At 72.5% G+C, this 50,161-nt stretch carries 42 protein-coding genes and 1 pseudogene; 24 read left to right on the top strand and 19 right to left on the bottom strand.

Annotated features, from left to right (window positions below; all coding sequences use genetic code 11):
- Positions 1 to 75: 75 nt before the first annotated feature.
- Positions 76 to 261, bottom strand: coding sequence for a DUF6104 family protein (locus tag ACWF9Z_RS14705; protein ID WP_385016505.1), 186 nt, complete (start codon positions 259 to 261; stop codon positions 76 to 78).
- Positions 262 to 400: 139 nt separating this feature from the next.
- Here ACWF9Z_RS14705 and ACWF9Z_RS14700 point away from each other — a divergent pair, with 139 nt between their 5' ends.
- Positions 401 to 1,621, top strand: coding sequence for an aKG-HExxH-type peptide beta-hydroxylase (locus ACWF9Z_RS14700; RefSeq protein WP_453601934.1), 1,221 nt, complete (start codon positions 401 to 403; stop codon positions 1,619 to 1,621).
- 104 nt (positions 1,622 to 1,725) lie between these two features.
- Here the strand turns inward: ACWF9Z_RS14700 and ACWF9Z_RS14695 are convergent, their stop codons facing one another.
- From ACWF9Z_RS14695 to ACWF9Z_RS14680, 4 genes are all read right to left on the bottom strand, one after another.
- On the bottom strand, positions 1,726 to 5,655 hold the full coding sequence (locus tag ACWF9Z_RS14695) for a multifunctional oxoglutarate decarboxylase/oxoglutarate dehydrogenase thiamine pyrophosphate-binding subunit/dihydrolipoyllysine-residue succinyltransferase subunit (RefSeq protein WP_453601931.1): 3,930 nt from the start codon (positions 5,653 to 5,655) through the stop codon (positions 1,726 to 1,728).
- 257 nt (positions 5,656 to 5,912) lie between these two features.
- Positions 5,913 to 7,025 carry a HAMP domain-containing sensor histidine kinase gene (locus ACWF9Z_RS14690; RefSeq protein ID WP_453601928.1) on the bottom strand — a complete coding sequence of 371 codons (1,113 nt, stop codon included), beginning with the start codon at positions 7,023 to 7,025 and terminating at the stop codon, positions 5,913 to 5,915.
- The gene (locus ACWF9Z_RS14685; RefSeq protein ID WP_453601925.1) at positions 7,022 to 7,762 is read right to left on the bottom strand and encodes a response regulator transcription factor; all 741 of its coding nucleotides are present in this window, start codon (positions 7,760 to 7,762) and stop codon (positions 7,022 to 7,024) included. The genes ACWF9Z_RS14690 and ACWF9Z_RS14685 overlap by 4 nt, the downstream gene beginning before the upstream one ends.
- A gap of 196 nt (positions 7,763 to 7,958) precedes the next feature.
- On the bottom strand, positions 7,959 to 8,330 hold the full coding sequence (locus tag ACWF9Z_RS14680; RefSeq protein ID WP_453601922.1) for a hypothetical protein: 372 nt from the start codon (positions 8,328 to 8,330) through the stop codon (positions 7,959 to 7,961).
- Between the two features lie 421 nt (positions 8,331 to 8,751).
- Between ACWF9Z_RS14680 and ACWF9Z_RS14675 the strand changes: the two genes are divergently transcribed.
- From ACWF9Z_RS14675 to ACWF9Z_RS14655, 5 genes are all read left to right on the top strand, one after another.
- Complete coding sequence (locus ACWF9Z_RS14675; RefSeq protein WP_453601919.1) at positions 8,752 to 10,038, top strand: glycosyltransferase family 39 protein; 1,287 nt, start codon at positions 8,752 to 8,754, stop codon at positions 10,036 to 10,038.
- Between the two features lie 65 nt (positions 10,039 to 10,103).
- The gene (locus ACWF9Z_RS14670; protein WP_453601916.1) at positions 10,104 to 11,006 is read left to right on the top strand and encodes a sulfurtransferase; all 903 of its coding nucleotides are present in this window, start codon (positions 10,104 to 10,106) and stop codon (positions 11,004 to 11,006) included.
- Positions 11,007 to 11,162: 156 nt separating this feature from the next.
- Positions 11,163 to 11,951 (top strand): DUF4097 family beta strand repeat-containing protein, encoded by a 789-nt coding sequence (locus tag ACWF9Z_RS14665; RefSeq protein WP_453601913.1) that lies wholly within the window; start codon positions 11,163 to 11,165, stop codon positions 11,949 to 11,951.
- 198 nt (positions 11,952 to 12,149) lie between these two features.
- The gene (gene lon / locus ACWF9Z_RS14660; protein WP_453601910.1) at positions 12,150 to 14,546 is read left to right on the top strand and encodes an endopeptidase La; all 2,397 of its coding nucleotides are present in this window, start codon (positions 12,150 to 12,152) and stop codon (positions 14,544 to 14,546) included.
- 141 nt (positions 14,547 to 14,687) lie between these two features.
- Positions 14,688 to 15,128, top strand: a complete 441-nt coding sequence (locus tag ACWF9Z_RS14655; protein ID WP_453601908.1) for a MarR family winged helix-turn-helix transcriptional regulator — start codon at positions 14,688 to 14,690, stop codon at positions 15,126 to 15,128.
- Between the two features lie 63 nt (positions 15,129 to 15,191).
- Here the strand turns inward: ACWF9Z_RS14655 and ACWF9Z_RS14650 are convergent, their stop codons facing one another.
- Positions 15,192 to 15,965: a hypothetical protein gene (locus ACWF9Z_RS14650; protein ID WP_453601905.1), complete on the bottom strand. Its 774-nt coding sequence runs from the start codon at positions 15,963 to 15,965 to the stop codon at positions 15,192 to 15,194.
- A gap of 414 nt (positions 15,966 to 16,379) precedes the next feature.
- Between ACWF9Z_RS14650 and ACWF9Z_RS14645 the strand changes: the two genes are divergently transcribed.
- From ACWF9Z_RS14645 to ACWF9Z_RS14625, 5 genes are read left to right on the top strand one after another with little or no spacing between them, the layout of a single operon-like run.
- Positions 16,380 to 19,298: a nitrate- and nitrite sensing domain-containing protein gene (locus ACWF9Z_RS14645; RefSeq protein ID WP_453601902.1), complete on the top strand. Its 2,919-nt coding sequence runs from the start codon at positions 16,380 to 16,382 to the stop codon at positions 19,296 to 19,298.
- On the top strand, positions 19,295 to 19,792 hold the full coding sequence (locus ACWF9Z_RS14640) for a roadblock/LC7 domain-containing protein (protein WP_453601900.1): 498 nt from the start codon (positions 19,295 to 19,297) through the stop codon (positions 19,790 to 19,792). Before ACWF9Z_RS14645 ends, ACWF9Z_RS14640 begins: the two co-directional genes overlap by 4 nt.
- Positions 19,789 to 20,178, top strand: coding sequence for a DUF742 domain-containing protein (locus ACWF9Z_RS14635; protein WP_453601897.1), 390 nt, complete (start codon positions 19,789 to 19,791; stop codon positions 20,176 to 20,178). The genes ACWF9Z_RS14640 and ACWF9Z_RS14635 overlap by 4 nt, the downstream gene beginning before the upstream one ends.
- Positions 20,159 to 20,776: a GTP-binding protein gene (locus ACWF9Z_RS14630; protein ID WP_453601895.1), complete on the top strand. Its 618-nt coding sequence runs from the start codon at positions 20,159 to 20,161 to the stop codon at positions 20,774 to 20,776. Before ACWF9Z_RS14635 ends, ACWF9Z_RS14630 begins: the two co-directional genes overlap by 20 nt.
- 10 nt (positions 20,777 to 20,786) lie before the next feature.
- Positions 20,787 to 22,037: a styrene monooxygenase/indole monooxygenase family protein gene (locus ACWF9Z_RS14625; protein ID WP_453601892.1), complete on the top strand. Its 1,251-nt coding sequence runs from the start codon at positions 20,787 to 20,789 to the stop codon at positions 22,035 to 22,037.
- Here the strand turns inward: ACWF9Z_RS14625 and ACWF9Z_RS14620 are convergent.
- The 3 genes from ACWF9Z_RS14620 to ACWF9Z_RS14610 form a co-directional block, all read right to left on the bottom strand.
- Complete coding sequence (locus ACWF9Z_RS14620) at positions 21,998 to 23,320, bottom strand: C40 family peptidase (protein ID WP_453601890.1); 1,323 nt, start codon at positions 23,318 to 23,320, stop codon at positions 21,998 to 22,000. The genes ACWF9Z_RS14625 and ACWF9Z_RS14620 overlap by 40 nt on opposite strands.
- Positions 23,321 to 23,528: 208 nt before the next feature.
- Positions 23,529 to 23,936, bottom strand: coding sequence for an SHOCT domain-containing protein (locus ACWF9Z_RS14615; RefSeq protein WP_453601887.1), 408 nt, complete (start codon positions 23,934 to 23,936; stop codon positions 23,529 to 23,531).
- A gap of 26 nt (positions 23,937 to 23,962) precedes the next feature.
- Positions 23,963 to 24,352, bottom strand: a complete 390-nt coding sequence (locus tag ACWF9Z_RS14610) for a DUF6325 family protein (protein ID WP_453601885.1) — start codon at positions 24,350 to 24,352, stop codon at positions 23,963 to 23,965.
- Between the two features lie 124 nt (positions 24,353 to 24,476).
- Here ACWF9Z_RS14610 and ACWF9Z_RS14605 point away from each other — a divergent pair, with 124 nt between their 5' ends.
- The 3 genes from ACWF9Z_RS14605 to ACWF9Z_RS14595 are packed head-to-tail and all read left to right on the top strand — an operon-like array spanning position 24,477 to position 27,797.
- Entirely contained in the window at positions 24,477 to 25,847 is a 1,371-nt protein-coding gene (locus ACWF9Z_RS14605) for an FtsW/RodA/SpoVE family cell cycle protein (protein WP_453601882.1), read from the top strand.
- Complete coding sequence (locus ACWF9Z_RS14600) at positions 25,844 to 27,304, top strand: penicillin-binding transpeptidase domain-containing protein (protein WP_453601879.1); 1,461 nt, start codon at positions 25,844 to 25,846, stop codon at positions 27,302 to 27,304. Before ACWF9Z_RS14605 ends, ACWF9Z_RS14600 begins: the two co-directional genes overlap by 4 nt.
- 43 nt (positions 27,305 to 27,347) lie before the next feature.
- Positions 27,348 to 27,797, top strand: coding sequence for a DUF3291 domain-containing protein (locus ACWF9Z_RS14595; RefSeq protein ID WP_453601876.1), 450 nt, complete (start codon positions 27,348 to 27,350; stop codon positions 27,795 to 27,797).
- Positions 27,798 to 27,804: 7 nt separating this feature from the next.
- On the opposite strand, the gene ACWF9Z_RS14590 is transcribed toward ACWF9Z_RS14595, so the two are convergent.
- Complete coding sequence (locus ACWF9Z_RS14590; protein WP_453601874.1) at positions 27,805 to 28,914, bottom strand: ferritin-like domain-containing protein; 1,110 nt, start codon at positions 28,912 to 28,914, stop codon at positions 27,805 to 27,807.
- Between the two features lie 235 nt (positions 28,915 to 29,149).
- Here ACWF9Z_RS14590 and ACWF9Z_RS14585 point away from each other — a divergent pair, with 235 nt between their 5' ends.
- The 3 genes from ACWF9Z_RS14585 to ACWF9Z_RS14575 all read left to right on the top strand — a co-directional run bounded on the left by ACWF9Z_RS14585 (position 29,150) and on the right by ACWF9Z_RS14575 (position 31,206).
- A complete protein-coding gene (locus ACWF9Z_RS14585; protein WP_453601871.1) occupies positions 29,150 to 30,079 on the top strand; it encodes an AurF N-oxygenase family protein in 930 nt (309 codons plus the stop codon).
- 29 nt (positions 30,080 to 30,108) lie between these two features.
- Positions 30,109 to 30,825, top strand: a complete 717-nt coding sequence (locus tag ACWF9Z_RS14580) for a TetR/AcrR family transcriptional regulator (RefSeq protein ID WP_453601868.1) — start codon at positions 30,109 to 30,111, stop codon at positions 30,823 to 30,825.
- Between the two features lie 96 nt (positions 30,826 to 30,921).
- On the top strand, positions 30,922 to 31,206 hold the full coding sequence (locus ACWF9Z_RS14575; protein ID WP_453601865.1) for a hypothetical protein: 285 nt from the start codon (positions 30,922 to 30,924) through the stop codon (positions 31,204 to 31,206).
- 35 nt (positions 31,207 to 31,241) lie between these two features.
- Here the strand turns inward: ACWF9Z_RS14575 and ACWF9Z_RS14570 are convergent, their stop codons facing one another.
- From ACWF9Z_RS14570 to ACWF9Z_RS14560, 3 genes are all read right to left on the bottom strand, one after another.
- Positions 31,242 to 32,495, bottom strand: a complete 1,254-nt coding sequence (locus ACWF9Z_RS14570) for a histidine kinase dimerization/phospho-acceptor domain-containing protein (protein ID WP_453601862.1) — start codon at positions 32,493 to 32,495, stop codon at positions 31,242 to 31,244.
- Positions 32,492 to 33,304 (bottom strand): hypothetical protein, encoded by an 813-nt coding sequence (locus tag ACWF9Z_RS14565; RefSeq protein ID WP_453601859.1) that lies wholly within the window; start codon positions 33,302 to 33,304, stop codon positions 32,492 to 32,494. Before ACWF9Z_RS14565 ends, ACWF9Z_RS14570 begins: the two co-directional genes overlap by 4 nt.
- A gap of 149 nt (positions 33,305 to 33,453) precedes the next feature.
- A complete protein-coding gene (locus tag ACWF9Z_RS14560) occupies positions 33,454 to 34,089 on the bottom strand; it encodes a hypothetical protein (RefSeq protein WP_453601856.1) in 636 nt (211 codons plus the stop codon).
- 185 nt (positions 34,090 to 34,274) lie between these two features.
- Here ACWF9Z_RS14560 and ACWF9Z_RS14555 point away from each other — a divergent pair, with 185 nt between their 5' ends.
- Positions 34,275 to 35,069: a nuclease-related domain-containing protein gene (locus ACWF9Z_RS14555; protein ID WP_453601854.1), complete on the top strand. Its 795-nt coding sequence runs from the start codon at positions 34,275 to 34,277 to the stop codon at positions 35,067 to 35,069.
- Positions 35,070 to 35,132: 63 nt separating this feature from the next.
- Here the strand turns inward: ACWF9Z_RS14555 and ku are convergent, their stop codons facing one another.
- Positions 35,133 to 36,290 (bottom strand): non-homologous end joining protein Ku, encoded by a 1,158-nt coding sequence (gene ku, locus ACWF9Z_RS14550; RefSeq protein ID WP_453601851.1) that lies wholly within the window; start codon positions 36,288 to 36,290, stop codon positions 35,133 to 35,135.
- A 31-nt stretch (positions 36,291 to 36,321) separates the two neighbouring features.
- Here ku and ligD point away from each other — a divergent pair, with 31 nt between their 5' ends.
- Positions 36,322 to 37,206 carry a non-homologous end-joining DNA ligase gene (gene ligD, locus ACWF9Z_RS14545; RefSeq protein ID WP_453601848.1) on the top strand — a complete coding sequence of 295 codons (885 nt, stop codon included), beginning with the start codon at positions 36,322 to 36,324 and terminating at the stop codon, positions 37,204 to 37,206.
- Positions 37,206 to 38,093 (top strand): ATP-dependent DNA ligase, encoded by an 888-nt coding sequence (locus ACWF9Z_RS14540; RefSeq protein ID WP_453602168.1) that lies wholly within the window; start codon positions 37,206 to 37,208, stop codon positions 38,091 to 38,093. The genes ligD and ACWF9Z_RS14540 overlap by 1 nt, the downstream gene beginning before the upstream one ends.
- A gap of 134 nt (positions 38,094 to 38,227) precedes the next feature.
- Here the strand turns inward: ACWF9Z_RS14540 and ACWF9Z_RS14535 are convergent, their stop codons facing one another.
- From ACWF9Z_RS14535 to ACWF9Z_RS14525, 3 genes are all read right to left on the bottom strand, one after another.
- On the bottom strand, positions 38,228 to 38,653 hold the full coding sequence (locus tag ACWF9Z_RS14535) for a DUF6479 family protein (RefSeq protein WP_453601846.1): 426 nt from the start codon (positions 38,651 to 38,653) through the stop codon (positions 38,228 to 38,230).
- Positions 38,654 to 38,849: 196 nt separating this feature from the next.
- A complete protein-coding gene (locus ACWF9Z_RS14530) occupies positions 38,850 to 39,833 on the bottom strand; it encodes an XdhC family protein (protein WP_453601843.1) in 984 nt (327 codons plus the stop codon).
- Between the two features lie 438 nt (positions 39,834 to 40,271).
- The gene (locus tag ACWF9Z_RS14525; RefSeq protein WP_453601841.1) at positions 40,272 to 40,835 is read right to left on the bottom strand and encodes a hypothetical protein; all 564 of its coding nucleotides are present in this window, start codon (positions 40,833 to 40,835) and stop codon (positions 40,272 to 40,274) included.
- A 1,277-nt stretch (positions 40,836 to 42,112) separates the two neighbouring features.
- Between ACWF9Z_RS14525 and ACWF9Z_RS14520 the strand changes: the two genes are divergently transcribed.
- Both ACWF9Z_RS14520 and ACWF9Z_RS14515 read left to right on the top strand, forming a co-directional pair.
- The gene (locus ACWF9Z_RS14520) at positions 42,113 to 44,590 is read left to right on the top strand and encodes a helicase-associated domain-containing protein (RefSeq protein WP_453601838.1); all 2,478 of its coding nucleotides are present in this window, start codon (positions 42,113 to 42,115) and stop codon (positions 44,588 to 44,590) included.
- A gap of 280 nt (positions 44,591 to 44,870) precedes the next feature.
- Entirely contained in the window at positions 44,871 to 45,323 is a 453-nt protein-coding gene (locus ACWF9Z_RS14515; RefSeq protein ID WP_453601835.1) for a hypothetical protein, read from the top strand.
- A 199-nt stretch (positions 45,324 to 45,522) separates the two neighbouring features.
- On the opposite strand, the gene ACWF9Z_RS14510 is transcribed toward ACWF9Z_RS14515, so the two are convergent.
- Together ACWF9Z_RS14510 and ACWF9Z_RS14505 are read right to left on the bottom strand one after the other, a co-directional pair.
- Complete coding sequence (locus tag ACWF9Z_RS14510; RefSeq protein ID WP_453601832.1) at positions 45,523 to 45,711, bottom strand: hypothetical protein; 189 nt, start codon at positions 45,709 to 45,711, stop codon at positions 45,523 to 45,525.
- Positions 45,712 to 45,989: 278 nt separating this feature from the next.
- Complete coding sequence (locus tag ACWF9Z_RS14505) at positions 45,990 to 47,549, bottom strand: ATP-dependent nuclease (RefSeq protein ID WP_453601829.1); 1,560 nt, start codon at positions 47,547 to 47,549, stop codon at positions 45,990 to 45,992.
- 543 nt (positions 47,550 to 48,092) lie between these two features.
- Here ACWF9Z_RS14505 and ACWF9Z_RS14500 point away from each other — a divergent pair.
- Positions 48,093 to 49,130: pseudogene (locus ACWF9Z_RS14500) on the top strand (tyrosine-type recombinase/integrase); the annotation flags it as partial.
- A 524-nt stretch (positions 49,131 to 49,654) separates the two neighbouring features.
- On the top strand, positions 49,655 to 50,161 hold a 507-nt coding region (locus ACWF9Z_RS14495; RefSeq protein ID WP_453601826.1), incomplete at its 3' end, for a beta family protein.

The raw sequence follows: 50,161 nt of genomic DNA, 5'->3' as shown, positions 1-50,161 counted from the left end.
CGCCCCCGCGCCAAGCCCTCGCCGCCCCCCCCGCCCCACCCCCCGCCCCCCCCTTCGTCATGAGCGGACCTGGTCTCAGGCGTCCTCGTCCTCGTCGTCGTCCAGGCGGGCCAGCCAGGTGGCGAGTCGCTCCACCGGAACCTCGAAGTCGGGGTTCAGGTCGACGAAGGTGCGCAGCTGCTCGGCGAGCCACTCGAAGGTGACCTCCTCCTCGCCGCGCCGCTTCTCCAGCTCCTCGATGCCGCGATCGGTGAAGTACAAGTCGGGCTCCGTGCGGTGGTCGGGTCTTTCCCGCCAGGATAATCCGCCCGGGCGGCGCGCCCGGACGTGACCGCTTTCCGCCGTTCGCGGAGCACGTCCCCCGGGCAGGGATGGAGGGTCCACGGCGGGAGGCGAGGCGATGAGGCACCCGGAGCCGAACGACGGCGTACTGCGGGACCTCGGGTCCACCGAGCCGTCCGCGGAGGGGACCGCACTGGTGCGCGGCATCCGGCGGACCCGGCGGCTGGGGCTGCTGGGCGAGGTGTTCGACGCGGTACCCGGGGGCGAGGCCGCCGAGTACCGGGCCCTCCTGGAGGAGGCCGGGCGGCGCGACCCCGGCGCGGTGGCCGACGTGGTGCACTATCCGGCCACCGGAGCATGGGCCGAGGAGACCCTGCGCCGGCTGCGGACCCCCTCCGGGCCGCCGCCCGACGTGGCGCACCTGGGGGCGCTCGCCGCCGCCGCGGGGCTGCGGGCCGGGATCTGCTTCGAGGTCACCCTGCGGCCCGTGCACGGCCGCCTCGTCCTGCCCACCCTCGGGCTGCTGCGCCCGCCCCGGCCCGGCCCGCTCGCCCTCACCGAGCGCTCCTGGGACCCGGACGACCCCGCCGCGCTGGCCCTGCACGCGCTCCCCGACGGGCACACCGCACTGGACGACCTCGACCCGTACCGGGCTTCGGCGGCCGACCGCGCCGCCCGCCGGCTCACCCCCAGGGGCCATAAGCGGTGGGACACCCAGTGGGCCGGCGCCCTCACCCTGATGCGCCGCTACGACACCGCCCGCGCGGAGGAGACCGGCCGGCTGCTGCGCTCCCTGGTCCCGCTGTCCGGCACCTCCCGCGCGGCGGGCGCGGCCCCGCCCGCGGCGGCCGGCTCCGTACTGGCGCGGGCCCAGCCGCCGCCCGCGCTCGCCGCGACCCTCGTCCACGAGGTGCAGCACGGCAAGCTCGCCGCCCTGGCCCACGCGGTCACCCTGCACACCGCCGACCGCTCCGCCCGGTACTGGGCCCCCTGGAGGGCCGATCCCCGGCCGCTGGAGGGCCTCCTGCGGGGCGCGTACGCGCATCTGGCACTGGCGGGCTACTGGCAGCGCGCCGCGCTCTACGGAGCCAGGGGCGCCTGGGCGCAGCACGCGCGGATCCGGTCCCAGGTGGCGGCGGCGCTGCCGGCCCTCGAGGCCTGCCCGGAACTCACGCCCGCGGGACGGGTCTTCGTCGGCTCGATGGCCGCGGCCGAACGGTCCATGGACGGTCTGGGGCCGCGGGGCGGCCGGTACGCGGCGGCGCGCGCGGAGGTGGAGCGGACCCGGGCCGCCTGGCGGGAGGCCCACCCCGGCCTGCCGGCCCCCGGGCCCGGCTGAGCCCGCCGCTCCCGCCGCTCCCGGCGCCCCCGGACGCCCGAGGATGCCGGAAGGCCCGGCCCCCCGAGGGGGCCGGGCCTTCCGATGTCCTGGTCAGCGGGCCGTCAGGCTCCGAAGACCTCGCTCAGGAGGAGCTGCTGCTCCGCCTGGTGGCGCTTGGCCGAACCGACCGCCGGGGACGAGCCGTGCGGGCGGGAGATCCGCCGCAGGCGCTCGCCGGCCGGGATGTCCGCGCCGACCGCCAGGTCGAGGTGGTCGATCAGGTTCAGCGCGATGAACGGCCACGCACCCTGGTTCGCCGGCTCTTCCTGGGCCCAGATGTACTTCGCCGCGTTCGGGTACTTGGCGATCTCCGCCTGGAGTTCCGCGCCCGGCAGCGGGTACAGCCGCTCGATGCGCAGGATGGCCGTGTCGGTGATGCCGCGCTTCTCCCGCTCGGCCTCCAGGTCGTAGTAGACCTTGCCCGCGCAGAACACGACCTTGCGGATCTCGTTCGGGTCACCCGCTCCGGAGGAGACGCGCGTGTCGCCGATGACGGGACGGAACGACCCGTTCGTGAACTCCTCGGCCTTCGAGGCCGCGGCCTTCAGGCGCAGCATCGACTTCGGGGTGAAGACGATGAGCGGCTTGTGGTGCGGGTTGTGGACCTGCCACCGCAGGAGGTGGAAGTAGTTCGACGGCAGCGTGGGCATCGCCACGGTCATGTTGTCCTGCGCGCACATCTGCAGGAACCGCTCCGGGCGGGCGGAGCTGTGGTCCGGGCCCTGGCCCTCGTAACCGTGCGGGAGGAGGAGCGTGACGCCGGACGTCTGGCCCCACTTCTGCTCGGCCGAGGAGATGAACTCGTCGACGACGGTCTGCGCGCCGTTGACGAAGTCACCGAACTGGGCCTCCCAGAGGACCAGCGCGTCCGGGCGGGCCAGCGAGTAGCCGTACTCGAAGCCCATGGCCGCGTACTCGGAGAGCAGCGAGTCGTAGACGTTGTAGCGGGCTTGGTCGTCCGACAGGTACAGCAGCGGGGTGTAGTCCTCGCCGGTCTCCCGGTCGATGAGGACCGCGTGGCGCTGGCCGAACGTGCCGCGGCGGGAGTCCTGGCCGGACAGCCGGACCGGGGTGCCCTCCATCAGCAGCGAGCCGAAGGCCAGGGTCTCGCCCATGCCCCAGTCGATGGTGCCCTCGTCGATCATCGCCGCGCGGCGCTGCAGCTGCGGCAGCAGACGCGGGTGGACGGTGACGCCCTCGGGGATGGTGACCTGGGACTCGGCGATGCGCTTGACGACCTCCGGGGAGATCGCGGTGTTCACCGCGACCGGGAAGTCGGGCTGGGCGGCCGGGGCCGGCGCGGCGGCCGCGGGCTGCGTGGCGGCCTCGCGGACCTCCGCGAAGACCTTCTCCAGCTGGCCCTGGAAGTCCTGGAGCGCCTGCTCGGCCTCTTCCAGGGTGATGTCGCCGCGACCGATGAGGGACTCGGTGTACAGCTTGCGCACCGAGCGCTTCTTGTCGATCAGGTCGTACATCAGCGGCTGCGTGAAGGCCGGGTTGTCGGACTCGTTGTGCCCGCGGCGGCGGTAGCAGATGAGGTCGATGACCACGTCCTTGTTGAACGCCTGACGGAACTCGAAGGCGAGCCGCGCGATGCGGACCACGGCCTCCGGGTCGTCGCCGTTCACGTGGAAGATCGGCGCCTCGATCATGCGGGCCACGTCGGTCGCGTACATCGAGGAACGCGAGGACTCCGGGGCGGCGGTGAAGCCGACCTGGTTGTTGATGACCACGTGCACGGTGCCGCCGGTGCGGTAGCCGCGCAGCTGCGACATGTTCAGCGTCTCGGCGACGACGCCCTGGCCCGCGAAGGCCGCGTCGCCGTGCAGGGCGACGGGCAGGACCGTGAAGTCCGTGCCGCCCTTGTTGATGATGTCCTGCTTGGCGCGGACCACGCCCTCCAGGACCGGGTCCACCGCCTCCAGGTGCGAGGGGTTCGCGACGAGCGAGACCTTGATCTGCTCGCCGTCCAGGCCCGTGAAGGTGCCGTTGGCGCCCAGGTGGTACTTGACGTCGCCGGAGCCGTGCATGGACTTCGGGTCGAGGTTGCCCTCGAACTCGCGGAAGATCTGCGCGTACGACTTGCCGACGATGTTCGCCAGGACGTTCAGGCGGCCGCGGTGGGCCATGCCGATCGCGACCTCTTCGAGGCGGGCCTCGGCGGCCGAGTCGATGACGGCGTCGAGCAGCGGGATGACGGACTCGCCGCCCTCCAGCGAGAAGCGCTTCTGGCCGACGTACTTCGTCTGCAGGAAGGTCTCGAAGGCCTCCGCCGCGTTCAGCCGGCGCAGGATGCGCAGCTGCTCCTCGCGCTCCGGCTTGGTGTGCGGGCGCTCGATGCGGTCCTGGATCCAGCGGCGCTGCTTCGGGTCCTGGATGTGCATGAACTCGACGCCGGTGGTGCGGCAGTAGGAGTCGCGCAGGACGCCGAGGATGTCGCGGAGCTTCATCATCGACTTGCCGGAGAAGCCGCCGACCGCGAACTCGCGCTCCAGGTCCCACAGGGTGAGGCCGTGCTCGGTGATGTCGAGGTCGGGGTGCTTGCGCTGCTTGTACTCCAGCGGGTCGGTGTCGGCCATGACGTGGCCGCGGACCCGGTAGGAGTGGATCAGCTCGAAGACGCGGGCGGCCTTCGTGACGTCGTCGTCGTGCGAGGCGTCGATGTCCCGGAGCCAGCGGACCGGCTCGTACGGGATGCGCAGCGCCTCGAAGACGTCGTCGTAGAAGCCGTTCTCGCCGAGCAGCATGTTCGCGACGACGCGCAGGAACTCGCCGGAGGCCGCGCCCTGGATGACCCGGTGGTCGTAGGTCGAGGTCAGGGTCATGACCTTGGAGATGCCCAGCTTGTTCAGGGTGTCCTGGGAGGTGCCCTGGAACTCGGCGGGGTAGTCCATCGAGCCGACGCCCATGATGACCGACTGTCCGGGCATCAGGCGGGGCACGGAGTGGACGGTGCCCAGGCCGCCGGGGTTGGTCAGCGAGACGGTGACGCCCGTGAAGTCGTCCATCGTCAGCTTGCCGATGCGGGCCCGGCGGACGATGTCCTCGTAGGCCTGCCAGAACTCGAAGAAGTTGAGGGTCTCGGCCTTCTTGATGCCGGCGACGACGAGCTGGCGGTCGCCGTTGGGCTTCACCAGGTCGATCGCGAGGCCGAAGTTGATGTGCTCCGGCTTGACCAGGGTCGGCTTGCCGTCCTTCTCCGCGAAGGAGTGGTTCATCGACGGCATGGCCTTGATGGCCTGCACCATCGCGTAGCCGATGAGGTGGGTGAAGGAGATCTTCCCGCCCCGGGCGCGCTTCAGGTGGTTGTTGATGACGATGCGGTTGTCGAACAGCAGCTTCACCGGGACGGCGCGGACGGATGTGGCCGTCGGCACTTCCAGCGAGGCGTTCATGTTCTTGACCACGGCAGCCGCCGGGCCGCGGAGCGTCACCAGTTCGGGGCCGGCAGGGGCCTCGGTGGCGGGCGCGGCCTTCTGGGGGGCTACGGGAGCGGGGGCGGCGGCCGGGGCCGATGCCTGAGGGGCGGGCGCGGCCGGTGCGGCGGCCGGGGCCTGGGAGGTGACAGTCACAGCAGGGGCACCAGAGGGGGTGGCAGGTACAGGGGCAGGAGCTGGCGCCGGCGTCGTGGCCGCCGCGGCGGGGGCTGCGGGCGTGGCGCTCGCCGCCCCCGTGGCGGCGGCGACGGGCGCCTGCGGCGATGCGGCGGTGACGGGGGCGGCGGCCTGTGCGGAGGCGCCGTCCGTCGTCGCGGCGGGGGGAGTCGGCTTCTCCGAGGGCTTATCCGCCTTCACCGGAGCGGCAGCGCCCCCCGGCTTGTAGTCGGCGAAGAAGTCCCACCAGGCCCGGTCGACCGAGTTGGGGTCCTGGAGGTACTGCTGGTAGATCTCGTCGACGAGCCACTCATTGGCGCCGAAGCCTGGGGCGGGGTTCTTCCCGCTCCCTCCTGCTTCGGTCGTGGTGCTCGAGTTACTGGGGGACTGTGGCGACACGGCGGCAACCGCCCTCTTCCGCTTCACAAGGTATGGACAGCGGGAATAAAGGCTACGCCTCCCGGACCGTGTGATGCAGACCGGGCGGTACTTCCGTCGCGTAGGTCACATCGAACGGCGGGTTTCACCGCTAGGAATGGCGGGAAACAAGCGTGGTTCGGGCAGGAGGCACCGTGGTTGCGGCCCCCTGGCTTCGCACCCCTGACGGACCTCGGCGCGTGTGGCCGAGATCATGTCCTTCCCACTCGAACCCTACGTCAACCCGGCGCCTGTGAGCTGCCCGGAAGCGTGACGAGGATGCGGCAGCCCCGGGACGATTCGGCCACCCCGATGTGCCCCCCGTGCAGCCCGACGGCCCAGCGGGCGATGGCCAGGCCCAGCCCGGTCCCGCCGTCGCCGCCCCTCGCGCTGCCCCGGTTGAACCGCTCGAAGACCCGGTGCCGCTCCTCCTCCGGGATGCCCGGACCCTCGTCGCTGACCTCCAGCTCCAGGCCCCCGAGTCCTTCGCCCGCCCGTGCGCGGACGGTGACCCGGCCGTGCGGCGGGCTGTGCTTGACCGCGTTGTCGATGAGGTTCGCCACCACCTGGTGCAGCCGCTCGGCGTCCGCGTGGGCCGTCAGGTCGGCCGGGAACACGTCCAGGTGGAGGTGGACGTCGTTGCGGGTGTGCCCGCCCGAGCCGGAGGTCAGGCCCGGCCGGCCGGCCGCGGCCAGCCCCGACTCCTTCAGCACCCCCGACAGGTACGGCCACACCTCGAAGCGGCGGGCCCGCAGCGGCACCACCCCGTTGTCCACCCGGGACAGGTCCAGCAGGGTCTCCACCAGGCGGCCGAGCCGCTCGGTCTGCTTCAGCGCCGTCCGCATGGTCTCGGGATCGGCGGCGGAGACCCCGTCCACCACGTTCTCCAGCACCGCGCGCAGGGCCGCGATCGGGGTGCGCAGCTCGTGCGAGACGTTGGCCACGAGCTCCTTGCGGTGCCGGTCCACCGCCTCCAGGTCGTCCGCCATCAGATTGATCGTGGAGGCCAGGTCGCCCAGCTCGTCCCGGCGGCCGGCCTCGCGCACCCGGCGCGTGTAGTCCCCGTGCGATATCGCCCGCGCCACCGTGGTCATGTCGTCCAGCGGCGCCGTCAGGCTGTGCGCCACGAACTGGGTGATCAGCATCGAGGCGATCACCGAGAACACCGTGATGAAGCGGACCTCGGTGGCCGTGCGCATCGCCACCATCAGCAGGCCGGTGGTGATGAACACCGACACCACGACGAGCGTGCCCAGCTTCGTCTTGATCGAGAACGGCGAGAAGGGCCGCAGCCCTCCGTGAGGCCGCTGACCTCCGGGAGGCCGCTGCCCCGGCGGCCGGTGCCCGCTCACGGCTGCGCCGGGGTCTCCAGGGCGTACCCGACGCCGTGGACCGTACGGATCCGCTCCGCGCCGATCTTCCGGCGCAGGGCCTTGATGTGGCTGTCGACCGTACGGGTCCCGGACGCGTCGGCCCAGTCCCACACCTCGGCCAGGAGCTGCTCCCGCGAGAGCACCGCCCGCGGCGTGCCGGCCAGGCACACCAGCAGATCGAACTCGGTCGGCGTCAGGTGCACGTCCTCGGTGTGCACCCGTACCCGGCGCTGCGCGTGGTCGATCTCCAGATCGCCCAGCCGCAGCGTGGCCCCGCGCGGGGCGTGCGCGGCCAGGGTGGCCCGCTCCACCCGGCGCAGCAGGACGTGGACCCGCGCGGCCAGCTCGCGCATCGAGAAGGGCTTCGTCATGTAGTCGTCGGCGCCGACCCCGAGGCCGACGAGCAGGTCGGTCTCGTCGTCCCGGGCGGTGAGCATCAGCACCGGGACCGGGCGCTGGGCCTGGACCCGGCGGCAGACCTCCAGGCCGTCGAAGCCCGGCAGCATGATGTCCAGGACCAGCAGCTCCGGCAGCCAGCTCTCGGCAGCGGCGACCGCGGCCGGGCCGTCGGAGGCCGTCTGCACCTGGAAGCCCTCGGCGCGCAGCCGGGCCGCGATGGCCTCGGCGATGGTGTGGTCGTCCTCGACGACGAGTACCCGGCGCTGGGCGCCCGGGGTGGCCGCGGCGCCGTTGTGGGTGGTGTGCGTCTGTTCCATGTCCCGCCCCTGAAGATCCCGCGTGATAGGGGTGCAGCGTAGAGGAGCGTTCGGCCTGCGGCTATGACGGGTTCCGGATGTGTGGTTTTCGCCACGACGCCGCCAGGTCCGGCCCGGCGGGGCCGGACACGAGGTCCCCGTACCCGGCGGCGACGGCCTCGTGCACGTCCTCGACGTGCCGCCTCGGCCCGGTCCGTCAGCGCGGTTCGAAGGCCGGCAGGGCGTCCAGGACGTCCCCCAGCGGCGCCGGCAGGGTGGTCTGGGCGGCGGCCACCTCGTAGCCGTCGTGCCGGAAGGCGTAGGTGAACGCGTCGACGACCGGCCGGTCGGGGGTCGAGATCCGGGGCAGGCGGGCGAAGTCCGCGTTCCGCAGGGCGGTGCGCAGTTTCGCGAGGGCGGCCGCCGTGAGCTTGTCGCGGTCGACCGTCACGGCCTTCGCGTCCAGCCTCAGGAAGGTTCCGTCACCCTTGATGACCAGGGTGCTCGTCTTGCCCGTGATCCCGCCGCTGCGGGTGACCGCGACGAGCGTCGCGCCGGCGTCCGGCTCCGAGCCGGTGGGCGCGGGCACGGACGCCGGGGGACTCGCGGAGGGATTCGGAGCGGGGGCCGTGGGACTCTGGCTCTGACCGGGGGAGGGCGTGGCCGTCGCCGAGGGCGCCCCGGACCCGTCGCCCGCGCCCGCGCTCGCCCCGGAACCGGTGCTCTCGGCCGGCCCCGGTGAAGCCCCGTCCCCGGACCCGTCGGACGAACACGCGCCCAGTGCCGAAGCCAGGACCAAGACCGCGGTCGCGGCCACCGGACCGACCCGCCATCCACGTGTTCGCATGCCCCACCCCGTAGGTATCCGGCTCGAACCCCGAGTATGGAGTCCGCACCACCCGTACGGATAGCACCCGGAGGCAGACATCAGCCGCTTCGCCCCCTGGCGCTGGCTGCCGCCGCTCGCCGCCCTCGCACTCGGCCTGTGGGGCCTCCCGCGCGGCGGCTCCATGTGGCGCGACGAATCCGTCACCTGGCAGGTCGCCCACCGGCCGCCCGGCGAGCTGTGGGAACTGCTGGGCCGGGTCGACGCCGTGCACGGCCTCTACTACCTGCTGATGCGCGCGGTGTTCGGCGTCGGCGGGGACGGCCTGTGGACCCTGCGCCTGCCGTCCGTGGCCGCCACCGCCCTCGCCGCCGCCGGAGTGGCCGCCCTCGCGCACCGGTTGGCCACGGACCGGCCCGAGCGGGCCGCGCTCCTCGCCGGGCTGGGTTACGCCGTGCTCCCGCCCGTGCAGATGTACGCCCAGGAGGGGCGCTCGTACGCCCTGGTCGCCGCCGCCGTCGTCTGGGCCACCTACCTGATGCTGCGCGAGCGCTGGGCCGCCTACGCCGTGGTCCTGCTGCTGGGCTGCTGGCTGCACGAGTTCGCCGTGCTGGCCCTGCCCGCGCACGCCTTCGCCGCCCACCGCTCGCGCGGCTGGCGCCTCGCGGCCGGCGCCGTGGCCGCCGGACTGCTGCCGCTCGCCCTGGTCAGCGCGCGCCAGGCGCAGCAGCAGCTGGGCTGGCTCGGACGGCCGAGCTGGCAGGACTGGGCGGCGTACGGGGTGCTCGCGGCCGCCTCGCTGCTCCTCGCCAGGGGGGCCGCGCGGGAACTCGTCCGCGTGGCCCTGCCGCTCGCGCTGCTGCCGCCCGGTCTGCTCCTCGCGGTCTCGCTGGTGCACCCCTGGTACGTCGACCGGTACGTGCTCTACGCGCTCGCCGGCCTCGCCCTCCTCGCGGGGGTCCGGCTGGCGGCGGTCCGGGGCGGGGTGCGGGGCTGCTGGTGGCCGTGGCTGCTGGTCGGCGCGCTCCTCGTCCCGCTCGGGTTCTGGTCCGCGTGGCTGCGCACCCCCGAGAGCCGCAAGGACGACGCCCTCGCCGTGGCGGCGACCGTCCGCGCGCTCGCGCGGCCGGGCGACGCCGTGCTCTTCCTCCCCTCGCGGCGGCGCGCCTGGCTGCTCTCCTCGCCGGAGGTCTACGGCTCCCTGCGCGACCTCGCCCTGGCCCGCACCCCGGCGGCCTCGCGGAGCCTCCAGGGGGTGGAGCGGACGCCGGAAGGGATCCGCGAGGCCCTGCTGGACCCGGCCACCGAGCGGGTGGTGGCCCTGCTGGACCCGGTGGGCCAGCCGCTCGACGGGGACCCGGCCGAGGCGGTGAAACGCCAGACGCTCGTCTCCTCCTTCGACCTGTGCGCGGTCGAGCGGGTCCACGGCGCCCGCGTGGCCCTCTTCGCCCGTCCGGGCGGCTGCCCGTAGGAGGATGGGGCGCAGGGGGGCCGCCGCAGCGCAGGGCCCGTCGTCGACTCTGCCGGAGGTGGCGCATGACCGCAGCAGCCCGTACCCGTACGCACGCGCACGCGAGCACGTCCGAGGACGGGACCGCGGACCCGCTCGCGCCGCCCGGTCCGCTGGTCGGCGCCGAGTGGCTCGCGGCGCGCCTCGGCGCACCCGGACTGGTCGTCTTCGACGCCTCCGTCGGCGGCCACCGCGACGCGGACCACCGCATCCCGGGCGCCCGGCCCTTCGACCTCGACGGCGCCCTGTCCGACCACGGTGCCGCGGCCCCGCACACCATGCCCGGCCCCGACGCGTTCGCCGAGGCGATGCGCGAGCTCGGCGTCGACGACACCAGCACGGTCGTCGCGTACGACGGCGCCGGCGTCTACTCCAGCGCCCGCGCCTGGTGGATGCTGCGCGCCATGGGCTTCGACCGGGTCGCCGTCCTCGACGGCGGGCTCCCCGCGTGGCGCGCCGCCGGTCTGCCGGTGGAGGATCAGGCGGCGGCGTACGGGGGCCCGCGCGGCTCCTTCACGGCCCGTCCCCGCGCCGGACTGCTGGTGGACGCCGCCGCCGTCACGGCGGCCCTGGCCGATCCGGCCGCCGCCGTGCTCGACGCCCGTACCCGCGAGCGCTTCGCCGGCACCGCCCCCGAACCCCGGCCCGGCCTGCGCGGCGGCCACATGCCGGGCGCGCTCAGCCTTCCCTTCGGGGAACTCCAGGACTCCGCGGGCCTGATGCGCCCGGCCGCGGAACTGCGCGAAGCCTTCGAGGCGGTGGCGGGGGAGCGGGAGCGGCTGTACTTCAGCTGCGGATCCGGGGTCACGGCCTGCGTGCTCGCGCTGGGCGCGGGCCTCGCCGGCTACGACCGGCTCGCGGTGTACGACGGCTCCTGGAGCGAGTGGGGCGTGCCGTCCCCGGACCGGCCCGTCGTGACCGGCGCGTAGGCCGTCCCTTCCGGATCCCGCCGGGCCCGGCGGGATCCTGCCCGGAGCCGGAGCCGGAGCCGGAGCCGGAGCCGTCCCGTTGCGGGGGTTAGCCCCACCAGGACTCGGGCACGGGCCCCATGCCCGAAGGGGTCCGGGACCGGCAGGATCGAACACATGACGACGAAGAGGACTCCGCGCACCGCCACCGCCGCCACCCGAACGGCCGTCATGGGTGCGGCCCTCGCGGCCGGCCTGCTGCTGACGGGGTGCTCCCTCGGCCCCGCCGCCGGCATAGGCGGCGGGCGGCACAAGACGGTGAACGCCGACGCGACCGTCACCGAGGCCGTCACCGCCGTCGACGTGTCGGACGCGCGGAGCGGCACCATCGAGGTCACCCCCGGGAGCGGACCGGGCGTCACCGTCCACCGCACCATCCGCTACCGGGGCGGCGCCGAGCCCGTGCCGGCCCATCAGGTCTCCGGCGGCGTGCTGAGCTTCACCAACGGCGACTGCTCCCGCCGGTGTTCCATCGACTACCGCCTGGAGGTCCCCGCCTCCGCCACGGTCAGGCTCGAGAGCAGCAGCGGCGACATCAGGGTGACGGGTGTGGCCGCGGCCGACGTACGGACCTCCTCCGGGTCGGTCGGAGCGGACCGCATCGCCGGCCCGCTGAAGATCAGCACCACCTCGGGCTCGGTCACCGGCAAGGGCCTGGCCGGCCCGAGCGCCGAGGCCCGCTCCGAGTCCGGCGACGTACGCCTCGCCTTCACGAAGGCGCCGGCCTCGGTCGCGGTGGAGACCAGCTCGGGCGAGGCCCGGATCAAGGTGCCGTCGGCCCCGTACGGGATCGAGGCGTCCACCGATGCCGGCGAGCGCGAGATCACGCTCCCCGCCGACCCCTCCGCCACCGCGCGCCTCTCGGCGAGGACCACCTCGGGCGACATCCGGATCTCCGCGGTGTAACTCCGCGGCGCGGCTCCGCGGCGCGGCTCCGGGCCGGCCGCTCCGGCTGGCCCCCGGCCCGGGATCTTCCCTTCGTGTCCGCAGGCCCGGGTGACCCGCCGACCCCTGTTCGCCCCCGGCGAACGGGGGTTGGGGAACATTGGGGGGCGCACGTGCATTGAGTCGGCATAGCTCAACTTCACTGCCGGAGGGAAGATCATGGCTTCGACGTCCGTAACGCTCACTCTGCCCGTACTGCCGCTCGACGACGAGGTCGTACTGCCGGGAATGGTGGTTCCGCTGGACCTGTCCGACGCGGAGGTGCGAGGGGCCGTGGAGGCCGCTCAGGCCGCCGCCGGGACGGGGAAGCCGCGGGTGCTGCTCGTCCCGCGCGTCGACGGGAAGTACACGGGCACCGGGGTGCTGGGCACCGTCGAGCAGGTGGGGCGGCTCTCCGACGGGGACCCCGGGGCGCTGATCCGGGGACGCGGACGGGTCCGCATCGGGGCCGGGACCACCGGGCCCGGGACCGCCCTGTGGGTCGAGGGCGAGACCGTGGACGAGAGCGTCCCGGACCCGCTGCCCGGAGCCGTCGCCGAGCTCGTCACCGAGTACAAGGCGCTCGCCACCAGCTGGCTCAAGAAGCGCGGCGCCTGGCAGGTCGTGGACCGGGTGCAGCAGATCGAGGGCGTCGGCGCCCTCGCGGACAACTCCGGGTACTCGCCGTTCCTGAGCACCGCCCAGAAGGTGGAGCTGCTGGAGACCGCCGAGCCGGTGGCCCGGCTCCGCCTCGCCGTCAAGGCCCTCAGCGACCACCTCGCCGAGCAGGACGTCGCCGAGTCCATCGCCAAGGACGTGCAGGACGGGGTCGACAAGCAGCAGCGCGAGTTCCTGCTCAAGCGTCAGCTGGACGCCGTGCGCAAGGAACTCCGCGAGCTCAGCGGCGAGAAGGAGGGCGAGGAGTCCGACGACTACCGCAGCCGGGTCGAGGCCGCCGACCTCCCCGAGAAGGTGCGGGAGGCCGCGCTCAAGGAAGTCGACAAGCTGGAGCGCTCCAGCGACCAGTCCCCCGAGGGGTCCTGGATCCGGACCTGGCTGGACACCGTCCTCGAACTGCCCTGGAACGAGCGGACCGAGGACGCGTACGACATCCGGGGAGCCCGCGCGGTCCTCGACGCCGAACACGCCGGGCTGAGCGACGTGAAGGAGCGGATCACCGAGTACCTCGCCGTGCGCAAGCGGCGTTCAGAGCGCGGCATGGGCGTGGTCGGCGGCCGCCGCGGCGGGGCCGTGCTGGCCCTCGTCGGGCCGCCGGGAGTCGGCAAGACCTCGCTGGGCGAGAGCGTGGCCCACGCCATGGGCCGCACGTTCGTCCGCGTGGCCCTCGGCGGCGTGCGCGACGAGGCCGAGATCCGCGGACACCGGCGCACGTACGTGGGCGCCCTGCCCGGCCGGATCGTCCGGGCCATCAAGGAGGCCGGGTCCATGAACCCGGTCGTACTGCTCGACGAGATCGACAAGGTCGGATCCGACTTCCGCGGCGACCCGGCGGCGGCGCTGCTGGAGGTCCTCGACCCCGCCCAGAACCACACCTTCCGGGACCACTACCTGGAGGTGGAACTGGACCTGAGCGACGTCGTGTTCCTCGCGACGGCGAACGTGCTGGAAGCCATCCCCGAGGCCCTCGCCGACCGCATGGAGCTGGTGCGCCTCGACGGCTACACCGAGGACGAGAAGGTGGTCATCGCCCGCGACCACCTGCTGCCCCGTCAGCTGGAGCGCGCCGGCCTCGGTGCCGAGGAAGTGGTCCTGGAGGAGGACGCGCTGCGCAAGCTGGCCGGGGAGTACACCCGCGAGGCGGGCGTGCGCACCCTGGAGCGCTCCCTCGCCCGGCTGCTGCGCAAGGTGGCCTCCCAGCACGAGCTGGGCGAGCGGGAGCTGCCGTACCGGATCGGCGCCGGCGACCTGCGGGCGCTCATCGGGCGGCCGCACCACGTCCCGGAGTCCGCGCAGGACCCGGCCGAGCGGCGCACCGCGGTGCCCGGCGTGGCCACCGGCCTCGCCGTGACCGGGGCGGGCGGGGACGTCCTGTTCGTCGAGGCCTCGCTGGCCGATCCGGAGACGGGCGCCGCCGGGCTCACGCTCACCGGGCAGCTGGGTGACGTGATGAAGGAGTCGGCGCAGATCGCCCTCAGCTTCCTGCGCTCGCACGGCGCGGAACTGGAGCTCCCGGTCGCCGACCTGAAGGACCGGGGCGTCCACATCCACTTCCCGGCGGGCGCGGTGCCCAAGGACGGCCCGAGCGCGGGCATCACGATGACGACGGCGCTGGCCTCGCTGCTGTCCGGCCGGCAGGTCCGTACGGACGTGGCCATGACGGGCGAGGTCTCGCTGACCGGCCGGGTGCTGCCGATCGGCGGGGTCAAGCAGAAGCTGCTCGCGGCGCACCGGGCCGGGCTGACCACCGTCATCATCCCGAAGCGCAACGAGGCCGACCTGGACGACGTCCCGGCCGAAGTGCTGGAAGGGCTGGAGGTGCACCCGGTCACGGACGTGCGCCAGGTGCTGGAGCTGGCCCTCGTCCCCGACAGGGTGGCGGTGCCGGCCGCCGCCTGATCCCCCCGGGGGATCGGGACGCACGATCCGAAGGCGCCGCGGGCTCCGCCAGGGCCCGGGATCCCGCTCCGGCGGGGCCCCGGGCCCCCGGTGCGCCCGCTGCGAAATACTGGTGCTCCACACACCACGAAGGAGCCGTACGTGCACGGGAGCGAAGACCAGGAGTTCCTTGCCCTGGAGCGGGAGCTGTCGGTCTTGCTCCGCCGCGCCCGCGCCTCCTCCGGGGAGATGGCGCGCGCCCTGCACCCGGATCTGGAACCGGCCGCGTACGGGCTCCTCGTGCGCCTGGAGGCCGCCGGCCGGCAGCGGGCGACCGAGCTCGCCGCGTACTTCGGGGTCGGCAAGGCCACGATGAGCCGGCAGCTGCGGGCCCTGGAGGTGCTGGGCCTGGTGGCCCGCGAGCCGGACCCGGCCGACGGCAGGGCCTTCCTGGTCGGGCTCACCGAGGAGGGGCGGGTGCGGTTCCTGCGGGTCCGGGGCGCCCGGCGCGAGCGGTACATGCGCAGACTCGCCGACTGGGACCGGGGGGAAGTCGCCGAACTGGCACGGCTGCTGCACCAGTTGAACGCGAGCGCGGAGTAGGAGCGGGGCGGCCCCTGCTCCACACCCCGCGCTTCCGTGCCCGGTGCCCCGAGCGGACCGCGTCTACAGCTCCGCGTACGCCGCCGACGCGTCGTCGTGCCGCTTGCCGCGCCCGTGCGGGCGCTCCGGGTCCGTCTCCAGGGCGCGCACGCGCTCGATCAGCGACCGGGCGCCCTCCTTGCGCAGCACCCCCATGCACGCGGCCCAGTCGCCCTCCCCGAAGGTGTCCGTCCACCGGCTCGCCCCGTCCGTGAGCGCCGCCAGCGCCCGGACCCCGGCCCGCGGCGTGCGCCCGGTCACCGCGCGGGCCGCCACCGCCGGGTCCGCGGCGGCCGTGAAGAAGCCGCCCTCGGCATTGCGCAGCTCGTCCGCCGAGGCCTCCGTGCGCAGCCGCTCGCGCGGGATCCGGTCCAGGCGGTCGTCCAGGACCGCGCGCACCTCGCCCCCGGGGGCCTGGAGGAGGAGCACGGAGTCGGACAGCACCAGGTGCTCGACCCAGGACCCGTCCCAGCGGACCAGGACCACCGTGGCCTGCGGCGTCCGGACGTGAGAAAGGTCACACGTGTCGCGGTGCTCGTCGGCGGTGGCGGCGATGGCCCGCGCGAGGACGCCCGCCAGCGGCATGTCCCGGAGCGATCCGGACAGTTCGGTCAATCGGCCGCCGAGGCGGGACGTGAACCAGGGGAGCCCGTGCGCGCAGCCGACGTCACCGGGCGGCGGGGTGACCCCGTCCAGGGCGACCAGGACCCCGCCGCCCGACCCGGTGGTCGCGGCCGACACCCAGTCCTCGTTGGGGCGTTCCGGACGGCCGGGGGCGGAGGAGAGATCGATGCGCATACGGACATACTGCCCGCGAGGAGCCCCCCAGGGACGGTGCGGCCCGGGGAAAGTGCGGACCACGGCAGGGCGGGCGGGGCGAGGGAGAATCCCCGTGGCCGGTGGGGTGACCGCCGGTATGCGGGCGGACATCCTGCCAAAAGCCGCATCGATCTTTCAACCAACCGTCCACGGACGGGCTCTGACGCCGGTTTGCCGAGTTGGCCGCCAACTCGTCCGTGCTGTTCACTCCTTCGTGTGGCCGGGTGGGTGATGTGCGGCTCTCATCCCGGCGCACTGCGAAGGTCTGAAGCGGTACGTCGTACAACGCAGCGGGACGGGCGGGGCGGGAGACGTTTACTTGTTGACCGGCCGTTACCTCGGCCACACGAGTAGACGAGCACGAGCAGCACACGTACAGGATTGCGAGCACCGGTGCAGAAGAAGCGGCCTCGGAAGAACGGCTCCGTCGCGAACGGCACCGCACCCGACGGCACCGCACCCGACCGACCAGCCCCTGCCGCCGCCGGGCTCCCCGCGGGGCGCCGCGTCCGCGTGCGCAGCAGGCTGGTCATCGGTGTCGCCGTGGCCGGACTCGCCGTCCTCGGCGCCGGGGCGCCCGCCGTCCTCTCCGCCTCGGCGGACCTGAAGGACTCCCAGCACCTGGTCAACCTGGCCGAGCAGAGCCGGCAGACGCTCACGCTCGCCCACCTCCTCGGCGACGAGCGCGACGCCGTCACCGAGTACGTGGCCAAGGGCCGCCCCGGCGCCGCCCAGTCCGCCGTCCGGGACCGCGCCGCCGGCACCGACCGCCAGCTCGCCGAGGTCCGGTCCGAGGCCGACGAGGAGCTCGCCCGCACGCTGGGCCGGGTCCGCGCCGTGCGCACCGAGGCCGTGGACGGCAAGGGCAGCGCCCTCGCCGCCCACCAGTCCTACTCCGGGGTCATCGCCGAACTCCTCGCCCCCGGCGGCCGGCTCGCCGAACTGACGCCGCCCCGCGCCGAGGACGCCCTCGTCACGGCCCGGCCGCTGGCCCCCCTCGACCAGGCCGTGGAACAGGCCTCCGCCACCCGCGGACTGCTGCTGGCCGGGCTGTCCGTCCCGCGCGGCGACCAGGCCCCGGGCTCCGCCGTCGTCGACGAGCTCACCACCGCCGCCCAGCGGGCGCGGGTGCGGGAGCAGGGCGCCCTCGACGACTTCGCGCGGGCCGCGCGCCCCGACGTGCGCCAGACCCTCGCTGCCACCGTCACCGGGCCCGAGGTCAAGACGGCCGACGACTACCTCAAGCGCCTCACCGACCGGCCGACGCTCTCCGCCGCCGACCGCAAGCTCGACGCCGGCACCGTCGGCTCGTCCCTCACCGCCCGCGTGGACCGGATGCGCTCGGTCGAGGCCACCCTCGCGGCCCAGCGGGCCACCGCTCTCGCCACCCTGCGGGACGACGACGTCACCGCGCTGGAGGGCCTGCTGGCCTTCCTCGGCGTGCTGTTCCTGGTCACCGTCGGCGTCGCCACGGCCGTCGCCCGCTCGCTGACCCGGCCGCTGTCGGTCCTGCGGCGCGGCGCCGCGCGGCTGGCGACGCCCGAGGGCTCGGTGGAGCCGGTCCGGTTCACCGGCCGCAACGACGAGTTCGCCGAGGTCGTGCGCCACCTCAACGCCGTACGGGACCAGACGGTCTCCCTGCACACCCGGATCGCCGGGCTCGACGCCGACCGGCGCCGCCTCATCGGCCGCAACGAGGCGCTCGCCACGGGACGCGAGGCCCTGGAGGACGAACTCGCGCAGCTGCGGGCGGGGCAGGAGGAACACCGCCGCGTCATGTCGGCCACGTCCGTGTCGCTGTCGCTGCGGACCCTCGGGCTCGTCGAGCGCCAACTCGAGGTCATCGAGGAGCTGGAGTCGCAGGAGCAGTGCCCTGACCGTCTCTCCACCCTCTTCAAGCTCGACCACCTGGCGACCGTGATGCGCCGCCACAACGAGAACCTGCTCGTCCTCGCCGGTCAGGAACACGGCCACGGACAGGGCGCGGCGGTGCCGATGGTCGACGTCATGCGCGCGGCGGTCAGCGAGATCGAGCGCTACGAGCGGGTCGACCTCGGGGTGCTGCCCTCGTACACGCAGGTCGCCGGGCACGCCGCCGACGACATCTCGCACCTGCTCGCGGAACTGCTGGAGAACGCGACGACCTTCTCGCCGCCGGACGTCAAGGTGAAGGTGTCGGGCCGGCTGCTGGACTCCGGTGACGTGGTGCTGTCCGTCGTGGACGAGGGCATCGGCGTCGCCGGGGACCGGCTGGAGGCGCTCAACGCCCGGCTGGTCGCGCCGGAGGCGTACGACGAGGAACCGGAGTCGGAACACGGCCTGGGCCTCGGGCTGTACGTGGCCGGGCGGCTCGCGGCCCGGCACGCGGTGACGGCGGAGCTGCGCGCCCCGGAGCACGGAGGCACGGAGGCCCTGGTCGTCGTACCGGCGGCGCTGCTGCCCCCCACCCCGCCGGCCTCGCCGGTCCACGCCCTGGGTACGCCGGGCGGGTACGCGCTGCACCTGCCCGGGGTGGTCGCCGAGGCGAACGAGAACACGATTCCGTCGCGGCTGCGGGAGCGGGAGCAGGGCGGGGCGCAGGCCACCGCGGACGCGGCCACCCCGCTGCCGGCGGAGCCGGCCCCGGCGCAGGCCTCCGCGCCGGAGGCCGCACCCGAGCGCGAGCCGGCGGCCGTATCCGTACCCGGGCCGGCGGTCGCAGCCGAGCCCGAGCCGGTGGCCGTACCCGAGCCGGCGGCCGAGCCGGTGGTCGCAGTCGAGCCCGAGCCCGAGCTGGTGGCCGCCACCGAACCCGAGCCCGTTCACGAGGCCGTGTCCGCTCCGGCCGAGGAGCTGTTGGCCCGGGTGGTGCCGGAGGCCGCTCCGGCGGCGTTCGAGCCCCCGGCCGGGCAGTTGCCTCCGGCCGATCAGGTGTTCCGCGTCCCGGCCGCGGCCGAGGTGCCCGCCGAGCAGGTGTTCCGGGTCCCGCCGCAGGCGCAGGCGCAGGCGCCGGTGCCCGCCGAGCAGGCGTCCGCGCTCCAGGACCCGGCGGGGGAATCCGCGCAGGAGCCCCTCACCGACAAGGGCCTGCCCAAGCGGACCCCCCGCGTGGTGGCCGCCGGGCGCGAGGACGACGCACCCGCCGCGCCGCGCCGCGTGGACGCCGACGAGCTGCGCCGACGGCTCGGCGGGTTCTACCGCGGCGCCCAGGACGGCCGCCGCGTCGTGGAGGCGGAGCTCTCGCAGGACCACGCACAGGACCATGCACAGGACCGACCGCACGAGCAGGGGCAGACCGACCGGGGGGACACCGCACAGGAGGCACGCACATGAACGCGCCCAGTACGTACGGACTGAGCACCCAGGCCCGCAACCTTCAGTGGCTGCTGACCGACCTGGTCGAGGAGGTGCCCGGGGTCAACTCCGTGGCGGTCGTCTCCTCGGACGGGCTCCTGTTGCTGTCCTCCGACCCGGTGGCACCCGACACGCCCCCCGCTGGTGCCGTACCCGTACCCGCCCGTCCCACGGGCCCGCGCGGCGCGTCCGCCGACCTCGCGACCATCGTCTCCGGCCTCGGCTCGCTCACCACGGGCGCGGCCGCCCTGATGGACGGCGGCACGGTCAAGCAGACGATGGTGGCGATGGAGCACGGCTCCGTCTTCGTCATGTCCATCAGCGACGGCTCGCTCCTCGGAGTGCACGCCACGCCGGACTGCGACATGAGCGTCGTCGCCTACCACATGGCCTTGTTCGTGGGCCGCGCCGGCCACGTCCTGACCCCCGAAGTCCGCAGTGAGCTGCGCCAGTCGATGGAGAACACCCCTTGAGGAGTCCGGCCTCCGACCGGCTGCCGATACGCGGAGCCGACCGCCGTCCCGCCCGCGTCCGCCCGTACTCCCTCACGGGCGGCCGGACGCGTTTCGCACAGGTCCTGCACGTCGAGACCTTCGTCGCCGCCCTGGAGAGCAAGGCATCCTCTCCGGGCGAGCCCGACCGGATGCCCGAGATGCCGGCGATCGTCGAGATCTGCCGCCGCATGCGCACGATCGCCGAGGTCGCCGCGCTGCTGAAGCTGCCGCTGGGCGTGGTGCGCGTCCTCGTCAGCGATCTCGCCGACCAGGGAAGGATCCGCGTCTACGGGACCGGGCACGGCAACGGCCGCCCCGACCGCGCGCTGCTCGAAAGGGTGCTCAGTGGGCTCCGCCGTCTCTGAAACCGGCCTCTTCTCCGAGCCCGTACAGCCCTGGCAGTACGACCGCTCGCGCGCGCCCGTCGCCGTGAAGGTGCTGGTGGCGGGCGGCTTCGGGGTGGGCAAGACGACCTTCGTCGGTTCCGTCTCCGAGATCCCGCCGCTGCGTACCGAAGCGCTGATGACCGAGGCCAGCGTCCCGACCGACGACCTGTCCGCGACCCCGGACAAGCACACCACCACCGTCGCCATGGACTTCGGGCGCGTCACGCTCGACGACGACCTCGTCCTGTACGTGTACGGGACCCCGGGCCAGGAGCGCTTCTGGTTCATGTGGGACGACCTGGTGCGGGGAGCCATCGGCGGGATCGTGCTCGCCGACACGCGCCGGCTGCGCGACTGCTTCCCGGCACTCGACTACTTCGAGAGCTGCGGGCTGCCGTACACCGTCGCCGTCAACCACTTCGAGGGCACGCGTTCGTACGCGCCGGACGACGTGCGGGAGGCGCTGACCATACCGGACACCGTGCCCGTCGTGATCATGGACGCGCGGCGCCGGGGCACGGTGCTGGAATCCCTGCTGATCCTCGTGGGCCACGCCCTCGAATCGACTCCCGAATAGAGACGTGCAGATGCGCAAGACACTCGTCGTCGGTGCCGGCCAGTCCGGCCTCCAGCTCGCCCTCGGACTCCAGTCGAAGGGGTACGAGGTCACCCTCATGTCCAACCGGACGGCGGACGAGATACGCACCGGGCGGGTCATGTCCACGCAAGTCATGTTCGACACGGCCCTCCAGCACGAGCGGGACCTCCAGCTGAACTTCTGGGAGCAGCAGGCCCCGAAGATCGAGGGCCTGGGCGTCTCGGTCGCCGCCCCCGACGGCGGCCGCGCCATCGACTGGCTGGGCCGGCTGAAGGGCCACGCCCAGTCCGTCGACCAGCGCGTGAAGATGTCCGGCTGGCTCGACACCTTCGTCCAGCGCGGCGGCCAGCTGGTCATCCACGGCGCGTCCGTCTCCGACCTGGACTTCTTCGCCCGCACGTACGACCTGGTGCTGGTCGCGGCCGGCAAGGGCGAGCTGGTCTCGCTGTTCGGCCGGGACGACGCCCGTTCCCCGTACGACGCCCCGCAGCGCGCGCTCGCGGTCAGCTACGTGCACGGGCTCGGTCCGCGTCCCGAGCACCCGGTGACGGAGGCCGTGCGCTGCAACCTGGTCCCGGGCGTCGGCGAGCTCTTCGTCATGCCGACGCTGACCACCTCCGGGCGGGCGGACATCCTCTTCTGGGAGGGCGTCCCGGGCGGTCCGCTGGACGTCTTCCACGGGGTGCGCGAGCCCGCCGAACACCTGGCGCTGACGCTGGAACTGATGAAGACCTTCACGCCCTGGGAGTACGCGCGGGCCACGAAGGCCGAGCTGACGGACGCGGGCGCCACGCTCGCCGGCCGGTACGCGCCCGTCGTCCGCAACCCCGTCGGCCGCCTGCCCGGCGGCGGGCTGGTGCTGGGCGTCGCGGACGTGGTGGTCGCCAACGACCCGATCACCGGGCAGGGCGCGAACTCCGCCGCCAAGTGCGCGGCCTCGTACCTCTCGTCGATCCTCATGCACGGGGACAAGCCGTTCGACGAGGCGTGGATGAAGGCGACCTTCGACAAGTACTGGTTCACCAGCGGCAAGCCGGTCACCCAGTGGACGAACGCCATGCTCGGCGTCCCGCCGGAGCACGTGCTGAACCTGATCGGCGCGGCCGGGCAGCTCCAGCCGGTGGCGGACCGTTTCGCCAACGGCTTCGACAACCCGGCCGACTTCGACGCGTACTTCTACGACCCCCAGGACGCGTCCGACTACCTGGCGGAGGTCGCGGGCGCCTCGGCCTGCGAGTAGCCCGTGTCGTCTCCCGCCGTCCCCGCTTCCCCGTCCCCGGGGAGCGGCGGCGGGGTGTAAGCGGTCAGCGGCGCCCCGTCGGGGTCCGGGCGCACCGCGCCGAGCAGCGGGTTCGCGGCGATGGGCGAGACCTTGACCTTCGCGCCCGGCCGGGGCGCCTGGATCACCTTGCCGTCGCCGACGTACAGGGCCACGTGGGTGGCGGTCGGGAAGTACACGACCAGGTCGCCGGGGCGGAGCTCGTCCAGGGGCACCTTGGGCAGCTTGGCCCACTGCTCCTGGCTGGTCCGGGGGATCGCGCGGCCCGCGTGCGCCCAGGCCTGCGAGGTCAGCCCGGAACAGTCGAAGGAGGCCGGCCCCTCCGCGCCCCAGACGTACGGCTTGCCGAGCTGGGCGGTCGCGTAGGTGAGGGCCGTGCCGCCGGCCGCCGTGGGGAGACGGGACTGCGCGCCGAGCCGCCCCGACGCGACCAGGGCCCGCTGCGCGGTGTCGGTGTCCTCGGCCTCGCGCGTCCCGAGCTCGCCGCGTTGTGCGGGGGTCAGGGAGGCCAGCAGCCGCTCGACCTCCTTGAGCCGCGCCGCGGCCTCCTCCTTGCGCTTGCCCGTCTCGGCGGCCAGCCTCTGTTCGGAGTCCAGGGCCTTGCGGGCGGCGGCGGCGAGGGCGTCGGCCTGCCGCTCGCCCCGGGTCAGCCGGTCCAGGGCGGCGGCCCGCCGCGCGCCCTCGCGTGCGGCGATCCGCCGCTGGTCCAGTGCCCCTTGGGGGTCTCCGGAGAACAGCATCCGGGCGTACGGGGAGAACCCGCGGGCGCCCTTGTACTGCTCGCGCGCCAGCCGGCCGGTGGTGGCCCGGGCGTCCGAGACGGCGGTACGGGCCCTGCCCAGCCCGGTGCTGAGGCGGCGCTCCTCGCTCCGGCGGGCGGTGAGGGCGGTCTCGGCGGCGTTGTAGGCCTCGGTGGCCTGCTCGGCCTGCTGGTAGAGGCCTCGGAGGCGGGTGAGGAGCACGCCCACGGGCTCGGTGGGGGCGGCGGGCGCCGCGGCGGGCGCCGCCAGGGCCGCGGTGGCGGCTGTGGCCGGCGGGGCGGGCGTCTCGGGCTCGGAGGGCGCGTCGGGCACCGTGGGCGCCTCGGGCGCGGCGAGCGTGTCGGGCGCGGCGGGATGTCCGGGCGAGACGGGTGTGGTGGGTGCCGCGGGCTCGGCGTGCGCGGCGGGGAGCGGGCCGGCCGTGACGAGGGCCGCGGCCAGGCAGGCGGCGCGAAGCAGCCGACGCCGGTGTCTACGTGACATGGGGTCACCTCCAGGCGGCCGATGCTCCCATGCGCGGTATGACAAATCGGCCACCCGGGTCGGCCGTGCCACGCGGCCCACCCGGTCGGCGTACGTCCGGCCGCCGGGCCGGTCCGGGGCTCCGGCCAGGTCAGCCGGCCAGGTCAGCCGGCCAGGTGAGCCGGCCAAGTGGGTCGGTCAGTTCAGCCGGCCAGGTGGGCCGGTCAGTTCAGCCGGCCAGCAGGCGGGTCTTCGCCGCCGAGAACTCCTCCGGGGTCAGGAGACCCTCGCGGGCCAGGGCGGCGAGCCGGGTCAGGCGGTCCGTCAGATCGGCTCCGGGACCGTCCGGTCCGGGGGCTCCCGCACCGGCGGGCGGCGCCGGGCGGTCGCCGGAGGGCCCGCCGGAGGCGGCCGCGGGGGAGGCGGGCCCCCGGGCGCCGAAGGCGGAGGCGGAGGCGGACGCGGACGCGTCGGGTCCGGCGTGATCCGAGGGGGCCGCGCCCGGGGCGGGCGGGGCGTCCTGCGGGGCGTACGGGGCCGCCGGCGGGGGCTGCCGGGCGGTGTCCCAGACGTAGGCGCCGCGGGCCAGGATGCCGCGCAGGAGCGGGCGTCCCGAAGGGCGTTGGGAGGGGTTCACGACGGATCCGATGGGGCGGATGAACATCAGGCGACCCCCAGCCGGTCGGCCGGGAGGCGGACCGCGCCCGCGACGCGGCCGCCCGCCGCGCGGACGGCGATGGCGGCGTCCTCGGCCCATACGTGCTCGATCACCAGCAGGAGCGCGCAGCTGCCACGTTCCAGCAGGTCGGCCGATTCCCTGACGTCTTCCGGACCGATCAGCGGGGCGGCCTCCCGGTGGGCGAGCAGACCCCGGAGTTCGACGAACTCGTCGAACTCCGCCGCCAGCACCTCGCCGGCCGCCGTCTTGGTGGCCACGAGACCGTCGATCAGCCGTACCACCCCGGCCTTGCGCAGTCCCATCACCGCCTCGACCGCGGCCACGCGCAGCTGCTCCTCGGGAAAGGCCAGGACGATGAACTCCGCAGGTCCCATGGGGGAGGCTCCTGATCCGCTGATCTGCTGATCCGCTACTTCGCTTCCGACCGGTTCTGACGACTCTTCGGCACACTATGACATAAGCGGACATACGGGCCGTCTGCTTGCTACGTTTCCCCATATGACCGCTCTGACGGCGAAGGTGGCGGAGCCCGCTCCGCCCCCGCCACCCGATGCCCGCGCCCCCAAGCGCCGCGGAGTCGAGCTGTCGCTGCTCGTCGGCGCCGTCCTGATCGCCGTCCTCGGCCACCTCTACGTCGGCCTCACCACCACCGGCCACATCCCCCGGCCCGCCGCCCACTACGCCGCCGGGCTCGCCGTCGCCGCCCTCGCCGCCCACCTCGCCGTCCGGCTGTGCGCCCCGTACGCCGATCCGCTGCTGCTCCCGATCGCCGTCCTGCTCAACGGCCTGGGCCTCGTCCTCATCCAGCGGCTCGACGCCACCACGCCCGGCCACCTCACGGCCGGGGAGCAACTGCGGTGGTCGGCTCTGGGGGTGGCGCTCTTCGTCCTCGTGGCCGGGCTGCTCCGCGACCACAGGGTGCTCCAGAAGTACGCCTACCTCTCCGTGGCGGTGGCGCTCGCGCTGATGCTCGTGCCCGTCTTCTTCCCGGCCGTCAACGGCGCGCACATCTGGATCCGGTTCGCCGGACTCTCCTTCCAGCCGGGGGAGTTCGCCAAGATCCTGCTCGCCGTGTTCTTCGCCGCCTACCTCGCCGCCAACCGCACCGCCCTCGCCCTCACCGGACGCACCCTCTTCTGGAAGCTCAAGCTGCTCCCCGGCCGGGTCCTCGGCCCGATCCTCGCCATCTGGCTGCTCTCCGTCGGCGTGCTCGTCCTGGAGCGCGACCTCGGCACCTCGCTGCTCTTCTTCGGCCTCTTCGTGATCATGCTGTTCACCGCCACCGGCCGGATGGGCTGGATCGCCATCGGACTGCTGCTCGCCGCCGTGGGCGCGTACGCGGTCGGGACGTTCGAGCCGCACGTGAACAGCCGCGTGGACGACTGGCTGAATCCTTTCGCCTCCATCGAACGCGGCGACGGCCCCGGCCAGCTCGCCCAGTCGCTCTTCGCGTTCGGGGCCGGCGGACTCCTCGGCGCCGGGCTCGGCCACGGCCAGTCCTTCCTCATCGGCTTCGCCGCCAAGTCCGACTTCATCCTCGCCACCGCCGGGGAGGAGCTCGGCCTCGTCGGCCTCACCGCGATCCTGCTCCTCTACGGGCTCCTCGTCTCCCGGGGCTTTCGGGCCGCACTCGCCCTGCGCGACCCCTTCGGCCGCCTCCTCGCCACCGGACTGGCCTCGATCGTCGCGCTCCAGGTGTTCGTCATCGCGGGCGGGGTCACCGGCCTGATCCCGCTCACCGGCATGGCGATGCCCTTCCTCGCCCAGGGCGGTTCCTCCGTCGTCACCAACTGGATCATCGTCGCGCTCCTCGTCCGGCTCAGCGACAGCGCCCGCAGGCCCCGACCGGCCGAGGAGGCCGACGCGTGATCCGCTACATCCGCTGGTGCGCGTACTTCTGCGCCCTGCTGCTGCTCGCCCTGCTGGTCAACGTCGCCCGCGTCCAGGTCTGGAAAGCCCCGGCCTACGGGGCGAACCCGGCCAACAAGCGCCCCGCCGTCGCGCGCTACGCCGAACCGCGCGGCGACATCCTGGTCGACGGGCGCCCCGTCACCGGCTCCCGGGACAGCCGCCAACTGCTGCGCTACGAGCGGACGTACAAGAACGGCCCGCTCTACGCTCCCGTCACCGGATTCTCCTCCCAGACCTACGGGACGAGCTTCCTGGAGCGCGCCGAGGACCCGGTCCTGTCCGGCACCGACCCCGGGCTCTCGGCCTTCCCCCTCTGGTACGAACTCGCGCGCGGCCGTCCCGGCGGCGGCAACGCCGTCACCACCATCCGGGCGAAGATGCAGCAGGCCGCGTACACCGGGCTCGCCGGGAAGCGCGGCGCGGTCGCCGCGGTCGAACCGGCCACCGGCAGGATCCTCGCGCTGGTCAGCAGCCCCTCCTACGACCCGGGGCTGCTCTCCGGCACGGGGGCGAAGACCAAGGCGGCCTGGGAGAAGCTCAACGCGGACCCGGCCAAGCCGATGCTCAACCGCGCGCTGCGCGAGACCTACCCTCCCGGCTCCACCTTCAAGATCGTGACCGCCGCGGCCGCCCTCGACGCGGGCGTGGTCAGCGATGTGGACGCGCCGACCCGGACCCCGGACCCCTACCCCCTGCCGGGCACGAGCACCCTGCTCCCGAACGCGGGCACCGGCTGCGCCGACGCCTCGATGGCCGAGGCCGTGCAGTGGTCGTGCAACACGGTGATGGCGAAGATCGGCGTACAGGTCGGGCTGCGGGGGATGACGCGGGCGGCGCGCGGGTTCGGCTTCAACGACGACGGCCTGCGGGTGCCGGCCTGGGTCTCGCGCTCGAACTTCGACACCGACATGAGCCCGGACCAGCTGGCCCTCTCCTCGATCGGGCAGTTCAACACCAAGGCCACGCCGCTGCAGATGGCGATGGTCGCGGCGGCCGTCGCCAACGGCGGACTGCTCAAGACCCCCTACCTGGTGGACCGGACCACACAGGACGACGGCGACCCGGTCCGCCGGGCCGACCAGCACACCATCGGCCGGGCGATGTCCCCGCAGACCGCGACGCGGATGCAGGAGCTGATGGTGAAGGTGGTGGAGGGCGGCACGGGCCGGAACGCGGCGATCCCCGGCGCGGTGGTCGGCGGCAAGACCGGCACCGCGCAGCACGGCGTCGGCAACGCGGGCACCCCGTACGCCTGGTTCATCTCCTGGGCCCAGGCGGCGGGCGGAGCGCCGCCGGCGGTCGCGGTCGCGGTGGTCGTCGAGGACGCGTCGGCCGTGCGCGGGGACATCAGCGGCAACGGCGCGGCCGCGCCGATCGCGCGGGCCGTGATGCAGGCGGCGCTGTCCACCCGCTGAAACGGACGGCGGGGAGGGGCGGCGGGCTGGTAGCCGTAGGGGCATGGCCCACGAACTCGCACAGGTGAACATATCCCGTCTCAAGTACCCCCTGGACTCCCCGGAACTGAAAGACTTCGTCGACGGTCTCGACCACGTCAACGCGGTGGCGGACGCGGCGGAGGGCTTCGTCTGGCGGCTGCAGGGCGAAGGGGGCGACGCGACCGAGGTGGTCGTCTTCGACGACGAGTGGATCATCGTCAACATGTCGGTCTGGCGGGACGCGCAGGCCCTGGACGCCTTCATGTACGCGGGCCGCCACCGGGAGCTGATGGCCCGCCGCCGGGAGTGGTTCGAGCACGTCAAGGAGGCGATGACCACCCTGTGGTGGGTCCCGGCGGGCGAGCGCCCCACGGTCAGGGACGCCGAGCAGCGCCTGACCCACCTGCGGGAACACGGCCCGACCCCGTACGCGTTCACCCTGCGCACCTCGTTCGCCCCGGGCGCCTCCTAGTGCCGCGCTAGGCCGCGCCCGCGCCGTCGGCGACGGTTCGGGCCACCTCCGCCACCCGCTCCGCCTCCTCGGCCGCGAAGCGTTCGCGGTCGAGGGCCTCGGCGATCTCCTCGTCCTGGCTCATCAGCAGGTCCAGGCTGGAGTTGCCCATCTCGAAGACGCCCATGTCCAGGTACGCCTTCTGCAGCCGCTCGCCCCACAGCCCGATGTCCTTCACGCACGGCACGATCCGGCTGAACAGCAGCTTGCGGAAGAGGGCGAGGAACTCCGACCGCTCGCTGAACTCCTCGGCCTCCTTGCGCGCGATGCCGAAGTTCTCCAGGACCTCCACCCCGCGCAGCCGGTCGCGCATCAGGTAGCAGCCCTCGATCACGAACTCCTCGCGTTCGCGCAGTTCGGCGTCCGACAGCTGCTTGTAGTAGTCGCGCAGCGCCATCCGCCCGAACGCCACGTGCCGGGCCTCGTCCTGCATCACGTAGGCCAGGATCTGCTGGGGCAGCGGCTTGTCCGTGGTGTCCCGGATCATGCCGAAGGCGGCCAGCGCCAGCCCTTCGATCAGCACCTGCATGCCCAGGTACGGCATGTCCCAGCGGGAATCGCGCAGGGTGTCGCCGAGCAGTCCCTGCAAGCTGTCGTTGACCGGGTAGAGCATCCCGATCTTCTCGTGCAGGAAGCGTCCGAAGATCTCCGCGTGCCGGGCCTCGTCCATGGTCTGGGTCGCGGAGTAGAACTTCGCGTCCAGGTCCGGCACCGACTCGACGATGCGCGCCGCGCACACCATCGCGCCCTGCTCGCCGTGCAGGAACTGGCTGAAGTTCCACGCGCTGTAGTGCCGGCGCAGTTCGCCCTTGTCCCGTGGCGAGAGCTTGGCCCAGTGCCGCGTGCCGTAGAGCGTCAGCGCCTCGTCCGGGGTGCCGAGCGGATCGTACGGGTCCACCTCGATGTCCCAGGCGATGCGCTTCGCGCCGTCCCACTGCTTGTCCTTGCCCTTCTGGTACAGGGCCAGCAGCCTCTCCCGGCCGCCGTCGTACTCCCAGCTGAACCGGGCGTGGCCGGACGCGGGGACCGGCCAGACGCTCGCCCCCGGATCGTTGGTGTAGAGCTCGTGCGTCGACACTGACGCCCCCTCGTCTCACGTACTTCCGTACAGGACAGCCCAGTTGGCGGCCCGGCGGAGTCCGCCGGCTGCCGCTGGCAGCGTCACACGGTGGTAGACGCGCGGTCAACAACTCGTGCGCCGGGGATTGACGGTCTTGCTGACAAGCAGTCTTATAAGCGGTGAACCCCTGGTCGCTCCGGGAACCCCTGCGGGCGACCACCGCCGGCAATCCACTCGTGAGGTGTCCGAAGTCATGACGACCGTGACCGACAGGGCGGAGCTGCGCGACGCGCTCGGCCTGCTCAAGGACCGCGAACAGACAGCCGAACGACTCCTCGAATCCTCGGCCAAGCACTCCTTCGACCCGGACAGGGAACTCGACTGGGACGCCCCGCCCATCGAGGGCAAGTACTACTGGCCGCCCGAGCTGCTCTCCCTCTACGACACCCCGCTCTGGAAGAAGATGGGCGAGGAGCAGCGCATCGAACTCTCCCGCCACGAAGCGGCGGCGCTCGCCTCGCTCGGCATCTGGTTCGAGATCATCCTCATGCAACTGCTGGTCCGGCACATCTACGACAAGTCGCTGACCAGCAATCACGTCCGTTACGCGCTCACCGAGATAGCCGACGAGTGCCGCCACTCGATGATGTTCGCCCGCATGATCAAGACGGGCGGGGCCCCCGCGTACCCGGTCTCCCGCGCCAACCACAACCTCGCCCGGGTCCTCAAGACCATCTCCACCACCCCCGGCTCCTTCGCCTGCACCCTCCTCGGCGAGGAGATCCTCGACTGGATGCAGCGGCTGACCTTCCCGGACGAGCGCATCCAGCCCCTCGTGCGCGGAGTCACCCGCATCCACGTCATCGAGGAGGCGCGCCACGTCCGCTACGCCCGCGAGGAACTGCGCCGCCAGATGCTCACCGCCCCGCGCTGGGAGCAGGAGCTCACCCGCGTCAGCTGCGGCCAGGCGGCCCGTGTCTTCGCGGTCGCCTTCGTCAACCCCCAGGTCTACGACAACGTCGGCCTGGACCGGCGCGAGGCGCTCGCCCAGGCCAAGGCCAGCGGCCACCGCCGTGAGGTCATGCAGACCGGGGCGAAGCGGCTCACCGACTTCCTCGACGACATCGGCGTGATGCGCGGGGTCGGCCGCCGGATGTGGAAGAGCTCGGGGCTCCTCGCCTGACGGCCACCGGGTGGCACTACCCTGCGGACATGAGAGCCGTACCGGCGTACCGCAGGCTGAAGGCCGACGAGCGGCGGGCCCAGCTCCTCGACGCGGCCCTGACGCTCTTCGCGCACCGGGCACCGGAGGACGTCTCGCTGCGCGACGTGGCCGCGGCCGCCGGTGTCTCGCGCCCCCTCGTCCACCGCTACTTCCCCGGCGGGAAGCAGCAGCTCTACGAGGCCGCCCTGGGCTCGGCGGCCGACATCCTGCGGCTCTGCTTCGCCGAACCCCAGGCCGGTCCGCTCACCCGGCGGCTCTCCCGGGCCCTGGACCGGTACCTGGCCTTCGTCGGCGAGCACGACGCCGGCTTCTCCGCCCTCCTCCAGGGCGGCAGCGTGGTCGAGACCTCCCGCACCACCGCCACCGTCGACGGCATCCGCCGGGCCGCGGCCGAGGCGATCCTCCTGCACCTCGGCGTCCCGGCGCCCGGTCCGAGGCTGCGGATGATGGTGCGTACGTGGATCACCGCGGTCGAAGCCGCCTCGCTGATCTGGATCGACGAGGGCAAACAGCCGGAGGTCTCCTCGCTCCGGGACTGGCTGGTGGACCAGTTCATCGCCCTGCTGACGGCGACGGCCGCCACCGACCCGGAGACGGCCGCGGCGTCCCGCGCGGCCCTGGCCCTCGAATCCGCGGACGGCCCGGTCGGGGTCCTGGCGCGCCGGGTGATCCCCCTGGTCTCGGAGGCGGCCCACCTGCTGTGACCCGGGGGCGCCGGGCCCGCGCGGCCACCGGGGCCGTCCTGGTCGCCGGGGCCGCCGTGGCGGGAGGCGCGCGGCCGGAGCTGTGAGACTGGGGGCGTGAGAAGCCAACCCACCTCCTTCGAGGGCGGCCCGATGGACGGCCGGACCCTCTCGATCATCCTCGGCCCGACCGGCCATCCGCCGAAGTGGTACGAGATCCCGGTCCCGGACCCGGACGGCGGCGCCCCGACGGTGCTGCTGTACGAGAGGGTCCCGGCGGGGTTCTCCAAGCGCCTGGGCCTCCAGAAGGGCTGGAAGTACGCCCACGTCCCGGACGGCCGCAAGCCGAAGCTCCGCTGGCCCTGGACGAAGCCGACGCCTCCGGCCCCGCCGGCGGACTGACGCCGGCCCCCGGCCGGGGCCGGGGGCCGGGGGCGTCACGTCACCGACGCCTCGGTCAGGGTGAGCACGGCCTCCGCCCCGCCGTCCGCGTCCTGCGCCTGGCGGAAGACCAGCCGAGCTCCGACGGCCCGCGCCTGGCCCATCGCGATCGTCAGGCCCAGCCCGTGCCCCTTGCCCGCGCCCCCGGTCCGGAACCGCTGCGGGCCGTGCTCCACCAGGTAGCCGGGATAGCCGTCGCCGTGGTCCCGTACGGTCACCACCGGCCCGTCCACGGTCAGGACCACCGGCGCCCGGCCGTGCTGGTGGGCATTGGCGACCAGGTTCCCCAGCACCCGCTCCAGGCGCCGCCGGTCCGTCTCCACGTGCGCGTCCCGCACCACGACCACCTCCGTGGCCGTCCCCGAGGCCCGCACCACGCGCCGCGCGAGGCGTCCGAGCTGGTGCAGGTCCGTCTCCACCAGGTCACCGCCCGAGTCGAGCCGGGAGATCTCCAGCAGGTCCTCCGTCAGCTGGCGCATCGTACGGACCCGCTCCTGCACCAGCTCCGTCGCCCGGCTGTCCGGCAGCAGTTCCGAGGCCGCCTGCAGCCCGGTGAGCGGAGTGCGCAGTTCGTGCGCGACGTCCGCCGTGAACCGCTGCTCGCTCAGGAGCTTCGCCTGCAGGCTGCCCGCCATGGTGTCCAGGGCGGCTGCCACCGTCGCCACCTCGTCCTGGTGCCGCGTGGGGTCCTTCGTCCGGGGGTCGTCGACCCGCGCGTCCAGATCGCCCTGGGTGATCCGCCGGGCCACCGTCGCCGTCTGGTGCAGCCGGCGCGTCACCCGGGTCACGGCGAAGGCGCCCAGCAGCAGGGTTCCGCCGATCGCCAGGACCGAGGAGCCGATGATGGCGTTGTCCAGGCCGGTGATGGCCCGCGCGCTCTGCCCGTAGTCGACGGCCGTGGCCAGCGCCTGTCCGTCGGCCGGGGCCGCCGCCCACATCGTCGGCCGGCCCTCGTACTCCGTCACGAGCGTCCCGCGGTGCCCCGACAGGGCCAGCGCCCGCAGCTCCGCGGGCAGGCCGGCCGGATCCAGCCCGGACTCCGCGGGCAGGGCCTCGCCGGCCTCGTAGGCGCGCGAGGCGTCGTTCAGCTTGGCGAGGGCCTTCTCACGGGCCGCGGTAACGGTCTGCCGGGTCACCTCGACGTGCACCAGCGCGCCCAGCACGGCCGCGAGGCCGCAGCACATCACCACGATGAAACAGGCCGACTTCCTGGTCAGCGTGGCCGTCCAGGAGGGCAGCCGCATCCTCACGGGGAGGCTCCGGGGGTGCCGGCGCCGGGTCCGGGGCCCGTCGGGCCCGTCGGACCGGGCGGGTTCGTCGGACCGGGCGGTTTCCTCGAGTCCGCCGGGTCCGGCGAGCCCGTGGCGTTCGGCGGCACGCGGACGATCTGCTCGCGCGCCGGCAGCATCGTGCGCTGCTTCTCGTCCCAGGACCAGGTGGTGTTCACCTCGTAGCCCGCGTTGCCGCTCGGGATGCGCAGGATCACGTCCTGGCCCGCGAGCTCGACGCTGATGACGGTGTCGGTGGTCGCCATGATCCGGTTGAGCCGGCCCTCGGCGTCCGCCGTGTACACCCGTACGGACATCTGCTGATCGGGGAACTCGATGCCGACGATCAGTTCGTCCCGGCCGTTGCCCGTGAGGTCCCGGTAGTACGGCGTCAGCACCGGGCAGGCCTTGGGATCGGCCCCGCTCGTGCCGCACGCCCTGATCGCGTCCGCGGTCTCCTGGGGCATGCCGTCCGGGCCGCTCCCGCCGCCCGGATGGGCCCGCAGCTCCGCCTGCACGAGGGCCACCGGGTCGATCGCGTGCACGTTCTGGTCCTGGACGGGCGCGATGCCCGGCACGTACTCGGGCGGCGCGCCCCCGGGATCGGCGGGCGGTACGAGGGCCCCCTTGCGGCCCGGCCACAGGTGCACGGGCCCGCTCGCGGTCGGGGTCGCCCCGGCGGAGGCCAGATCGCCCTCGTCGCCGCAGCCGGCCGCGAACGGCAGCAGCGCGAGGACCAGGAGGAGCGCCGCCGGCCCGAGGGCGCGGCGGTTCGCGGGGACGGCACTCACGCGGGTGCGGCCTCCTCTCCCGTGACACCGAAAACCGGCCGTGGCCGTGGCTGCGGCCCTGGCTGTGACCATGACCCTGTGGATGTCCACAGTAAGCAGAGGAGCGCCGTTCCCGCCCGGGCGCCCGGACCTCGGGCCGGGGAGTCTGCCTAGGCCTCCGTGCGTCCCCGGCGCAGCATCGCGAACCCCAGCCCCGCGGCGCCCGTCGCCGCGATGGCGCCGCCAGCGGCGAGCAGCAGCACGCCCTCACCGGGTCCGTCGGCCAGGGTGTGCAGGTGCAGCGCGGCGGCGGGACCGGACGCGGCCCCGCCCAGGGGCGCGGAGGCGGGGAGGACCGCGCCGTCCCGGCTCCCGGTCTTGTGTCCGGAGCCGCCGACTCCGTGCTCCGGGACGGGGGTGTCGTCCCCGGTCCACGAGCTCAGCCGTCCGTCCTCGCTCAGCGCGAGGTGCAGTTTCCCGGCGCTGGCGAGGCCGGTGACGCCGTCGCGGCTGGTGACGGTGGCGGCCCGGGAGCCGTCGGCGGTCAGGACCTCGGCCTGATAGGCGTCCTCGGCCGTGCGGTAGACGTTCGCCGTGGAGGAGCCGTCCGCGAGGGACAGGGTCTTGACCAGGGTCCGCTGGGGGGCCGCCGCGGCTCCGGCCGCGTGCGCGGAGGAAGCCGCCGGCACACCCTCCGCGAGCGCGGCGGCCGTCGGGAGGGCCAGCAGGGCCCCGGCGCAGGCGGCCACCGCCGTGGCACGGACGAGAGTGAGGCTGCTGTACCTGCTGCGGCTCACGGTGCTCACGGGGCGTCCTTCGGTGCGGGTCAGGCCCTGGTACGTCCAGGTGGGACCAACGTAAGCACCGGCCGTTGCGATACCGCGTTGCTTGTGTAACAGCCGCACGGCAGCGACCCGACGGAGTCGTTACACAACCGGGGGATTGCCGCCGGGCGCCCGGGCTGCTCCCATGGACGGCGGGGGTGAGGACCATGGTGACGCGGGGACTCAGGGTGACGCCGAGCGGGCGGCCCGGCCGGGGCCGGTTGTACGTGAACCTGCCCGACGGCCGGGCGGTGGCCTGGTACGACCGGCGGGCCAACCGGATCAGCGTGCTGGCGGACGAGCGCCGGGAGGAGATCCTGACGGCCCTGCGCCCGTACCTGAACGGGACCGTGGCCATCGGCCCGCCTCCCGTTCCCACGGCCGCCGACCTGCTCCGGCTGGCGCTGGCGCCCGACGACGACCTGGCGCCGAACCGCCCGGGGGAGGCGCTGATCGGCGAGCTCACCCACGGCTCCGCGAGCGCCCGCGCCCGCCACCGGCTCCGCCAGGAGCTGACGGCGCGGCAGCGGATCGGCGAGGTGCTGGACGGGCTTCCGGAGCCCGAGGAGTGGCGGGTCCTCCACTCCATAGGCGACGTCGCCGACCACCTGGTGATCGGCCCGCCGGGCGTGTTCTGCGTCCGCACGGTCCCGGGCCGCCGACAGCGCGCGGTGGCGGGCGACCTGCTCCTCACGCTGGGCCGCGCCGAACCCCGCCCGGAGCCCCGCACGGCCCGGCGCGCGGCGGCGTACGCGACCCGGGCGCTCTCGGCGACGGTCACCCCGATCCTGGCGGTGGTCGACGCGGTCCGCGTGGAGGTGGCGCCGTCGCTGCGCGACGTGCGGGTACTGACACCGGCGACGCTGGGGCCGTTCCTGACGGGATCCGCCGGGGTCCTCAAGGCCCCCGACGTGGAAGCCCTGTTCGCGTCCGCGCGGGACCGCGGCACCTGGGCCCCGTAGGCGGGGGCCTTGGGGGCAGGGGCTCGGGGCGAGGGCTCGTAGGGGCGGGGGCCCGTAGGGCGGTCAGGCGGAGGAACGCTTGCGGGGCGCCGCCGTCTTCTTGGCCGTTGACCCCGCCTGTGACTGAGCCTGTGCCTGCGCCTTCGCGGACGTGGTCTTCCGCGCCGCGCCCGAAGCGGTCGTCTTCGCCGTCGTCCTCGCCGTCGACTTCGCCGCCGTCGTCTTCGACGTCTTCTTCGCCGCCGAGGCCGTGGACTTCTTGCCGCCCGTCGCCTTCGAGCCGGCGGCCCCGGCAGAGGAGGACGCCGTCGACTTCTTTCCGCCCGACGCCTTCGGGGCAGCGGCTCCGGAGGCCGCCGTCCGCTTCCGCCGGATCGGGGTCACGTCCGCCGACGGCCGGTCGCCGGATGCGGGCTCCGCCACGGACCCCGCCGCGGAGCCCGCCCGCGAGGCCTTCGCCGCCCGCACGCTGTTCTCCAACGCCGCCATCAGGTCGATGACCTGGCCCCCGGCCTCCGGCGGCCCCGCCGCGGCCGCCGGCGCGCCGCCGCCCGCCTTCGCCGCGATCATCGCCTCCACCGCCTCGCGGTAGTCGTCGTGCAACGAGGCCATCTCCACCTCACCCAGCGTCGCCATCAGCGCGTCCGCCAGGTCGAGTTCGGCCTCCCGGACCGACACCGCGCCCTCCGGCGCGACCCCCTCCGGCACCCGGATCTCGTCCGGCCACAGCAGGCCGTGCATCGCGATCACATCGTCGACGACCCGCAGCATCCCCAGCCGCTCCCGCCCCCGCAGCGCGTACTTCGCGATGGCCACCTTCCGGCTCCGCTTCAGTGCCTCCCGCAGCAGCGTGTACGGCTTGGCGGCCGTCGCCCCGTTCGCCGCGAGGTAGTACGCCGAGTCCATCTGGAGCGGATCGATCTCGTCGGCCGGTACGAACGACACGATCTCGATCGTCTTCGCCGTGGCGATCGGCAGCTGCGCCAGGTCCTCGTCCGTGATCGGGATGACGGACCCGTCCGCCTCCTCGTACCCCTTGCCGATCTCGGCACTGGAGACCTCCTCCCCGTCCAGCTCGCACACCTTGCGGTAGCGGACGCGGCCGCTGTCGCTGAGGTGGATCTGGCGGAAGGAGATCGAGTGGCTCTCGGTGGCGTTCACGAGCTTGATCGGAATGCTGACCAACCCGAAGGAGATCGCCCCGTTCCAAATGGATCGCACGGTTCCTCCTGTTTCGTGGCAATCTCATCGTATGACGCCGATCACCATGGTGGAGGGGCGTCGCATCGCGCTCAGCAATCTCGACAAGGTCCTGTACCCCGAGACCGGCTTCACCAAGGGCGAGGTGCTGCACTACTACGCCACCGTCGCCGGTCCGCTGCTGGCCCACGTCCACGACCGGCCGGTGTCCTTCCTGCGCTATCCCGACGGCCCGGACGGCCAGCTCTTCTTCACGAAGAATCCGCCGCCCGGTACCCCCGCCTGGGTGAAGACCACCCCCGTTCCCCGCTCCGAGGACCCCCGGGCGGAGCAGGTGGTCGTCGCCGACCTGGCCTCCCTCATGTGGGCCGCCAACCTCGTCGTCGAGTTCCACACCCCCCAGTGGCCGGCCGGCGCCCCCGCGCTGGCCGACCGGATGATCATCGACCTCGACCCCGGCCCGCCCGCCACCGCCCTCGAATGCTGCGCGGTCGCCCTGTGGCTGCGCGACCGCCTCGCCGCCGACGGCCTCGACGCCTACGCCAAGACCTCCGGCTCCAAGGGCCTCCACCTGGCCGCCCCCCTGGAGCCGACCCCCTCCGAGCGGGTGGCGGCGTACGCGAAGGCCCTCGCCCAGGAGGCCGAACGCGCGCTCCCCGCCCTCGTCGTCCACCGGATGACCAAATCGCTGCGCCCCGGCAAGGTCTTCGTCGACCACAGCCAGAACGCCGCCGCCAAGACCACGGCCGCCCCGTACACCCTGCGCGCCCGCACCCTGCCCACCGTCTCCACGCCCGTCTCGTGGGCCGAGGTGGAAGGCTGCCGGACCCCCGCCGACCTGGTCTTCCTCGCCGACGACGTACCGCCCCGGCTGGCCCGCGACGGGGATCTGTTCGGCCCCCTGACCGACCCCGCCCGCGCCGGGCGGCTGCCGTGATCACCGTCGCGCTGGCCACCGCCGTACGGAGCCTGCCGCGCGCGCCGGGACTGGCGTACGAGCCCAAGTTCGACGGCCACCGCCTCGTCGTCGTGCGCACCCTGGAGGGCGTGACCCTCCAGGCCCGTTCCGGCCGCATCGTCACCGAGGCCTTCCCCGATCTGGCCGCGGCCGCCCGGCAGTTGCCCGCCGGGACCGTGCTTGACGGGGAGGTGGTCGTCTGGCACGCGGGCCGCACCGAATTCGCGCTCGTCCAGCGCCGCGCGGCGGCCGCCTCCGCCACCCGGGCCGCGGTGCTGGCGCAGACCCTGCCGGCCTCGTACGCGGCGTTCGACGTCCTGGAGCTCGCCGGGCTGGACCTGCGCGCCCGGCCGTACGAGCGCAGGCGCGCGCTCCTCGTCGACCTGCTGACGCCGCTGGGGCCGCCGCTCCAGCCGGTGCCGATGACGACCGACCCCGAGCTCGCGGAGACCTGGTACGAGACGCTGCCGGCCAGCGGCATCGAGGGACTGGTCGTCAAGCGGATGGACCAGGCGTATCCGGCCGGGCGGCGCGCCTGGCAGAAGCTCCGGCACACGAACGTCCGCGACGCGGCGGTCATCGGATACACCGGCACCGCGCGGCGGCCGCTCGCGCTCGTCCTGGTCCTTCCGGTCGGGGACGAGGCCCCGATCGTGTCCAGCCCGCTGACGGCGGCGCTGCGGGCGGACGTGGCGGCGGCGCTGGCCGCCGGGTCCGCGCCGGCGGCCGCCGGCGGCACCGTGACGGCGATCGGGGTCGGCGAGGTCCCCTTCCACCTGCTGGACCCGCCCCTGACGGCCGAGGTCCGCCACACCTCGGCCCGCCACCCCCCGCCGGAGGTGCTCCGGCTCCGGACGGACCTCTGACCCGCGCGGACGCGGGTCAGAGGTCCGGGGCAGGGCGCTCGGGTGGCGGTGGGCGGGTGGCGGTGGGCGGTGAGGAGTGGGGCGAGGCTGAGGGGGGAGGGGGAGGGGGAGGGGCGGAAGGCCGGCCCCGGGCCTCAGACGGGCTTCATCCCGCCCGGCGGCGGCGGCGGAGGAGGGGTCGGGGGCTGGGCCTGGGCCTGGGGGTCGTGAGGCCTCGGATGGGGGTGCTCGTAGCCGGATTCCCGCTCGGCGCGGGCATCTTCGGGGTGGCTGTGCGTGCGGGAGCCGAAGTTCCCGTACCCCTGCATCTCGTGCGGGCGCAGGCCGCGCTCGGGGAACTCGACGTACTCCCGCTCCTCGCTCACCTCGTGCACCGCACCGCCTTCGGGCAGGTGGGGCTGGCTCTCGGGAGTGGGGGGCGCGGGTTCGTGTTCCCGTACCCGTTTGCCCAGCATGAATCCGCCGAGCAGGACGCCGACGACGATGAGCCCGATAAACAGAAACCACACGGTGTGGGTCACCGTGCTGTCCAGCGCGAGGGAGGCCAGGGTCGTGTTCATGCATCCTATTTTCCCGCATTCCTCCGCAATTCACCTGGCCGGTGACAGTGGGGCGGCCCTGCCTCCGCAGGCGGAGGCCCCCACGGACCCGAGGACGGGCGCCGCTCCGGCGCCCCCGCCACCCCGGCTCCGCCACCCCGGCCAGCTCCTCGGCGGTACCTCCGTTACCCCCGCTGCCCCCGTTCCGACGCCCCCGCTAGCCCCTCAGCGGTCCGTCGGAATCCCGTACCCCCCGCACGTCCCGGCCCCCGAGGACCGCCAGGATCTCGGCGCAGATGGCCAGCGCCGTCTCCGCCGGGGTGTGGGCTCCCAGGTCCAGGCCGATCGGCCCGTGCACCGTCCGCAGCCGGGCCTCGCTCACCCCGGCCGCGAGCAGCCCCTCCCGGCGCCGTGCGGTCGTTTTGCGGGACCCGAGTGCACCCACATAGGGGATCCCGAGTGCGAGCGCGGTGCGCAGCGTGGGCACGTCGAAGTCGGGGTCGTGGCTGAGCATCGCCAGGCAGGCGGCGTCCCGCCGGGCCCGGAGCAGCCTCTCCGCCTCGGGGACCGCGTCGACCCGGGCGACGTCCCACCCGAGGAGGGTGGCCTGCGCCTCGATGACCTCGGAGAGTTCCCCGGTCCCGCCGATCACGACGAAGGGGGCCGAGGGGTACGCCTCCACGAGCACCAGCCCGGACCCGCCGTACAGGGCGTCGCGCCCCGGCCGCCGGGTGGCCAGCAGCTCACCGGCCCGCCGCTCGGCGTCGGTGGCGGGTACGTCCGCTCCCCGGACCACGACGCTGACGGCCCGATCCGCCCGCTCGTTGAGCCGGGTCACGAGGGCGGCCCCGACTCCCTGCCCCAGCAGCTCCCACCACTCGGCGGGAATCGCGCTCAGCGGCTGCAGCAGTACTTCGGCCTGCCCGCCGCACGTCAGCTTCGCCTCGACGGCGTCGTCGGCCCCGACGGACACCTCGCACACCCGCGCGGTGTCCCCGGCCGCCATCGCGGCGGCCTCAGCGGCCAGTTCCGCGTCGAAGACGCCCCGGTAGAGGGCGCCCACGCACTCCCCGCGCGCATCCACGAGCACCGAGCCGGCCGGATCCCGCGGACCGAAGCCCTGCTCGGTCACGGGCCGGGCCAGGTACCCGACGCGGCCCTCGGCCGTCCACCGCTGTGCCGTCTCCACCAGGTCACGCATGGGTTCGCGCCGCCCCTCTCGTCGTCAGAGCACGCCACGGAGCGCCCGGTCAGCGGCGCGCGGTGGCCTCGTGCCCAACCTACGCACCGGCCCATCCCCTCCCCACCCCTCAAAACCCACAGACCCGGCCCCACTTCCTTCGTACGGACCACCGGAAGCGCGGGTACGGCGGTGATCCGGAAAGCGCGGGAGGTGCGGAAAGCGCCGAAGGAAGGGGGCTGCGCGGGGAGGACGCCCCGAGTCCCCGGCGGGGGTGGGCCGTTGACGGGCGAGGCCGCCCTCCCGCGGCGGCCGCGTCCACGGGGCCGGGCCGCTGCCTCACCGCGGGGCGCCCCCCTCGACCATTCCCGCGCGGCCCCGACGCCCGAAGGCCTGCTGTATGGGGGGCGGCCCGCGTCGTCCCGCCCCAAAGCCACAAGCGGAAGCCGGCCCTGAGCTTCACTTCAGGACGGCGTTACCTGCATCGTCAAACGTCACCTCGAACGTCCGCCCATCCCTCGCGATGATGGTGCCCTTCCCTGTCCACTCCTCTTTCTTTCCGTTCTGATCCGTGGTGACGATCTTGATGGAATAGTCGACTTCTGAGCCCTCGTCTTCTTTGTTGAATTCGAAAGTGGCGCTGTTTTCGGAGCTGCCGACGCTCACGTCGAGGGGCACGGTGATGCCTCCGACGGTGATTTCGTCATGCTCGCTCGCAGCTCCGTCCGCGAGGGCGCTGGTGACATACACGGAAATCCCGGAGGACGGCACGTCCGTTGAAGTGGCAACCGTGGGCGGCGAGTCCGGTCCCGTCTTCAAGTCTGCTACGTAAATAAAGCCGAAGATGGCCAGCATGTACGTCGCGATGCTTACCGCCAGAATGGCGATCCTCGGGAGACGCCCAATGCTTCCTTCCAAGGTGATGTGGAACTGAGACGATCCCATGCTTGCCCCGCGCCCTACAATTCCTATGAGCAGGAGAAAGGTGGCAATGACGAGCGTTACTACCGGGAAGAATTCCATAGCCGGCACCCGTCCGTGGCAGGTCATGGGTTCCGATGTGAGCGCATTTACCCAGCGCTGGGGAGGGGATCGCCTCAGTGATCAGGCCGAGCACGCCTCGTCAGAGCGCGTACATGCTCTACCTCTTCACAGTCAACCGCTGTGCAACTGCCGCTGCAACTTGAGTTCCGTGATAATCCATTCTAGAGAAATCGGCGCCGCGATCGCCCCGACGACTGCGGCTGAGCACTGCCGTGGGTCCGAAAGCCCGATGCCCGTAGAACTCGTAGCCCTCGCCCTCGCCCTCACCAGCAATCGGCACACGGCACACGGCACACGGCACACGGCACACGGCGCACGGCGCACGACGCACGGCGCACGGCACCCAGTCCATGACCGGCAGCCACCCCAGTGGTGGTGGGGCCATGCCCCACCCGCCGCTCCTGGTGGCGATGCTCCGCGACCGCGTCAAAGAGCTCTGCACAGCCGGGGCGGCCGCCCCGTCGCCCCGATGACGGGAGGCCCACCCGCATCACAGACCGCCGGAGCTGAAACAACAGGAAGCCGAAACGATCCTGGGCGGGGAAGCCGGCGGGATCCGCCGGCTCGCACGATCGAGGTGTGCAGGGCAGGAAGGAACGAGGACCCCCGATCGCGATGGCCGTTCCCCCGTACCGGCAAAAGGGGTTCGACCCGACGACGGAGCACGCACCCCTCACGCCCGACCGGCGCCCGACAACGACCAAGGCCCGGACTCAGTGGGACTGAGCCCGGGTTGATCGGTCTTGGACGACTTGACGGGGCCGAGCCGTCGGGGGTTGGTGGAACCGGCAGAACAACCCGGAGGTCGACCTGATCGGAGCCGGCCGTGAACCCGTCGCAGGGCAGGTTCACTTCATCGGCTCGGTGAAGTGGCTGGAGTCGCAGTCCTTCGGCCGGCGTGAGTACGACGCCCTGTTGCGGGACATGCTCGCCGTGCCCGGCGCTGGTGGCGGTGTCCCGTTGTGGTGTCGAGGCCGGTCTGCCTCTTGCGGCGCACGGGGGTCCGGAAGACCTTGTTCGTGCCGGCGGTAGTCGGGGAAACCGTCCGGGTGGTCAAGGTGATGCACCCACCCCGGGCGTCCAGTGGCAGGAGACATCGACCGTCCACTGAGAACCTTCCGGGCGTCGAAGCCATAGGTGCGGCGGCAACGTGACGGGCCCGGCGGCGGGAGCCCGTGCCTGCGCTGAGCACGGCGGCCGGGGGGGCGAGGCTGGTTCACCCCCTCGGGGTGACCGGGCGGCGCTAGCCTGGCGGGGTGAACGCGCTTACCGCCCTCGCGAAGTGGCTGGGCACCCTGGACCCCGAGCGGCTGACCTCATTGCTGGAGGAGCGGGATCTGCCGCTCGCCGCAGGGCACCGACGGATCACCACCCTCCGCGAGCTCGCCGAACACCTGCTCACCGACGAGTCGGTGGGCCAGGGCCTGATGGCGGGCACCACCGGAGAACTGGAATTGCTCGCTTCCATCGCCGCCCTCGCCCTGGAGCGCCACGGTCCCGTAGCCGGTGCCGAGGCCGAGGACGGGCCCCTGTATCCGTGGCAACAGCGGAAGCCCGCTGCCGCGGTGGAGCCCGCGGACCGACTGGTGCCCGAGCGGGACGTACTGGCGTGGTTCGAGCCGGGGGAGGAGCGGCGGCGGGCGGAGCACACGCTCGCCCGGCTGCGGGAGCGCGCGCTGCTGCTCCCCGCGCCCAAGGGGAAACTGGCGCTGCCGCCGCTGCTCCACGTCCGGGCAGCTGGGTTCGACGGCTACGGGCGCACCGCCAACCGGCTGCTGACCTGCGCCTACAACGCCCCCGAGGTCAAGCGGATCGCCGTCCGTCTCTTCGGCGAGGGCGCGGCCCGTACCCGCGACCAGGCCCAAGAGCTGATCGTCGCCCTGCTCGCCGATCCCGGCCGGGTGCGGGCACTGGTAGCGGACGCCCCGGGCCGGGCACTGGAACTCCTGGACCACCTGGTCCCCGGCCCGCCCTTGCTGCGGACCCACTGCTTCGTCGGCCGATACGGGGAGCAGTACGCAGGCCCGGACGCCAAGTACGTGTTCCGCGAAGGCGGCAGCGGTGACGAGGGAACCGACTGGCTGGCCGTGCGCGGACTGCTGGTCCCCGTGGGCCTCGACCTGGTCGAGCTTCCGTACGAGGTCGCCCGTGCGCTCCGCGGTGGGGGCGCCGCGCCCAGTCCCCGGCTGGAACCGGAACCCTTCACCGCCACCGCGCCGCTGCGGTCCGGCTGGGAGGGCGAGGTCGGCACGGCCGCCGCGGCGGCCGCCTGGCGGGCCGAACTGGTCCTGCGGGCGCTGGCCGCCCAGCCGGCCGTGATCCGCAAGACGGGCGGGATCGCCGTACGGGACACCCGGCGGCTGGCCAAGGCGGCCGGGGCCGATGAGGCCGGCACCCGGCTGTGGCTGGACCTCGCGGTCAACGCCGGCCTGGCCGCGCCCCAGGACGACGAACCGGCCCCCGCTCCCCGCGGCCGCCGGAACCCCAAGGGCCCCAAGCCCTCCGCCCGTCTGCTGCCGAGCGACCGCTATGACGCCTGGGCGGCCGCCCCTGCCGCGGGAAAGCTGCTCCCGCTGCTGGCCGCCTGGGCTGTGGTCCCCGCAGTGCTCAGCCACTGGCCGGACCCCGACGAGACCCCGGTCGCGCTCGTCAGCCCTCAGGACGAGGACGCAGTGGCCCTGCGCACCGGTGTCCTAGAAGCGCTCGCCGTCCTCCCCGCCGGACACGGGTTGACGGGGGACGCGCGGGGATACACGGAACTGCTGTCCCTGGCCGCGTGGTTCCAGCCCAGCCTGCGCGGCCACCTGGCCGTAGACGACGCCGGGGAGCCGACCGGCCTGGCCGACGTGCTCGACCGCTTGGCGGCCACTCTGGCAGAGGCGGCCCTGCTCGGCGTCGTAGCTCACGGCGCGCTCACCCCCGTCGGGCGGGCCCTGTGCCAGCTGCTGGAGGCGGGAGCCGCCCACCACTACCCGGCAGTGCCCGGCGCGAGCGCCGACCCCGCCGGGCGCGGCTCCGACGGCCTGGGCGAGGACCTCTCCCTCCGCCCCACCCTGGCGCGGGCGGTGACCACCCTCCGCGAGGCCCTGTACGCGGCGCTGCCCGCGCCCAGCGACACGGCCCGGTTCCAGAGCGACCTGACGGCCACGGTCACCGGTGCGCCCGCGCCCGCGCTCGCCGACCTGCTCTCCGCCGTCGGCGACATCGAGTCCGAGGGGCACGCGGTGGTCTGGCGGATCACGGCAACCTCCATCCGCCGGGCCCTGGACGCCGGCTGGAGCGCGGACGAACTCCTCGACCGCCTCACGGAGGCAAGCGAGCGCGACACCCCCCTCCCCCAACCACTGGCCTACACGATCAAGGACACCGCCCGCACCCACGGACAGCTCAAGGTCGTCCGCTCCGCCTGCTGCATCCGCTCGGACGACACCGCCCTGATCGCCGAGGTGGCCCAGGCCCGCGGCCTGGCCAAACTCCGCCTGCGCCGGATCGCCCCCACCGTCCTGATTTCCACGGCCCCGCCGGACGAGACACTGTCGGCCCTCCGCACGGCCGGCTACGCCCCCACCCAGGAAGCCGAAACGGGCACCACCGTCCTCGACCGCGCCCCCACCGACCGCGCCCCGAACCTCCTGCCGACCCTGGACCAGGCTCACCCCATGTACGGCGAACCGGTCCACGGCGTCCCGGCGAGCGCCCGCACGCTGGCCGCAGCGCTCACCGCGGCCAGATAAGGACGGAGGTGTCCGAGGCCGGAGCGAACTCCTGGTGCGGCAGCGGGCAGATCCCCTTTGGAGAAGCCGCGTGCCGAGCTGTCGAGGCCCGTGGAGACTGGTCCGCGTAAACACGACGCAGGCAGCTCAGCTACTGGCTTCGGTCTCCTACGCGGGGACGTGGGACCGCAAGACAGGGGCGTCGACCGGTCGCTCTCCCCGCCGTCATGTACTCCGCAGCCCTCCATCGGAACGAGGCCGCGGGACTGAAGGAACGGGGCTGCCACCTGCCCGAGATGGGGTGGGGGACACCCCCCTCCGCGACACGAATCCCGTCCCCGGCAAGCCGTGGACCGACAACGGCGAGCGCCACGGCCAGCGAGGCCTGAAGTCCCGCGAAGCCAAGCAAGACCGCCCGGTCCCGGTCCCGATCTCACCTCCGCTGGTCGCCATACTCCACGACCACCTGCGCGAGTCCGGCACGACCAGGCCCGGCAGGCAATGCACGAACGAACGCCTCGGCCTGGTCGGCAGCAGCACGTACTGGCGCGCCTGGAAGGACGCCCTCCCACCAGACCTCCAGGAATCCATCCTCGGCGGCCGGCCCTACGACCTCCGGCACACGTCCATCACGACGTGGCTGAACGCCGCGATGTCTGTGGCCGAGGTCGCCCGTCGGGCCGGCAACTCGCCCGAGGTCATCCATCGTGTCCACGAGGGGTGCATCTACGGCAACGACAAAGGCCCGGACTGAGTCCGGGCCTTCATGCTTGGCACTTCAGCTGGTCAGCGACACTTGCACACCTACCAGCTGGAGTGCCCCCGGCAGGATTCGAACCTGCGCACACGGCGCCGGAGGCCCCGTGCGTCTCACGCGTCTCTGCCGGTCAAGCGACTGCGAACCCGGCCACTGGAGTTCCACGTCCGCGTATAGGCCGCAGCCAGCAGATGCCCTACTTCAGTTGATCGACGATGTGCGCAGAGTCGACACCCCTGCGCGAGACAGCTGCGGCGAGGGCGAGCAGGGCTTCAACCTGAGCGCTCGCTATGAGCTGGTCGGGACTGAGCCGGCCCTTCGCCCACTTCTCACTCGCCTCCAACAACTCCTGAGCCTTGTGTGCATGGGCGGTGTAGTCGGCCATGATCCACCTCATCTCCGTTTGGGCTCCACGGTAGCGATTCCCTCATTCTTGGAGCCCTAGTTTGGAAGATCGCGTACCCGCCTATTGCCTGACCTGCCAAGTCGCTGACCTGCGGGTCCATGGGATCTTCGCCGCCGTTCCCCGCTACTCCCCGCTCGCCGCTGCCCAACCGGACACGCGAAGGACACGACGACGATCGGCCTCAGGCGCGACACTCCCAGGAGTCGATGACCCAGCTCTGGTGGTTCGGCGTGTGGCCGGGAGGCGGCTCACCCCGCTTATTCCTTGGCGGATAGGAGATCGTGGCAGGGGCCCCACAAGCCATCGATATCTTCTGGGAACGCGTACGACCATGTAGTGATGAATGCTCGCTGTACCAAGTCCTCGCTTAGGAAATCTAGGTCGTCTCCAATCTGACCAAAAATGTTATGACGATCATGATTCGTGTAGGCCCGCTGAGTCAGAGAATCTCGAACTTTCTCCTGCATGAATGAATCGAGGTGAAGGGAGATGGTGAGTTTACCGAGTAGATTCGGGATGGAATTCAACCCCTCAAGGATTCGATCAATAATGTACGCCTCCGGTGAATCTTCACCAGGAATGTATGTGATGTCGCTCGAATTTACTTTCACGTTTTCAATGGGGGAGGGTTGCGGGATTTTGAGCGTTCTCGGCTCAAACCCTGCTTCGCCTCGCTTGTCTCCGTCGAGCAAGGCGATGGCGTAGAAGCGGCGCGCGGGGCTGGAATTGTGGAAGCGAGTGTGATCCCTAGCGGGCGCTGCGCCTCCGAGCTTATGGATTTCGATTCCCGATCGATCGATTCCATGCTTTTGGCAGTATGTGCGCAGGGAAATGTCTGCAACCATCTCGCCGAATTTATCCTCAGTAAAGATCGCCAGGCGGGCATTGATTTGCCCAGTCAGTGCGCGGAGGGACGCTACGTCGAGTTTCCCCTGCTTGATTTCTCCTCGGTAGGCTACCCAGACTGCCTCGTTGGGAAGTGGAAGCAACGCATCGTTGGAGTGCGTCGTGAAAATCACCTGGCAAGATTTTCTCTTGGCCACCTTGAGCAGGTATTCGACTAGCCGCCTGGTGGCGACCGGATGTAGGCCGTTCTCAATCTCCTCGATGAGGATGAGGGCATTGTCGGCACTTGCTTCGATCTTAGAAACAATCCGGATGACACTTGCTTCGCCTGCCCCGAAATGAAATTCGGAGTACCCGGCGTCATCTCCTGCGGATTGCGATGCGAAGATTGAGAGGTCGCCGCTTCGAGCGTTTACGCGAAGATAATTTGCGGCACCCTTGCCGAGGATTGACTCAACAGCTTCTGCGACGGGTGTGGTGAGCTGCTCTTCGGAGAAGCCTTCAAAAGTGCCGCCAATGAACTTGGATAGCTCTTTCCGTTCGCTCGCCGGAAGCGTTCGACTCACGCCAAAGACGAGCACATCGCGCTCTACGGCATCGCGATTCCATTTCGCTGCAAGGTAACTCGCCGTGCGGCTGATTGTTGTGCTGCTCTGTTCGCGTTTGTCCAGGATCTCGTATTCAACACGCCAGTTTTTCATGCTGTCGTCATACTTGCCGCTCTTGGCGAAGAATTGACGAGGCAGGACTTTGCTGTGGATGAGAGCTGCGGCTCCGAGAATGGTTGTTTTCCCGGCGCCGTTTGGCCCCACGAGTGCGGTTACCGGGAAGTCGAAGGTGACTTCCTTGTTCGTGAAGCCGCGCAACTTCACGAGTCGCACACGCCGAAGGTATTTATCGTAAGCCTTCTTGTTTACGCGAGCGGCAAGGGCGGCGATGTCACTATTGCGGATTTCATTCTTTACCGACATTTATTTTTCCTGTCGCTCGCGATCAGTCAGGAACGCAGTTTACGGCTGTGGCCGTCTCTTCGTTGCCCGAATTAACAGGATCGGCTGAGTAGTTGGGGTCAGTGCTACACATCGCGTGCGGCTGGTGGCTCAGCCGCACAGCGAGCCCTTGCTGTCATCCCGTCTGCCGTCGTCCCACACGGAGTGGTAGCGGGGCAGACGCCAGGGGCCCAGGTGGAGCGCCCTGCTGGACGAACGACCTGGGCCCCTGGCGTCTGGTCTGCTACGGCTTGCCCTGGGACGACGGCAGGCGGGATGACAGCCCCCACCCCGAACCACAACGGACCCGCGGGCGCACGACTGGCCCCCGCATCCCGGAGTCGGAGCGCCCCCGCCGGAGGCGTCAGTCCTGAGGGACAGCTCACCGATCAGGCCGGGCTCATTCAGCCCATCAAGTCCTGAGCCATTGGTGCGCGGCCGGCGGCCCGGGCTGGAGCGGGGCGCAGACAGGAGCGCAGGCCCGGGGCGACGGGCGCGCGACGCCGCCTTGGCGGCGGAAGCGCCCTTGATGATCGACCTGGTCGGCCCGTCGATGCCGAGCTGCGGAAGGCTCTTCGGAACTGGGCCTTCGTCCTGCCCGGTCCGGACAGCAGGGAGCTTCCCCCGGAGATCGGAAACATCCTGCACTGGGTCGGCAAGGCTTCTCGGCCATTGTCAGATCTCACCGACCCGGCCCTCGGGCGTGCGGTCCTCGACTCACTGAAGATCAAATTGGATGGAACGGCGGCGGCTGCCGAGACCGTACGGCGGAAGCGGCGCACCTTGGTCAATGCCCTGCACTACGCAGTGGATCTCGGGGAACTCCGGGAGAACCCGCTCTCGGCGGTTCGCTGGCAGAAACCCAAGGTGTCGAATGAAGTCGATCCTCGAGTGGCGGCGAACCCTGAGCAAGCTCGATCACTCCTTCACGCCGTCTCGTACGTCGGCGGCTACAACCGGGCTCGCGGGCGGCGGCTGGTGGGGCTCTTCGCCCGGATGTACTTCGGGGGCTTCCGGCCGGCTGAGGTTGTGGGGCTGGCTGAGGCAGACCTGACCCTCCCGGGCTCCGGCTGGGGGACGGCACTCCTTCACCGGACCCGGCCGAGCGTCGGTAAGCCGTGGACCGACTCAGGAGAGAGTCATGACGACCGCGGACTGAAGAACCGGCCCACGGAAGACGTACGACGGGTGCCGATTCCTCCGCAGCTCGTGGTCATCCTGCGCGAGCACCTCGACACCTTCGGGACCGCTACAGACGGGCGGCTCTTCTTCAGCGAGGGTGGGGGAGTGGTCTCCTCCTCGACCTACTACCGGGCGTGGCAGGAAGCCCGAGTGCTGGCTCTGCCGCCGGCCGTCGCCGCCTCGCCGCTCGCCCACCGTCCGTATGGCCTGAGGCACTCGGCGCTCTCCACGTGGCTCAATGCCGGTGTCTACCCGACCGAGGTCGCAGAGCGGGCGGGCAACAGCGTGGAGGTGCTGCTCAGTCGGTATGCGAAGTGCCTCGACGGTCGGCAGGAGGTGGCCAACCGGAGGATTGAAGATCTGCTCAGCGAGTACGAGTGATCGCGAGTGACTGGCGATACGCTGCGAGGCCCCTGGACCTGTCCGGGGGCCTTCGGTGTTTCTGCCGCTGACCTGGGGCGATGGACCAAGATCCTGTCCACGAATAGTCCACAGGGTCTGACATAGGGGTGCGCAGGGCCGCAGTTGGCTGCGCATACGCGAAGACCCCACTCTCAGCGTTGCCGCTGATGGCGGGGTCTTTGGGCACTTCTTGCGAAGTGCCCCCGGCAGGATTCGAACCTGCGCACACGGCTCCGGAGGGCATGATCAGGGGCTGCCCGAGTGTGCCTCCTAGCTGCGCAAACGCCCGTTACCCCTATGCCCGCCGGACTTCTCACGCGCCCCTCACGCGTTCTGCTGCTCAGCACGCGGTCGCCGGGCATGCCCCCGGGTCATCGCTCTTGGGGGAGAATCGGCCTGATGGCTGATTTGCATCTCTATCTGAGACGGCGGGTTCTCGTCACACTCTGCTTGGAGTGAGCGAGATATCCATTGGCTGGTGCTGAACGCGCTGGGGGAAGCCGTTGGCATACGTTCCGATACTCAAAGGTAAGGCAGGAGAGTTCTCGGCCCTTGAGCACGTTACGCCGGCGGTTCGCTCATGCATCCGCCCCGTCATGGAGCTGGTCCCTGACCCAGACGTGCGGGATGTTCTGGAGACCTTCTGTGACCGCGCGATGGACGCAGTACCGAAGGGCGCTGTCCTGACTGTGGACTGTGGAGCCCTGCCCACGGCACGAGTACGGGAGGGCGATGCTGGTGGCCCTATGGCCCGTCTCAGTGAGTCTCTCGGCCTCCGTGGCGTGGCCATGTGCCCGGTTGTCCGGCACACGGACTCGCGAGACGTCCTGGCGGAGGCTTCACAGGCGATCGTTCTGCACCAAAGTGGCGTCTGCCTACGTGTGTCCGTTGCCGCCGACATGCCGGACTCCCCTCCTAAGGGCTGTCCCGTAAATGATCTTTGGGTGGGCCTGGGCGTGGCTGTTCGCTGTGTGGCTTGTCCGTCTATCCGGCGAGGGCGAGGTTGTGCA

The organism is Streptomyces sp. NPDC054961, assembly GCF_053609145.1.
Note: the sequence above shows the minus strand (reverse complement) of the source record. Positions and strands in the feature narration are given on the sequence as shown.

Bases quoted from the DNA above. Each gene is read 5' to 3' on its own strand.
- ACWF9Z_RS14700 (WP_453601934.1), top strand. From the start codon at position 401: ATGAGGCACCCGGAGCCGAACGACGGCGTACTGCGGGACCTCGGGTCC.
- ACWF9Z_RS14685 (WP_453601925.1), bottom strand. From the start codon at position 7,762: ATGGAACAGACGCACACCACCCACAACGGCGCCGCGGCCACCCCGGGC.
- ACWF9Z_RS14675 (WP_453601919.1), top strand. From the start codon at position 8,752: ATGTGGCGCGACGAATCCGTCACCTGGCAGGTCGCCCACCGGCCGCCC.
- ACWF9Z_RS14670 (WP_453601916.1), top strand. From the start codon at position 10,104: ATGACCGCAGCAGCCCGTACCCGTACGCACGCGCACGCGAGCACGTCC.
- ACWF9Z_RS14665 (WP_453601913.1), top strand. From the start codon at position 11,163: ATGACGACGAAGAGGACTCCGCGCACCGCCACCGCCGCCACCCGAACG.
- lon (WP_453601910.1), top strand. From the start codon at position 12,150: ATGGCTTCGACGTCCGTAACGCTCACTCTGCCCGTACTGCCGCTCGAC.
- ACWF9Z_RS14650 (WP_453601905.1), bottom strand. From the start codon at position 15,965: ATGCGCATCGATCTCTCCTCCGCCCCCGGCCGTCCGGAACGCCCCAAC.
- ACWF9Z_RS14640 (WP_453601900.1), top strand. From the start codon at position 19,295: ATGAACGCGCCCAGTACGTACGGACTGAGCACCCAGGCCCGCAACCTT.
- ACWF9Z_RS14625 (WP_453601892.1), top strand. From the start codon at position 20,787: ATGCGCAAGACACTCGTCGTCGGTGCCGGCCAGTCCGGCCTCCAGCTC.
- ACWF9Z_RS14620 (WP_453601890.1), bottom strand. From the start codon at position 23,320: ATGTCACGTAGACACCGGCGTCGGCTGCTTCGCGCCGCCTGCCTGGCC.
- ACWF9Z_RS14610 (WP_453601885.1), bottom strand. From the start codon at position 24,352: ATGGGACCTGCGGAGTTCATCGTCCTGGCCTTTCCCGAGGAGCAGCTG.
- ACWF9Z_RS14605 (WP_453601882.1), top strand. From the start codon at position 24,477: ATGACCGCTCTGACGGCGAAGGTGGCGGAGCCCGCTCCGCCCCCGCCA.
- ACWF9Z_RS14595 (WP_453601876.1), top strand. From the start codon at position 27,348: ATGGCCCACGAACTCGCACAGGTGAACATATCCCGTCTCAAGTACCCC.
- ACWF9Z_RS14585 (WP_453601871.1), top strand. From the start codon at position 29,150: ATGACGACCGTGACCGACAGGGCGGAGCTGCGCGACGCGCTCGGCCTG.
- ACWF9Z_RS14580 (WP_453601868.1), top strand. From the start codon at position 30,109: ATGAGAGCCGTACCGGCGTACCGCAGGCTGAAGGCCGACGAGCGGCGG.
- ACWF9Z_RS14555 (WP_453601854.1), top strand. From the start codon at position 34,275: ATGGTGACGCGGGGACTCAGGGTGACGCCGAGCGGGCGGCCCGGCCGG.
- ligD (WP_453601848.1), top strand. From the start codon at position 36,322: ATGACGCCGATCACCATGGTGGAGGGGCGTCGCATCGCGCTCAGCAAT.
- ACWF9Z_RS14535 (WP_453601846.1), bottom strand. From the start codon at position 38,653: ATGAACACGACCCTGGCCTCCCTCGCGCTGGACAGCACGGTGACCCAC.
- ACWF9Z_RS14530 (WP_453601843.1), bottom strand. From the start codon at position 39,833: ATGCGTGACCTGGTGGAGACGGCACAGCGGTGGACGGCCGAGGGCCGC.
- ACWF9Z_RS14525 (WP_453601841.1), bottom strand. From the start codon at position 40,835: ATGGAATTCTTCCCGGTAGTAACGCTCGTCATTGCCACCTTTCTCCTG.
- ACWF9Z_RS14510 (WP_453601832.1), bottom strand. From the start codon at position 45,711: ATGGCCGACTACACCGCCCATGCACACAAGGCTCAGGAGTTGTTGGAG.
- ACWF9Z_RS14505 (WP_453601829.1), bottom strand. From the start codon at position 47,549: ATGTCGGTAAAGAATGAAATCCGCAATAGTGACATCGCCGCCCTTGCC.